The 55,585-nt window shown below is 62.5% G+C and carries 56 protein-coding genes (1 of these 56 cut by a window edge); 34 read left to right on the forward strand and 22 right to left on the reverse strand.

Annotated elements, in window-relative coordinates; genetic code table 11:
• Window positions 1-54 precede the first annotated feature (54 nt).
• The 4 genes from SJI03_RS26995 to SJI03_RS27010 all read right to left on the reverse strand — a co-directional run bounded on the left by SJI03_RS26995 (window position 55) and on the right by SJI03_RS27010 (window position 3,073).
• Window positions 55-399 carry a DUF1840 domain-containing protein gene (locus SJI03_RS26995; RefSeq protein WP_034749443.1) on the reverse strand — a complete coding sequence of 115 codons (345 nt, stop codon included), beginning with the start codon at window positions 397-399 and terminating at the stop codon, window positions 55-57.
• Window positions 400-579: 180 nt separating this feature from the next.
• On the reverse strand, window positions 580-1,125 hold the full coding sequence (locus SJI03_RS27000) for a hypothetical protein (protein WP_322429257.1): 546 nt from the start codon (window positions 1,123-1,125) through the stop codon (window positions 580-582).
• Window positions 1,126-1,189: 64 nt separating this feature from the next.
• Complete coding sequence (locus tag SJI03_RS27005; protein ID WP_322429258.1) at window positions 1,190-2,710, reverse strand: YifB family Mg chelatase-like AAA ATPase; 1,521 nt, start codon at window positions 2,708-2,710, stop codon at window positions 1,190-1,192.
• A gap of 114 nt (window positions 2,711-2,824) precedes the next feature.
• Window positions 2,825-3,073, reverse strand: a complete 249-nt coding sequence (locus tag SJI03_RS27010; protein ID WP_035824443.1) for an accessory factor UbiK family protein — start codon at window positions 3,071-3,073, stop codon at window positions 2,825-2,827.
• Window positions 3,074-3,343: 270 nt separating this feature from the next.
• On the opposite strand from SJI03_RS27010, the gene SJI03_RS27015 reads away from it, so the two are divergent.
• The 13 genes from SJI03_RS27015 (at window position 3,344) to SJI03_RS27075 (ending at window position 16,128) form a co-directional block, all read left to right on the forward strand.
• Complete coding sequence (locus SJI03_RS27015) at window positions 3,344-4,111, forward strand: TorF family putative porin (protein ID WP_099380007.1); 768 nt, start codon at window positions 3,344-3,346, stop codon at window positions 4,109-4,111.
• 11 nt (window positions 4,112-4,122) lie between these two features.
• Window positions 4,123-4,461, forward strand: a complete 339-nt coding sequence (locus tag SJI03_RS27020; protein WP_010393464.1) for a P-II family nitrogen regulator — start codon at window positions 4,123-4,125, stop codon at window positions 4,459-4,461.
• 11 nt (window positions 4,462-4,472) lie between these two features.
• On the forward strand, window positions 4,473-6,011 hold the full coding sequence (locus SJI03_RS27025) for an ammonium transporter (protein ID WP_322429259.1): 1,539 nt from the start codon (window positions 4,473-4,475) through the stop codon (window positions 6,009-6,011).
• A 204-nt stretch (window positions 6,012-6,215) separates the two neighbouring features.
• On the forward strand, window positions 6,216-7,514 hold the full coding sequence (gene gshA / locus SJI03_RS27030) for a glutamate--cysteine ligase (protein ID WP_071079543.1): 1,299 nt from the start codon (window positions 6,216-6,218) through the stop codon (window positions 7,512-7,514).
• Window positions 7,515-7,611: 97 nt separating this feature from the next.
• The gene (gene gshB, locus SJI03_RS27035) at window positions 7,612-8,568 is read left to right on the forward strand and encodes a glutathione synthase (protein WP_219311949.1); all 957 of its coding nucleotides are present in this window, start codon (window positions 7,612-7,614) and stop codon (window positions 8,566-8,568) included.
• Window positions 8,569-8,582: 14 nt separating this feature from the next.
• Window positions 8,583-8,987, forward strand: coding sequence for a PTS sugar transporter subunit IIA (locus tag SJI03_RS27040; RefSeq protein WP_035824452.1), 405 nt, complete (start codon window positions 8,583-8,585; stop codon window positions 8,985-8,987).
• A gap of 92 nt (window positions 8,988-9,079) precedes the next feature.
• Entirely contained in the window at window positions 9,080-9,349 is a 270-nt protein-coding gene (locus tag SJI03_RS27045) for an HPr family phosphocarrier protein (protein ID WP_099380004.1), read from the forward strand.
• A 44-nt stretch (window positions 9,350-9,393) separates the two neighbouring features.
• Entirely contained in the window at window positions 9,394-11,136 is a 1,743-nt protein-coding gene (gene ptsP / locus SJI03_RS27050) for a phosphoenolpyruvate--protein phosphotransferase (RefSeq protein ID WP_099380017.1), read from the forward strand.
• A 135-nt stretch (window positions 11,137-11,271) separates the two neighbouring features.
• A complete protein-coding gene (gene metX / locus SJI03_RS27055; protein ID WP_099380003.1) occupies window positions 11,272-12,471 on the forward strand; it encodes a homoserine O-succinyltransferase MetX in 1,200 nt (399 codons plus the stop codon).
• Window positions 12,468-13,079, forward strand: coding sequence for a methionine biosynthesis protein MetW (gene metW / locus SJI03_RS27060; RefSeq protein ID WP_070222822.1), 612 nt, complete (start codon window positions 12,468-12,470; stop codon window positions 13,077-13,079). Before metX ends, metW begins: the two co-directional genes overlap by 4 nt.
• Window positions 13,079-14,338 carry an AmpG family muropeptide MFS transporter gene (locus tag SJI03_RS27065; protein ID WP_099380002.1) on the forward strand — a complete coding sequence of 420 codons (1,260 nt, stop codon included), beginning with the start codon at window positions 13,079-13,081 and terminating at the stop codon, window positions 14,336-14,338. The genes metW and SJI03_RS27065 overlap by 1 nt, the downstream gene beginning before the upstream one ends.
• Complete coding sequence (locus tag SJI03_RS27070; protein WP_322429260.1) at window positions 14,319-15,221, forward strand: M48 family metallopeptidase; 903 nt, start codon at window positions 14,319-14,321, stop codon at window positions 15,219-15,221. The genes SJI03_RS27065 and SJI03_RS27070 overlap by 20 nt, the downstream gene beginning before the upstream one ends.
• Window position 15,222: 1 nt before the next feature.
• Complete coding sequence (locus tag SJI03_RS27075) at window positions 15,223-16,128, forward strand: RluA family pseudouridine synthase (protein ID WP_322429261.1); 906 nt, start codon at window positions 15,223-15,225, stop codon at window positions 16,126-16,128.
• On the opposite strand, the gene SJI03_RS27080 is transcribed toward SJI03_RS27075, so the two are convergent.
• Window positions 16,125-16,901, reverse strand: a complete 777-nt coding sequence (locus SJI03_RS27080) for an exodeoxyribonuclease III (protein WP_099379999.1) — start codon at window positions 16,899-16,901, stop codon at window positions 16,125-16,127. The genes SJI03_RS27075 and SJI03_RS27080 overlap by 4 nt on opposite strands.
• A gap of 108 nt (window positions 16,902-17,009) precedes the next feature.
• Between SJI03_RS27080 and pyrE the strand changes: the two genes are divergently transcribed.
• Entirely contained in the window at window positions 17,010-17,672 is a 663-nt protein-coding gene (gene pyrE, locus SJI03_RS27085; protein ID WP_099379998.1) for an orotate phosphoribosyltransferase, read from the forward strand.
• On the opposite strand, the gene SJI03_RS27090 is transcribed toward pyrE, so the two are convergent.
• Window positions 17,669-17,923, reverse strand: a complete 255-nt coding sequence (locus SJI03_RS27090) for a GNAT family N-acetyltransferase (protein WP_099379997.1) — start codon at window positions 17,921-17,923, stop codon at window positions 17,669-17,671. The two genes, pyrE and SJI03_RS27090, sit on opposite strands and share 4 nt — an antisense overlap.
• A complete protein-coding gene (locus tag SJI03_RS27095; RefSeq protein ID WP_099379996.1) occupies window positions 17,911-18,654 on the reverse strand; it encodes a sulfite exporter TauE/SafE family protein in 744 nt (247 codons plus the stop codon). Before SJI03_RS27095 ends, SJI03_RS27090 begins: the two co-directional genes overlap by 13 nt.
• A gap of 125 nt (window positions 18,655-18,779) precedes the next feature.
• On the opposite strand from SJI03_RS27095, the gene SJI03_RS27100 reads away from it, so the two are divergent.
• The 5 genes from SJI03_RS27100 (at window position 18,780) to SJI03_RS27120 (ending at window position 21,701) form a co-directional block, all read left to right on the forward strand.
• Window positions 18,780-19,673 (forward strand): LysR substrate-binding domain-containing protein, encoded by an 894-nt coding sequence (locus SJI03_RS27100; protein WP_322429262.1) that lies wholly within the window; start codon window positions 18,780-18,782, stop codon window positions 19,671-19,673.
• A 21-nt stretch (window positions 19,674-19,694) separates the two neighbouring features.
• Entirely contained in the window at window positions 19,695-20,561 is an 867-nt protein-coding gene (locus tag SJI03_RS27105) for an alpha/beta fold hydrolase (protein WP_099379994.1), read from the forward strand.
• 95 nt (window positions 20,562-20,656) lie between these two features.
• Complete coding sequence (locus SJI03_RS27110) at window positions 20,657-20,848, forward strand: YqaE/Pmp3 family membrane protein (protein WP_099379993.1); 192 nt, start codon at window positions 20,657-20,659, stop codon at window positions 20,846-20,848.
• A 59-nt stretch (window positions 20,849-20,907) separates the two neighbouring features.
• Window positions 20,908-21,372, forward strand: coding sequence for a carboxypeptidase-like regulatory domain-containing protein (locus SJI03_RS27115; protein WP_158301325.1), 465 nt, complete (start codon window positions 20,908-20,910; stop codon window positions 21,370-21,372).
• Window positions 21,372-21,701 carry a hypothetical protein gene (locus tag SJI03_RS27120; protein WP_099379991.1) on the forward strand — a complete coding sequence of 110 codons (330 nt, stop codon included), beginning with the start codon at window positions 21,372-21,374 and terminating at the stop codon, window positions 21,699-21,701. The genes SJI03_RS27115 and SJI03_RS27120 overlap by 1 nt, the downstream gene beginning before the upstream one ends.
• A gap of 6 nt (window positions 21,702-21,707) precedes the next feature.
• On the opposite strand, the gene SJI03_RS27125 is transcribed toward SJI03_RS27120, so the two are convergent.
• From SJI03_RS27125 to gatC, 6 genes are all read right to left on the reverse strand, one after another.
• The gene (locus SJI03_RS27125; protein ID WP_322429263.1) at window positions 21,708-22,745 is read right to left on the reverse strand and encodes an oxidoreductase; all 1,038 of its coding nucleotides are present in this window, start codon (window positions 22,743-22,745) and stop codon (window positions 21,708-21,710) included.
• 94 nt (window positions 22,746-22,839) lie between these two features.
• Entirely contained in the window at window positions 22,840-24,087 is a 1,248-nt protein-coding gene (locus SJI03_RS27130) for a M56 family metallopeptidase (RefSeq protein ID WP_099379989.1), read from the reverse strand.
• Window positions 24,084-24,467, reverse strand: a complete 384-nt coding sequence (locus SJI03_RS27135) for a BlaI/MecI/CopY family transcriptional regulator (protein WP_099379988.1) — start codon at window positions 24,465-24,467, stop codon at window positions 24,084-24,086. The genes SJI03_RS27130 and SJI03_RS27135 overlap by 4 nt, the downstream gene beginning before the upstream one ends.
• A gap of 191 nt (window positions 24,468-24,658) precedes the next feature.
• A complete protein-coding gene (gatB, locus tag SJI03_RS27140; RefSeq protein ID WP_322429305.1) occupies window positions 24,659-26,134 on the reverse strand; it encodes an Asp-tRNA(Asn)/Glu-tRNA(Gln) amidotransferase subunit GatB in 1,476 nt (491 codons plus the stop codon).
• Window positions 26,135-26,171: 37 nt separating this feature from the next.
• Window positions 26,172-27,656: an Asp-tRNA(Asn)/Glu-tRNA(Gln) amidotransferase subunit GatA gene (gene gatA / locus SJI03_RS27145; RefSeq protein ID WP_322429264.1), complete on the reverse strand. Its 1,485-nt coding sequence runs from the start codon at window positions 27,654-27,656 to the stop codon at window positions 26,172-26,174.
• Between the two features lie 53 nt (window positions 27,657-27,709).
• A complete protein-coding gene (gene gatC / locus SJI03_RS27150) occupies window positions 27,710-28,012 on the reverse strand; it encodes an Asp-tRNA(Asn)/Glu-tRNA(Gln) amidotransferase subunit GatC (RefSeq protein WP_034784699.1) in 303 nt (100 codons plus the stop codon).
• A gap of 350 nt (window positions 28,013-28,362) precedes the next feature.
• Here gatC and SJI03_RS27155 point away from each other — a divergent pair, with 350 nt between their 5' ends.
• The 6 genes from SJI03_RS27155 to SJI03_RS27180 all read left to right on the forward strand — a co-directional run bounded on the left by SJI03_RS27155 (window position 28,363) and on the right by SJI03_RS27180 (window position 35,244).
• Window positions 28,363-29,406: a rod shape-determining protein gene (locus tag SJI03_RS27155; RefSeq protein ID WP_010393186.1), complete on the forward strand. Its 1,044-nt coding sequence runs from the start codon at window positions 28,363-28,365 to the stop codon at window positions 29,404-29,406.
• 108 nt (window positions 29,407-29,514) lie between these two features.
• Window positions 29,515-30,585, forward strand: coding sequence for a rod shape-determining protein MreC (mreC, locus tag SJI03_RS27160; RefSeq protein WP_322429265.1), 1,071 nt, complete (start codon window positions 29,515-29,517; stop codon window positions 30,583-30,585).
• A complete protein-coding gene (gene mreD, locus SJI03_RS27165; RefSeq protein WP_099379984.1) occupies window positions 30,582-31,094 on the forward strand; it encodes a rod shape-determining protein MreD in 513 nt (170 codons plus the stop codon). Before mreC ends, mreD begins: the two co-directional genes overlap by 4 nt.
• 12 nt (window positions 31,095-31,106) lie before the next feature.
• Window positions 31,107-33,077 (forward strand): penicillin-binding protein 2, encoded by a 1,971-nt coding sequence (gene mrdA / locus SJI03_RS27170; RefSeq protein ID WP_099379983.1) that lies wholly within the window; start codon window positions 31,107-31,109, stop codon window positions 33,075-33,077.
• An 8-nt stretch (window positions 33,078-33,085) separates the two neighbouring features.
• A complete protein-coding gene (gene rodA, locus SJI03_RS27175; protein WP_099379982.1) occupies window positions 33,086-34,201 on the forward strand; it encodes a rod shape-determining protein RodA in 1,116 nt (371 codons plus the stop codon).
• On the forward strand, window positions 34,201-35,244 hold the full coding sequence (locus tag SJI03_RS27180) for a septal ring lytic transglycosylase RlpA family protein (protein ID WP_322429266.1): 1,044 nt from the start codon (window positions 34,201-34,203) through the stop codon (window positions 35,242-35,244). Before rodA ends, SJI03_RS27180 begins: the two co-directional genes overlap by 1 nt.
• Window positions 35,245-35,259: 15 nt before the next feature.
• On the opposite strand, the gene SJI03_RS27185 is transcribed toward SJI03_RS27180, so the two are convergent.
• Genes SJI03_RS27185 through argS form a run of 7 tightly spaced genes read right to left on the reverse strand, consistent with a single transcriptional unit; the run spans window position 35,260 to window position 41,452 of the window.
• Window positions 35,260-35,952: an SPOR domain-containing protein gene (locus tag SJI03_RS27185; RefSeq protein WP_322429267.1), complete on the reverse strand. Its 693-nt coding sequence runs from the start codon at window positions 35,950-35,952 to the stop codon at window positions 35,260-35,262.
• Entirely contained in the window at window positions 35,946-36,704 is a 759-nt protein-coding gene (locus SJI03_RS27190; protein WP_322429268.1) for a type III pantothenate kinase, read from the reverse strand. Before SJI03_RS27190 ends, SJI03_RS27185 begins: the two co-directional genes overlap by 7 nt.
• 4 nt (window positions 36,705-36,708) lie before the next feature.
• Window positions 36,709-37,503, reverse strand: a complete 795-nt coding sequence (locus SJI03_RS27195; RefSeq protein WP_035824509.1) for a biotin--[acetyl-CoA-carboxylase] ligase — start codon at window positions 37,501-37,503, stop codon at window positions 36,709-36,711.
• A 10-nt stretch (window positions 37,504-37,513) separates the two neighbouring features.
• Window positions 37,514-38,287: an SDR family oxidoreductase gene (locus SJI03_RS27200; RefSeq protein WP_099379977.1), complete on the reverse strand. Its 774-nt coding sequence runs from the start codon at window positions 38,285-38,287 to the stop codon at window positions 37,514-37,516.
• A gap of 37 nt (window positions 38,288-38,324) precedes the next feature.
• Window positions 38,325-38,996, reverse strand: coding sequence for a thiol:disulfide interchange protein DsbA/DsbL (locus tag SJI03_RS27205; protein WP_322429269.1), 672 nt, complete (start codon window positions 38,994-38,996; stop codon window positions 38,325-38,327).
• 9 nt (window positions 38,997-39,005) lie between these two features.
• Window positions 39,006-39,722, reverse strand: coding sequence for an SPOR domain-containing protein (locus tag SJI03_RS27210; RefSeq protein ID WP_322429270.1), 717 nt, complete (start codon window positions 39,720-39,722; stop codon window positions 39,006-39,008).
• Window positions 39,723-39,742: 20 nt separating this feature from the next.
• On the reverse strand, window positions 39,743-41,452 hold the full coding sequence (gene argS / locus SJI03_RS27215) for an arginine--tRNA ligase (RefSeq protein ID WP_322429271.1): 1,710 nt from the start codon (window positions 41,450-41,452) through the stop codon (window positions 39,743-39,745).
• 376 nt (window positions 41,453-41,828) lie between these two features.
• On the opposite strand from argS, the gene rsmB reads away from it, so the two are divergent.
• The 8 genes from rsmB to SJI03_RS27255 all read left to right on the forward strand — a co-directional run bounded on the left by rsmB (window position 41,829) and on the right by SJI03_RS27255 (window position 50,053).
• Window positions 41,829-43,250 (forward strand): 16S rRNA (cytosine(967)-C(5))-methyltransferase RsmB, encoded by a 1,422-nt coding sequence (gene rsmB / locus SJI03_RS27220; protein WP_099379973.1) that lies wholly within the window; start codon window positions 41,829-41,831, stop codon window positions 43,248-43,250.
• A gap of 97 nt (window positions 43,251-43,347) precedes the next feature.
• A complete protein-coding gene (locus tag SJI03_RS27225) occupies window positions 43,348-43,854 on the forward strand; it encodes a DUF4390 domain-containing protein (protein WP_233516302.1) in 507 nt (168 codons plus the stop codon).
• Window positions 43,854-46,151, forward strand: a complete 2,298-nt coding sequence (locus SJI03_RS27230; RefSeq protein WP_099379971.1) for a sensor histidine kinase — start codon at window positions 43,854-43,856, stop codon at window positions 46,149-46,151. The genes SJI03_RS27225 and SJI03_RS27230 overlap by 1 nt, the downstream gene beginning before the upstream one ends.
• Before the next feature lie 98 nt (window positions 46,152-46,249).
• Window positions 46,250-46,969 (forward strand): response regulator, encoded by a 720-nt coding sequence (locus SJI03_RS27235; RefSeq protein ID WP_034784724.1) that lies wholly within the window; start codon window positions 46,250-46,252, stop codon window positions 46,967-46,969.
• The gene (locus SJI03_RS27240) at window positions 46,966-47,367 is read left to right on the forward strand and encodes a GTPase (protein ID WP_322429272.1); all 402 of its coding nucleotides are present in this window, start codon (window positions 46,966-46,968) and stop codon (window positions 47,365-47,367) included. Before SJI03_RS27235 ends, SJI03_RS27240 begins: the two co-directional genes overlap by 4 nt.
• A 153-nt stretch (window positions 47,368-47,520) precedes the next feature.
• On the forward strand, window positions 47,521-47,778 hold the full coding sequence (locus tag SJI03_RS27245; RefSeq protein WP_034749313.1) for a DUF3567 domain-containing protein: 258 nt from the start codon (window positions 47,521-47,523) through the stop codon (window positions 47,776-47,778).
• 77 nt (window positions 47,779-47,855) lie between these two features.
• Window positions 47,856-48,635, forward strand: a complete 780-nt coding sequence (locus tag SJI03_RS27250; RefSeq protein ID WP_322429273.1) for a class II glutamine amidotransferase — start codon at window positions 47,856-47,858, stop codon at window positions 48,633-48,635.
• Window positions 48,636-48,772: 137 nt separating this feature from the next.
• Complete coding sequence (locus SJI03_RS27255) at window positions 48,773-50,053, forward strand: EAL and HDOD domain-containing protein (RefSeq protein WP_035824533.1); 1,281 nt, start codon at window positions 48,773-48,775, stop codon at window positions 50,051-50,053.
• 111 nt (window positions 50,054-50,164) lie between these two features.
• Here the strand turns inward: SJI03_RS27255 and SJI03_RS27260 are convergent, their stop codons facing one another.
• Window positions 50,165-50,536: an SPW repeat protein gene (locus tag SJI03_RS27260; protein ID WP_322429274.1), complete on the reverse strand. Its 372-nt coding sequence runs from the start codon at window positions 50,534-50,536 to the stop codon at window positions 50,165-50,167.
• 112 nt (window positions 50,537-50,648) lie between these two features.
• Window positions 50,649-54,419, reverse strand: coding sequence for a methionine synthase (gene metH / locus SJI03_RS27265; protein WP_416208794.1), 3,771 nt, complete (start codon window positions 54,417-54,419; stop codon window positions 50,649-50,651).
• 687 nt (window positions 54,420-55,106) lie between these two features.
• Here metH and SJI03_RS27270 point away from each other — a divergent pair.
• Window positions 55,107-55,585: the beginning of an IPT/TIG domain-containing protein gene (locus tag SJI03_RS27270; protein WP_322429276.1), read on the forward strand. 1,987 nt of this gene lie beyond the right edge of the window; the window shows 479 of its 2,466 coding nt (coding positions 1-479); it begins with the start codon at window positions 55,107-55,109; its stop codon lies off the right edge, out of view.

A 55,585-nucleotide genomic window follows, 5' to 3' on the forward strand; every position in this document is an offset into this window, starting at 1 on the left:
ATAAAAAAACCCCGCTAGCTGCGGGGTTTTTTTTCGTCTGCAGCGTTTATCGGATCAGATGCCCCAGGTGATGCTTTCATTTTCAGCCTTGGCCGAGCGCAGCATTTCCATCAGGGGATAGGCGCGCTGCGAAAAATGCACTTTTTGCGCGCGCGCATGGGCGCCCGTTTCGCCATCTTCCAGGGTTTCCGGGGTATGCGCATCGTGTTCGATGTCATTTTCCGGATGCAATTTGCTTTCCGCGACTTCTTTTTCCAGCAGGGCCAGGGCATCGCCCGCTTCAGCTGGCGTGATGACGCCGCGCGTGGGGTTCTTGTGCAGGATGTCGAGGATGCGCTGGGCATGCTCCTGGTACATCAGCACTTCTGGGGAGGATTTGGATTTGAATGAGATCAACATAAGCGCTTTCTGAAACTTGTTGTTAGTGTCGAAACAATATCACGACTTGAAATGTCGCACAGGCCGTCCGTTTGCCCGGATTGCATATTTGCAAGCCGGATAGGGCCATCTGTTGGACAACGCACGTATTTACAAGAGCTTGCTTGCCGCGACAACACCCGTTTAAGCGAGCGTTAAGTCTCAATCCAGTTTCACCGAGTCCATGAACGTGTCGATGGTGTCACGCGACAGCTTGCTTTCTTCACCGACAATGATGATCTGGAAGATGCGTTTGTCCTGCGCCACAAAATGCCCGACCAGCAGGACGGGCTTGCCTTGCTGTATCCCCGTCGCTTCGATGCTGAGCGAGCTGCGCTGGTGCATTCCGGCCGCCGTGCTGCTGGCAGCCGACGCCGATTTTTCGCTGCGCACGTTGCCGTTGATATTTTTCAACAGGGCCGTCTGCATGGCGGGCAGGGCCGCTTGCGCCTGTTCTGCGCTGTCGAGCACGGCGCTGCCGATGGCGAAGGTATTGCCATCGACCTCGCTGGCCGTCATGGTCAGGCTGACTTTCTTGCCATCGAGATCAATCTCGCGTGTCAGTACGGCCGGCTTGCCTGGAAACAAGGCCGTGAACTGGGCGTCGGGGCTGCGATAGTCGCGCCAGTCGAATTTCGGACTGCAGGCGGACAGGATGCTGGCAGCCGCGAGCGTCGCCAGGAAGAGGGCAAGTGATGTTTTTTTCATCAGCAGATGGTAGCAGCGCCGCCACTCACGCGCAATCGCGCGCGCGTGGCGTTCACTGGCTGCCTTATATTTCACGCAGCACGCGCCGGTACTGGATCGCTTCGGCGACATGCGGCTGCGCGATGGCGGGGCTGCCGGCCAGGTCCGCGATGCTGCGCGCCACGCGCAATACCCTGTGGTAGGTGCGCGCGGACCAGTGCAATCGCGTCATGGCGCCATGCAGCAACTGTTCGCCATGCGTTTCCAAGCGACAATGCTGCTCGATTTCCGTGTTGCTCAGCCGTTGGTTCGCTTTTCCCTGGCGTGCCAGCTGCAGAGCATAGGCTGCCGCTACCCGCGTGGCGATGGCTTGCGTACTTTCGCCGGCGCGGGCATGCCGCCCCAGCGCCGCCGGCGGCATGGCGGCCACTTCAATTTGCAGGTCGATGCGGTCGAGCAGCGGGCCGGACAGGCGATTGTGATAGCGCAACACGGCGTCTGGCGTGCAACGGCAACGGCCGGAGGCGTGGCCCAGATAGCCGCACGGACAGGGATTCATGGCGGCGATCAATTGAAAACGGGCAGGAAACTCGGCCTGGCGGGCCGCGCGTGAAATGCTGATCACGCCCGACTCCATGGGCTGGCGCAGCACATCGAGCACCCGGCGCTGGAATTCGGCAATTTCATCGAGAAACAGCACGCCACAGTGGGCCAGCGAGATTTCTCCCGGACGCGGCACATTGCCGCCGCCCACCAGGGCCACGCCGGACGCGGTCTGATGCGGGGCACGATAGGGGCGGCGTTTCCAGTGCTCCACCTTGAAGTGGCCGCCCAGGGAATGCACGGCAGCCGATTCCAGCGCCTCTTCATCGCTCATGGGCGGCAGCACGCCGGGAAAGCGGCTGGCCAGCATGGTCTTGCCTGCGCCCGGCGGCCCCACCATCAGGACATTGTGACCGCCCGCTGCGGCCACTTCCAGTGCGCGTCGCGCCTGTTGCTGCCCTTGCACGTCGGCAAAGTCGGGATAGGGAAAAGCGTGCGCTGCCAGCACGGGCTGGTGGCGTTGCAAGGCCGTCTGGTTGGCGTGCGCGGCAAAATGCGCGCAGACCTCGAGCAGGCTGTGGGCGGGATAGATGCAGGCATCGCTGACGAGAGCCGCCTCGTCCGCGTTCGCCTGCGGCAGGATGAAGGCGCGTGGCGCACCCGGCTGGCTGCGCTGCATGGCAAAGGTCATGGCCAGGGCGCCGCGGATGGGACGCAACTGGCCTGACAGCGACAGTTCTCCCGCGAATTCATAGTGATGTAATTGGTCGCCCGGCAACTGGCCGGAGGCGGCCAGAATGCCCAGCGCAATGGGCAGGTCGAAGCGCCCCGATTCCTTGGGCAAGTCTGCCGGCGCCAGATTGGCCGTGATGCGCCGCGCCGGCATCTCAAAGCCGCAGTTTTGCAACGCGGCACGCACGCGGTCGCGCGACTCCTTCACTTCCGTATCCGGCAGGCCGACAATCGTAAACGAAGGCAAGCCATTGGCAAGGTGGACTTCGACACTTACCTCGGGCGCCTCCATGCCGGCCAGGGCGCGGCTTTTCAGGACGGCCAGGCTCATCAGACTCCCCTGTAGCGCGGACGCGCGCAGGATCAGTCTAGCGCTTGAAAAGGGGAGAGGCTTGAGGTATGCCAGCAAGGTCGCCGATTACGGCGCCCTGCGTGCAGCAGCGGTTCAGGCTTTTGGATCGTTCAGGCGCGTTTCCAGTTCGATCAGGCGCAATTCCAGTGCGTCCAGTTTGGCGCGCGTCTTGGCCAGCACTTGCGCCTGGATATCGAATTCTTCGCGCGTGACGAGATCGAGGCGGGCGAAGCCCTGGGTCATCATCGACTTTACGTTTTTCTCGATATCCTTGGCCGGCGAGTTTTCGATGGCTTGATGGATCTTGCCTTGCAAGTCGTTAAAGAAGGTATTCATGTCCATGGTCAGTCCTTTTATGGTGCGGCCTGTGCATCGCACCATTGCGGTGCACAGCGGCGTTAATCTGGTGCGAAACTGGGCAAATTCACAATGCTTCAGCAGCCCGTACCCGCATGCCCAGAGGCTTGCAGGGTATGTATGGCCGGAAATGCACCTGTCAAGGTGGCAAGAGAGCTGGCACGTATTCTGCTAAAGAAGGTATGAACGCTTTGTGATCTCCAGCCAAGATTTTAAACCTCAACCGCTTTAAAAGTTCAATAAAAGGGAATCGCCATGAAGAATCTGTCCAAGAACATGACTTTAGCTGCAGCGTTGACGCTGGCCATGACCGCCGTGTGCGGTAGCGCCATGGCCCAGGATGCAGTGGCGGCGCCTGCTGCGGCCGAAGTCGTACCTGATAACGTGGTGAGCTACAACGTGGCGCTGACCAGCGACTACCGTTACCGCGGCATCTCGCAAAGCCGCTTGAACCCGGCCATCAGCGGCGGTGCCGACTATACCCATAACCCGACGGGCCTGTATGTGGGCACCTGGCTGTCGAGCATCAAATGGATCAAGGACGGCGGCGGCGATACGAATCTGGAATGGGATATCTACGGCGGCAAGCGGGGCGAGATCAGCAAGGATTTTACCTATGACGTGGGCGGCCTGTACTATTTCTATCCCTCGAATGGACTGAGCACCAATGCCAACACGTTCGAGCTGTACGGCCAGCTCGGCTATGGCCCGATGTATATCAAATACTCGCATTCGACCACCAATCTGTTCGGTGTTGCCGACAGCAAGAACAGCGGCTACCTCGACGTGGGCGCCAACGTCGAAGTGCATGATGGCTACATGCTGAACTTGCATGTGGGCCGTCAGAAGGTCGAGCACAACGATTCCCTCAGCTACAGCGATTACAAGATCGGCGTGACCAAGGACTTTGGCATGGCGACCGTTTCCCTGGCGGCCGTCAAGGCCAATATCGTGTCTGTGGCACCGAATGGCAAGAATCTGGCGAAATCCGGTCTCGTGCTGACCGTGTCCAAAACCTTTTAAGCGAGACTGCCATGAAAATGATTACTGCAATCATTAAACCGTTCAAACTGGACGAAGTACGCGAAGCTTTGTCGGCTATCAATGTGCAAGGCATTACCGTCACGGAAGTCAAGGGTTTCGGCCGCCAGAAAGGTCACACGGAACTCTACCGTGGCGCCGAGTATGTCGTTGATTTCTTGCCAAAGACCAAGATTGAAGCGGCCGTCGATGACGCCATTGTCGACCAGGCCATCGAAGCGATCGAAGGCGCCGCGCGTACCGGTAAAATCGGTGATGGCAAGATTTTCGTCTACAACCTGGAACAGGTCATCCGCATCCGTACCGGTGAAACCGGCAACGAAGCGCTCTAAGGGGAATATTGATGCATAAAAATATAACAAAATTGCTAGCTGGGATAGCCTGCCTGTGTGCGTTTGGCATTGCCACGCCGAGCTTTGCCGATGCACCTGCCAAGACGGAGGCGGCCACGACCACGGCCGTTGCCGCCCCCGCCGTCACGCCGGTGCCTGACGCAGCAGCACCGGCTGCTGCCGCTCCGGCCCCGGCCGCTGCTGCGCCAGCCGCCGCACCCGTCGCCAACAAGGGTGACACCAGTTTCATGATGATCAGCACCTTGCTGGTGATCTTGATGACGATCCCGGGCCTGGCCCTGTTCTACGGCGGCCTGGTGCGCTCCAAGAACATGCTGTCGGTGCTGATGCAAGTGTTCATGGTGTTCGCGCTGGTCATCGTGCTGTGGTGTATTTATGGCTACTCGATCGCCTTCACGGAAAAAACCGCCTTCTTCGGTGGCTTCGACCGCTTGTTCCTGAACGGCATCTGGGATCCGGCCAAGGGCACGTTTGCCGCCGCCGCCACCTTCAGCAAGGGCGTCGTCATTCCCGAGTTCGTCTTCGTTGCTTTCCAGGGCACGTTTGCCGCCATCACCTGCGCACTGATCGTCGGTGCCTTTGCCGAGCGCGCCAAGTTTTCCGCCGTGCTGGCGTTCGTCGTGCTGTGGTTCACGTTCGCCTACCTGCCAGCGGCCCACATGGTGTGGTTCTGGACCGGTCCTGACCTGATCACCAACGCCGCCACCTCGGCCAGCGAAGCCCTGAAAGCTGGCTGGATCTGGCAAAAAGGCGCGCTGGACTTCGCCGGCGGCACCGTGGTGCACATCAACGCCGCCGTTGCCGGCCTGGTGGGCGCCATCATGATCGGCAAGCGCGTCGGCTACGGCCGCGAATCGATGGCACCGCACTCGCTGACGATGACCATGATCGGCGCGTCGCTGCTGTGGGTGGGCTGGTTCGGTTTCAATGCCGGTTCCTCGATGGAAGCGGGCGACGTGGCGGCCTTGGCCTTTGTCAACACCTTGCTGGCAACGGCTGCCGCCACCCTGTCGTGGGTGTTTGGCGAATGGATTTCCAAGGGCAAGCCTTCCATGCTGGGTGGCGCGTCCGGCGCCGTGGCCGGCCTGGTGGCGATCACCCCGGCGGCCGGCTTTGTCGGCCCGATGGGCGGTCTGGTTATCGGCTTGCTGGCCGGTGTCGTCTGCCTGTGGGGCGTGAATGGCCTGAAACGCCTGATCGGCGCCGATGATTCGCTCGACGTGTTCGGCGTGCATGGCGTGGGCGGTATCCTCGGTGCCTTGCTGACGGGTGTGTTTGCTGCACCACAACTGGGCGGCCAGGGCATCTTCGACTATGTCACCAACAAGATGTCGGCAGATCCGTACTCGATCGGCCACCAGGTGTGGGTGCAAGCGCAAGCGGTCGGCACCACCATCCTCTGGTCGGCCATCGTTTCCGTCATCGCCTATAAACTGGTCGACATCGTCATCGGCTTGCGCGTACCGGAAGAAGAAGAGCGCGAAGGCCTCGATATCACGAGCCACGGCGAGCAAGCGTACCATGGCTAAATAGCAATTATCTGGCATGCCAGCGCCCCGGCGCGGCATGTCCGGCCGGAAAAGGCGCCTCATTGAGGTGCCTTTTTTTCGTTGTGGGAATGTAAAAGGTCTTTAAAACAAGGCTTTTGCCCCGATTTGGGGTACTTACACGGTAATATAGTCGGCAGTTCTGTGTGCTTTTTTGAATACTGCACATAATTTAAGGATGTAACTATGGTTCCCCATCTCGTCACGGCCCTGACCGGACCGCTGCTCGACCTCGAAAAAAAGATTCTGGCCGCGACGCCGGCCATTGAGCGCTGGTTTCGCATGGAGTGGCAAGAGCACACGCCGCCTTTCTATTGCTCGGTAGACTTGCGCAATGCCGGCTACAAGCTGGCGCCCGTCGATACCAATCTGTTTCCAGGCGGTTTTCACAACCTGGCCACGGAAATGCTGCCCCTGTCCGTGCAGGCGGCCATGGCCGCCATCGACAAGTATTGCCCGGATGCCCGCAACCTGCTGATGGTGCCGGAATTGCACAATACCACGCCGCAATACCTGCAAAACGTGGCGCGCTTGATGCAGATCTTCCGCCAGACGGGCTTGCACGTGCGCCTGGGTTCGTGGTCGCCCGAGATCACCCAGCCGACACCCTTGGCGTTGCCAGATGGCAACATGCTGGTGATCGAGCCGCTCGTGCGCCTGAACAATGGGCGCCGCCTGGGCTTGAAGGATTTCGACCCGTGCACGATTTTGCTGAACAACGACTTGTCGGACGGCATTCCCGATATCTTGCAAAATATTCACGAGCAAAGCCTGCTGCCGCCCTTGCACGCGGGCTGGGCCTTGCGCCGCAAGAGCAACCACTACACGGCCTACGATGAAGTGGTGAAGAAATTCGGCAAGATGATCGATGTCGACCCGTGGATGCTCAATCCCTTCCACGCCAAGTGCAGCGACGTCAATTTCCAGGAAGGCGAGGGCGAAGATGCGCTGGCCGCCAGCGTCGACGTGCTGCTGGCCAAGATCCGCAAGAAATACAAGGAATACGGCATCAAGGAAAAGCCGTTTGTCATCGTCAAGCCCGACGCGGGCACGTATGGCACGGGCATCATGACGGTGCGCGACGCCAGCGAAGTACGCGACCTGTCGCGCAAGCAGCGCGAAAAAATGTCCATCGTCAAGGATGGCCAGCTGGTGACCGACGTGATCATCCAGGAAGGTGTGCCGACTTTCGAAAGCATCAAGGATGCCGTGGCCGAACCGGTCGTCTACATGATCGACCGCTACGTGGTGGGCGGTTTCTACCGCGTGCACGCGGAGCGGGGCGTGGACCAGAACCTGAACGCGCCCGGTTCGCAGTACGTGCCGCTGGCATTTGCCCAGCAGCATGCCGTACCGGACTTGAAGGCCAAGCCGGGCACGGCCGCGCCGAACCGCTTCTATGTGTATGGCGTGGTGGCGCGCCTGGCCTTGCTGGCCGCGTCGCTGGAAATGGAGCGCACGGACCCGAATCCCGAGGTGTATTGATCCATCAAGGAGACTTGCCGGGCGCGGTGACTACCGCGCCTGGCGATCTCGGCTAGAATCAAGCATTCCTTATCCAGGTTCCCCGATTGGACGCACCATGAAAATTGCATTCCTTGCCGACCCGCTGGCAGGCTTCAAGACTTACAAAGATTCCACCTTCGCCATGATGCGCGAGGCGGCCAAACGCGGCCATGCCGTGTATGCCTTCGAACAGAAGGACATGGCGCTGGAAGAGGGCATCGTCACGGCACGGGTACAGCACATCGAGCTGACGGGCGACGAACATGACTGGTACAAGGTCGTCTCCACCGAAGAAGTGCGCCTGTCGACCCTGGACGCCATCATCGAGCGCAAGGACCCGCCGTTCGACATGGAATACGTGTACGGCACGTATCTGCTGGAACTGGCGGAAAAGCAGGGCGCTTGCGTCTTCAACAAGCCGTCGGCCATCCGAGACAACAATGAAAAGCTGGCCATTGCGCAGTTTTCCGAATTCACTTCGCCGACCCTGGTGACGTCGAACGAAGCGCGCCTGCGCGCCTTCCACGCCAAGCACCAGGACGTCATCTTCAAGCCGCTCGACGGCATGGGCGGCACGGGCATCTTCCGCGTCAAGGCCGATGGCCTGAACCTGGGCGCCATCATCGAGACCCTCAGCGAGAACGGCGCGCAAACCATCATGGCGCAGCGGTTTATCCCCGACATCGACAAGGGCGACAAGCGCATCCTCGTCATCGGCGGCAAGCCGGTGCCGTTTTCGCTGGCGCGCATCCCGCAGGCGGGCGAAGTACGGGGCAACCTGGCCGCCGGCGGCACGGGCGTGGCGCAGCCCTTGACGGCGCGCGACCTGGAAATCGCTGAAAAGCTGGGCCCTATCCTGGCCGCGCGTGGCCTGATGCTGGTAGGATTGGACGTGATCGGCGACTATCTGACGGAAGTCAATGTCACCAGCCCGACCTGCTTCCAGGAAATCATGCAGCAGACGGGCTTTGACGTGGCGGCCATGTTTGTCGACGCCGTCGAGCATGGCGTTGCGCAAGCGCAGCAGCGCTAGAAGGTGAAATGACTATGGTAGGGATTTTGCTCATGACACATGCACCGCTGGGACAGGCGTTCATCGCCGCCTGCGCGCATGTGTTCCGGGGGCCAACGGAGCGGTTTGAAGCCATCGATGTCGTCGCCGACCAGGACCTGGCGGAAGTGCAGAAGCTGGCATCGGACGCCATCTGCCGCCTCGACGACGGCTCCGGCGTGCTGGTGATTACCGACGTGAAGGGCGGCACGCCGTCGAACTGCTGCAACAAGCTGGCCGATGCGGGCCGCGTGGAAGTCATCGCCGGCATCAGCCTGCCGATGCTGCTGCGCGCCATCACATATCGTCGCGACACGCTCGATGTGGTGGTGGAGATGGCACTGGCCGGTGCGCAAAGCGGCGCCGTGCGCGTCGATAACCGCATCCGCGTGGGAGAATAAGGAAGTGCATGGCCGCCGCCCTGAAGGCGGCGGGTTTTATAGGCCAAGATTGTCATCAGCGTAGTGCATTCAGGGATAGAGACCATACAAAAATGATTCAAAGAGAACTCGAAATCATCAACAAGCTGGGATTGCACGCACGCGCCTCCGCCAAATTTACCCAGCTCGCCGCCAAGTTCAAGAGCGACGTCTGGCTGACCCGCAACGCGCGCCGCATCAACGCCAAGTCCATCATGGGCGTGATGATGCTGGCCGCCGGCAAGGGCGCGAAAGTGACCCTGGAAGCCGAGGGCGATGATGAGCTGGCATGTGTCGATGCGCTCACCGCCCTGATTAATGACAGGTTTGGCGAAGGCGAGTAATGCCCGCCGAACGCAGCCGCAGCCGCATTCCGACAGGTCACCCCATGGCATCTTTCACGCTCCACGGCATCCCGGTCTCCCGCGGCATCGCCATTGGCCGCGCGCATCTGCTGGCGCCGGCCGCCCTTGACGTCAAACACTACCTGGTCGCCCAGGAACAGATCGAAGCCGAAGTCCAGCGTTTGCAAAACGCCATCGCCGCCGTCCACAAGGAATTGCAGACCCTGTGGAACGAGCTGCCGAAGGACGCCCCCACGGAACTGGGCGCGTTCATCGACGTGCATGCGCTGATCCTGTCGGACCCGATGATCGCCGAAGCGCCGCTCGACATCATCCGCTCGCGCCACTACAACGCCGAATGGGCGCTGTTGACGCAAATTGATGAATTATCGGCCCAGTTCGACGAAATCGAAGACCCGTATTTGCGCGAACGCAAGGCCGATATCCAGCAGGTGGCCGAACGCGTGCTGAAGGTCTTGCTGGGCACGGAACAGCTGCTGCCGAAAGCGGCGGCCAACGATGAATTGCTGGCGCAGATGATCGTCGTCGCCCACGATATTTCACCGGCCGACATGCTGCAGTTCCGCGACCGCTCCTTCATCGGCTTCATCACCGACGTGGGCGGGCAGAACTCGCACACGGCCATCGTCGCGCGCAGCCTCGATATCCCGGCCGCCGTCGGCATGTCGCAGGCGTCGATGCTGATCGACCAGGACGACTGGCTGATCATCGACGGCGATGCCGGCGTCGTCATCGCCAACCCCAGTGCGCTGGTGCTGGAGCAGTACCGCGAGCGTCAGGTGGCCATGCAGCGCGCGCGCAAGAAGCTGGGCAAGCTGAAAAAGACGCCGGCCGTGACCAAGTGCGGCACGCCCGTCACCCTGCTGGCGAATATCGAGTTGCCCGAGGATTGTCCGTTTGCCCTGGAATCGGGCGCCAGCGGCGTGGGCCTGTTCCGCTCCGAATTCCTGTTCATGGGCCGCGCCCACAAGATACCCACCGAGGATGAGCAATTCGAGGCTTACCGCAACACGGTGCAATCGATGAAAGGGCGCGTGGTGACCATCCGCACACTCGACATCGGCGCCGACAAGCCGCTCGACCAGGCCGACCATACGGCCTTGAATCCCGCGCTGGGTCTGCGCGCCATCCGCTATTGCCTGGCCGAACCGCAATTGTTCCTGACGCAGCTGCGGGCCATCCTGCGCGCCTCCGCCTTCGGCAAGGTGCGCATCCTGATCCCCATGCTGGCGCATGCCTTCGAAATCGACCAGTCGCTGGCCATGATCGCGCAAGCGAAGGCCAGCCTGCGCGAAGAGGGCGTCAAGTTTGACGACGAGGTCGAGGTGGGCGCCATGATCGAGATTCCCGCCGCCGCGCTGGCCTTGCCCATGTTCGTCAAGCGCATGGATTTCCTGTCGATCGGCACGAATGACCTGATCCAGTACACCTTGGCCATCGACCGCGTCGATTATGAGGTGGCGCATTTGTACAATCCGCTGCACCCGGCCGTGCTGCAACTGATCTCCATGACGATCGCGGCCGGCCACAAGGCGGGCATCGACGTGGCCGTCTGCGGCGAGATGGCGGGTGACGTGAAGCTCACGCGCTTGCTGCTGGGCATGGGCTTGCGCGAGTTTTCCATGCACCCGGCGCAACTATTGGCGGTCAAGCAAGAGATCCTCAACAGCGATCTTGGCCTGATTGCACCACAAATGCGCAAAATTATGCGTTCCATGGAACCAAATGTGATCGCGGAAGCTGTCCAGCAACTGCAGCTCATGTAAACTGTCACCCTATCAGCATCAGGATACCTCGCGCGCGGCAAGAGGTGTCCTGGTGCTAAAGTTGCGGCACCTATCATCGCGGTGCTGCATCGACCATGGCCCGTGGGGCCGCCCCCCTTTTATAAACCGACACACATGTCATCCATTGGAATTGTTTCGCCGCAAACCATGTATTTTGCGCAACCCTTGCAGCTGCAAAGCGGCGCATCGCTGCAAGACTATATGTTGATGTATGAAACCTACGGCACCCTGAACGCCGACAAATCGAACGCGGTGCTGGTCTGCCACGCCCTGAACGCCTCGCACCACGTGGCCGGCGTGTATGCGGACGAGCCGAAAAGCACGGGCTGGTGGGACAATATGGTGGGGCCGGGCAAGCCGCTCGACACCAACAAATTCTTCGTCATCGGCGTCAACAACCTCGGTTCCTGCTTCGGCTCGACGGGCCCCATGCACACCAATCCCGCCACCGGCAAGCCGTATGGCGCCTCTTTCCCCGTTGTCACGGTGGAAGACTGGGTCAGCGCGCAGGCGCGCCTGGCCGATGAACTGGGCGTCAAGCAGTTCGCCGCCGTGATGGGCGGATCGCTGGGCGGCATGCAGGCGCTGGCGTGGAGCATCATGTTCCCCGAGCGCTTGCGCCACTGCGTGGTGATCGCCTCGACGGCAAAGCTGTCGGCGCAGAACATCGCCTTCAATGACGTGGCGCGCCAGGCCATCCTGTCCGACCCCGATTACCATGGCGGCGACTTCTATGCGCACGGCGTGGTGCCGAAGAACGGCTTGCGCGTGGCGCGCATGGTGGGCCATATCACCTATCTGTCGAATGACGACATGGCCGAGAAATTCGGCCGCAAGCTGCGCGATGCGGCGCAGACGGGCGACTACAAATTCGGTTTCGGCATCGACTTCGAGATCGAATCGTATTTGCGCTACCAGGGCGACAAGTTTTCCGAATACTTCGACGCCAACACGTATTTATTGATTACCAAGGCGCTCGATTACTTCGACCCTGCGCGCGCGCATGGCGGCGACCTGGCCAAGGCCCTGTCGGGCACCAAGGCCAAGTTCTTCCTCGCCTCGTTTTCCACCGACTGGCGTTTTTCGCCCGAGCGCAGCCGCGAAATCGTCGAAGCGCTCGTGTGCAACCGCCGCCAGGTCACGTATGCGGAAATCGACGCGCCGCACGGCCACGACGCCTTTTTGCTGGAAGACGCGCGCTACATGAACATGGTGCGCGCCTATTATGGCCAGGTATGGAACGACATCGGGGCGGGCTTGCCCGCTCCCGCACAGCACACCGCCGTCCGCCAGGGCGCCAAGGAGATCGCATGACTTTTGACGAATTGAGCGCGCTGCGCCCCGACCTGGCCTTTATCGCCCACTGGGTGCCGAACAACGCGCATGTGCTGGACGTGGGCTGCGGCGAAGGCGTGATGCTGCAGTACCTGCAAAGCGACAAGGAGTGCAGCGGTTACGGCATCGAGATCGCCGATGACAAGGTGCTGGCCAGCACCCTGCGTGGCGTCAACGTGATCCAGCAGGACATGGAAAAGGGCCTGGCCATCTTTGGCGACAACAGTTTTGATACGGTGCTGTGCCTGTCGTCCTTGCAGATGATGAAGCAGGTCGAGCCGCTGCTGCGCGACATCGTGCGCGTCGGCGCCGAGGCCATCGTCTCGTTCCCCAACTTCGCCTACTGGCCGCACCGCGTGGCATTGCTGAAAGGGCGCATGCCCGTGTCGAAATCGCTGCCGTACCAGTGGTACGACACGCCCAACGTGCGCTGCGCAACCATCAACGACTTCCGCGAACTGGCCGAGGAATGCGGCCTGGAAGTGATCGAATGCGTGGCCCTGGCCGAAGGCAAGATGGTCTCCGTGCTGCCGAACCTGCGCGGCGACCTGGCCGTCTTCCGCCTGCGTAAAAAAGCGGTGCATTGATGACCACAAGCCCGGTGCCAGGCTGGCGTTCCCATGCCAATGGCCGCATGCTGGCCGTGCTGGTGCTGGGCTTCAGTTCCGGTCTGCCCCTGTTCATCCTGCTGTATCTGCTGCAGGCATGGCTGGCCAAGTCGGGCTTGAACGTCAAGGCGCTGGGGCTGTTCGCCCTGGTGCAGTTCCCGTATATCTGGAAATTCCTGTGGGCGCCCCTGATGGACCGCTACCGCATCCTGGGCCTGGGACGCCGGCGCGGCTGGATGGCGCTGACGCAAGTGGCGCTGTTCTTTGCCATCGGCGGCATGGGCATGCTGGACCCGCTCACGCAGATTGGCCTGATCGCTGCCGCCGCCGGCGGCGTGGCCTTCCTGTCGGCCAGCCAGGACATCGTCATCGACGCCTACCGGCGCGAAATCCTCAGCGACAATGAGCAGGGCCTGGGCGCCGCCGTCATCGTCAACGCGTATAAAGTGGCAGGCATGGTGCCGGGCGCGCTGTCGCTGATCCTGGCCGACCGCATGCCGTGGCAGCCCGTGTTCTGGATCACTGCCGCCTTCATGCTGCCGGGGTTTGTGTGCACCTTGCTGATCAAGGAACCCACCGTGTACGGCTCGCCGCCGAAGACCATGCGCGAAGCGATCATTCTGCCGTTCCAGGAATTCATCGCGCGCGATGGTTGGCGTAACGCAATGTGGATCCTCGCCTTCGTATTACTCTACAAAATAGGCGACAGCATGGCCACGGCGCTGGCGACGAAGTTTTATCTCGACCTGGGTTTTAGCATGACGCAGATCGGCCTGGCCGCCAACACCACGGGTTTCTGGGCCAGCCTGGCCGGCGGCGTGGTGGGCGGCATATGGATGCTCAAGCTGGGCATCAACCGGGGCCTGTGGGTGTTTGGCGCATTGCAGGCGGTCGCGATTCTCGGATTCGCCTGGCTGGCGCAGGTGGGGCCGAACACCATGCTACTCAGCGCCGTGATCGGTTTTGAAGCTTTCGCCAGCCTGGGCCTGGGCGCGGCCGCCTTTGTGGCGTTCCTGTCGCGCACCACGGACCCGCGCTACACGGCCACGCAGTATGCGCTGTTTTCCAGCCTGAGCGCCGTGCCGCGCACCCTGATCAATGCATCGGTGGGCTTCCTCGTCGCCGAGCTGGGCTGGTTCTCGTTTTTCATCGTGTGCTTCTTCCTGGCCTTCCCGGCCATGATGATGCTGCCTAAAATCGCTCCATGGAGGTCTGCCAATGGCACCAATATCCCTTAACCGTTACACCGTCCTGGCCAGCCTGTGCGCGGCCACCGCACTGGCGCCCCTGTCCGTCCACGCCCAGCAGGCGACAGTACAGGATGGCATCAAGGTGCGTCCTTTGTCGACTACGCGCATCTTTGCCGGCGGCGCCGATTTCAATGCAGAATCGAAGCAGCAATATACGCAGCTGGTCAACGAAGCGAAGGAAAAAAATGCGCTGGTGCCCGACAGCGATCCGCAGGTGAAACGCCTGCGCGCCATCGCCCAGCGCATCATCCCCTTCGCCACGCGCTGGAACGAGGCGGCGGCCAGCTGGAACTGGCAGATCAACCTGCTCAACTCGGACGAGGTCAATGCCTTTTGCATGCCGGGCGGGCAGATCGCTTTTTACAGCGGCATCATCACCAAGCTGAATCTGACCGACGATGAAGTGGCCGTCGTCATGGGCCATGAAATTTCGCACGCCCTGCGCGAACACTCGCAGGCGCAGGCCGGCAAGGGCAACCTGGCCGCCGTCGGCTCGAAGCTGGTGGGTGCGGGCCTGTCGGCCTGGCTCGGCGTCGACCCGAATCTGACCAGCACCGCCACGAACATGGCGGCCAAGGGCGTGATGCTGAAGTTCTCGCGCGACGATGAACGCGAAGCGGACCTGATCGGCATGGATCTGGCCGCGCGCGCCGGTTTCGATCCGCGCGCCGGTGTGGTGCTGTGGCAGAAGATGGCGGCCGTGAGCGCGGGTGCGCCGCCGGAATTCCTCTCGACCCACCCGTCGGGCAAGGACCGCATTTCGCAGATGAACAGCCACATGGCGCAAGTGTTGCCCCTGTACGCGCGCAGCAAGGGCGTCAGCGTGGACGCCTTGCCGCCATACCGCAGCAACGCCATCGCGCAGCGCTAGGATGTCCAGTCGTCACGTTGCCGCACCCTTGCCCATGCGCGACGGCGTGGCACCCAGCTACCTGTGGCTGCCGGACGGGCAGTGGCCCGACATGCTGTCGTTTCTGCTCGAACGCTATCCACAGATCAGTGCCGCGCAATGGCTGGACCGCATGGCGCGCGGCGAAGTGGTCAATGGCGACGGCGCCGTGCTGGCGCCCGATAGTGCATACCGGTGCGGCATGCGCATTTTTTACTACCGCGAGCTGGAACGGGAAACGCCGATCCCCTTCCAGGAAGCCATCCTGTTCCAGGACGAACATTTGATCGTGGTCGACAAGCCGCACTTCCTGCCCATGACGCCGGCCGGGCGCTTCGTGCAGGAGACCCTGCTGACGCGCCTGAAGAAAAGCCTGGACTGCGCCGAGCTGACGCCGATCCACCGCCTCGACCGCGAGACGGCCGGCGTGGTGATTTTTTCGCGGCAGGTGGCCAGCCGTGGCGCCTACCAGTCGCTGTTCCAGCGCCGCGAAGTGCGCAAGACGTACGAGGCGCTGGCGCCCGTGCTGGCAGGCCGCGATTTTCCATTTACCTACCGCAGCCGCATGGTCGAGGGCGCGCAGTTTTTCCTCATGCGCGAGGAAGCGGGGGAGCCGAATTCGGAAACCGTCATCGACGTGATTGAGGAGCGCGGCGACGTGAACCTGTACCGGCTGCAGCCGCACACGGGCCGCAAGCACCAGCTGCGCGTGCACCTGGCCTCGCTGGGTATCCCCATCGTCAACGATGCGTTTTACCCGGTGGCCTTGCCGTGCAAGGAAGACGACATGTCGCAGCCCTTGCAGCTGCTGGCGCGGGCGATTGATTTCACGGATCCGTTGAGCGGCGAGCCGCGCCGTTTTGAAAGTCGGCGCAGCCTAGAAGCTTAGCCCTTGATCGTGTAATCGATGATCAGCGGTGCGTGGTCGGAAAAACGCTCGTCCTTGTAGACGCTGACCGTATGCGCCTGGGCTGCGATGCCTGGCGTGGCGACGTGGTAGTCGATGCGCCAGCCCACGTTTTTCGCGTAGGCTTGTCCGCGGTTGCTCCACCACGTGTACTGGTCTTCGCGCTTGTCCAGGCCGCGGTGCACGTCGACAAAGCCCACTTCGTCGAAGACACGCGTCAGCCATGCGCGTTCCTCAGGCAGGAAGCCGGAATTTTTCTTGTTGCCCTTCCAGTTCTTCAGGTCGATTTCGTGATGGGCGATGTTCCAGTCGCCGCAGATGACCACTTCGCGGCCCAGGGCCTTCAATGCCAGCAGGTGCGGCAGGAACAGTTCCATGAAGCGGAACTTGGCTTCCTGGCGCTCGGGGCCGGACGAACCGGACGGGCAATACACGGAAATGACGGACAGGTTGCCAAAATCACAGCGCACGTAGCGGCCTTCGGCATCGAATTCAGGGCTGCCGAAGCCGATATGCACGGCGTCCGGTTCGACCTTGCTGTACACGCCCGTGCCGGAGTAACCCTTTTTCTCGGCGTAGTGGAAATGGCCATGGTAGCCGTGCGGGTTGAGGAATTCCGGCGTCATGTCGGGCAGTTGCGCCTTCAATTCCTGCACGCAGATGAAATCGGCCGTCTGCGTGCCCATCCAGTTGAAAAAGCCTTTTTTGGCGGCGGAACGGATACCGTTCAGGTTGGCGGAAATAATTTTTGGCATAGGTCGAGAGTGAAAGGGCGCTGGACGGGGCCGGCGGGCGCGGCATGGCGATTGTCTCGCCGGTGCGCGCGGATTAAAATACAGGCACTTTTAAAAAATGAGGCTAATGTGAATAATTTACGCCAGCAGTTTATCGCGTTTTCAGTATCCAAGGGAGTCTTGCGGTTTGGCGAGTTCACCACCAAGGCCGGACGCCAGTCGCCGTACTTCTTCAATGCTGGCCTGTTCCACGACGGCGCCACCCTGGCCGAGCTGGCGCAGTTCTACGCGCAGACCCTGCTCGACTCGGGCGTGGAGTTCGACATGCTGTTCGGCCCCGCCTACAAGGGCATCACTTTGGCGTCGGCTACCGCCGTGGCGCTGGCCGGCAAGGGGCGCAACACCTCGTTCGCCTTCAACCGCAAGGAAGCCAAGGACCATGGCGAAGGCGGCACCATCGTCGGCGCCAAGCTACATGGCAAAGTCGTCATCATTGACGATGTGATCTCGGCCGGTACCTCGGTGCGCGAATCGGTGGACATGATCCGTGCCGCCGGCGCCGAACCATGCGCCGTGCTGATCGCCCTGGACCGCATGGAGCGTTCCGGCCCGGACGGCCAGCTGTCGCCAAGTTCGGCCGTACAGGAAGTGTCGAAACAGTACGGCATCCCCGTCATCTCGATCGGCAACCTGGACGACTTGTTTGGCTACCTGAACGGCGCGGGCGCCGATCCGGAACTGCTGAAATATAAAGAAGCCGTTTCGGCATACCGCGCCCGTTACGGTATTTAAGTCGTCTTATCCAGCAGCGCCCGCAGCCGCGGGTCGCTGCAGGCGGCGCCAGCTTGCGGATGGCATTGCAGTAGCCGCCGCAGCAGCGCGCCGCCGATGCCGCGCCGGCGGAATGGCGGTTTCACGAACAGCATGTTCACCGTCACCCCGTCCGCGCACTTGCTGATGTCAAGCATGGCCACCTGCTGGCCGTCGATCCACGCGCACAGCGCGCTTTCCCCTTGCCAGTCTATCTGCATCACGCCAGCCATGGTTTCAATGCCGCGTGCAAGCCCAGGGCAAACAGGCCGATATAAAAGCATCGCTTGAATACCTGCTGCGCGATGCGTCCGCGTAGCCATTGACCGGCCAGCATGCCGGCTAGCGCCGGCAGCAGCGCATACGCGGAGGCGCCGGCCGCGCCGAGGCTGAAGTCGCCGTGCAAGGCCAAGCTGGCCGCCAGCGCCACGGTCGATGCCGTAAACGCCAGGCCCAGTGCCTGCACCAGCGCATCGCGCGCCAGCCCCAGTCCCTGCAGATACGGCACGGCGGGGATGACGAAGACGCCCGTGGCGGCCGTCACCAGTCCCGTCACGGCACCCGCCAAGGGGCCCAGCCACGCTTCGTGCCGGGCCGGCACGCGCAGCTGCAGCGAGAACAGGCCGGCCAGCGCATACAGCATCAGCGCCACGCCCAGCGCGACGACGGCCCAGGCCCCGCTGCCCTTCGGCAGCAGGGCGCCGCCCGCCAGGGTACCCGTCATGACGGCCGCCAGCATGGGCCACAAACGGTGCAGCAGGGCGCGCAGGCCGGGGCCGGCCGACAGCTGCCAGACATTCGTCACCATCGATGGCACGATCAGCAGGGCGGCCGCCTGCACGGGCGGCATGACGAGGCTGAGCGTGCCCATGGCTACAGTCGGCAAGCCCAGTCCGACTACGCCCTTGACGAAGCCTGCGACGAGGAAGCTGGCGCCGACAGCCAGCAGAAATGACGTCTCCATCTTTTTTATCCAGAGTGATTTTGCGTGGATTCTGCGCTTGCCCGGGGATTTCGCCAAGGCGGATTATTTTGAGTCAGCCTTAGTAAAATACGAAGGCTGATAAGATGGCGAAAAGGAGAGCCGCCATGCGCTTTGATCTGGTCGATTTGCAGCTGTTTGTCAACGTTGTGGAGGCGGGCAGCCTGACGGCGGGCGCCGCGCGCAGCCATCTCGCATTGGCGTCGAGCAGTGCGCGCGTGCGCGGCATGGAAGAAATGCTGGGCATGCCCCTGCTGCTGCGCGGCCGGCGCGGCGTGGAGCCCACTTCCGTGGGCCAGACATTGCTGCATCACGCGCGCCTGGTGCTGCTGCAAATGGAGAAAATGCGCGGCGAACTCGGCGAATTTGCGCGCGGCTTGAAAGGGCAGTTGCGGCTGCTGTGCAATACGGCCGCGCTCAGCGAATTTTTGCCCGAAGCGCTCGGTGCTTTTCTCGACCGGCATCCGAACCTGACCATCGACCTGGAAGAGCGCCTCAGTTACGATATCGTCAAGGCCGTCTCGGAAGGGCTGGCCGACATGGGCATCGTCTCCGACTCGGTCGACATGCGCGGCTTGCAGACGTTTTTGTTTCGCCCCGACCGGCTGGTGGTCATCGCCGCGGCCGACGGCGTGCACCACCGCGCGCTCGGCCAGGATGGCGTCGTCGACTTTGCCAGCGTGCTGGATCACGATTTCATCGGCCTGGCCGACGACAGCGCGATGCAGCAGTACCTGGGCATGCATGCGGCGCGCCTGGGGCGCCCATTGAAGGTGCGCGTGCGCCTGCGCAGTTTCGATGCCGTCTGCCGCATGGTGGCCAGCGGCGTGGGCATCAGCGTGGTGCCGCTGGCGGCTGCCAGCCGCTGCCAGCAGACGATGGCGCTGCGCTGCATGGAATTATCCGATCCCTGGTCGGTACGCAACCTGACAATCTGCGTGCGCCAGTTCAGTGAATTACCCCTGTATGCGCGCCAGTTGATCGATCATCTGAAGGCGTGACAGGGCATGACAGGAGCAGCGATGCGTTTTTCAGAAGACAAGATGGCCAGCCTGCGGTGCAGCGACCAGGTCGAGCGACCGATCCACATCTGGCAGCCCGAGCATCCCCGCGCCGTGATTTTGGCGATCCACGGCGGCATGGCGCATGCGGGCGACTACGTCACGCCGGCGCTGACCTTCCGCCAGCACGGCATCGCCACCGTCAGCTTCGACATGGTGGGCCACGATGGCAAGCGCAAGGTCGATATCCCCTCGTTCGAGGCCTTCCTCGCTGACGAGGAACTGTTCCTTGCGTGGGTCAAGGCCACGTATCCGGGCGTGCCGATTTTCGTCATGGGCCACTCCATGGGCGGCCTGATCGCCACCCATCTTGGGCTGCGGCGCTTTGCTGGCGATCCGGCGATCAAAGGCTTCATCATCTCGTCGCCGTATTATGTGAACGCGATTCCCGTGCCGAAGGTGTTGCAGATGCTGTCCGGCTGGCTGGCGCAGCGTTTCCCCACGATGAAGGTGCCGCTGGGGAACCTGACCATGCTGCTGACGCACGATCAAACCATCACGGCGCGCCATTTCCAGGATGAGCGTGACGGCATCCGTGCCAGTGCGGCGTCGGTGCGTTTTGCTCATGCCTTGACGTCGGCGCAAAAGGAACTGGCGGGCGGCTTGTCCGGCTGGCGCTTCCCCCTGTTCGCCGTGGTGGCGGGCGACGACAAGCTGGCCGACAGCCGCGCCACGGAGAGCATGTTGCGCAGCGTGCCCGATGGCCTGCTCGACTACCACTACTATCCGGCCAATTATCACGAGAATTTCAATGAAGTGAACCGCGACGTGATCTTCGCCGCCATCCTGGCATGGATGGAGAAACTGCTGGCACCCGTAGCGCCGTGAGGCGCCAGTATCGTTATAATCGGATTCACTGAATTCACCGCCGGCGCATGCCGGTCCGGTCCCCGCGGCACAGGGGAATACTCAAGGAACGAACGATGCGCTTGCTGATTGCCCTGATACTCCCGTGGCTGACCTTTTTCACCATCGGCCGCCCCATTGCCGGCATCATTTGCCTGATCCTGCAGATCACCCTGATCGGCTGGCTGCCAGCGACGATCTGGGCCGTGTACTCGCTGAGCCAGTACAAGACGGACCAGAAGATCGCCGAGGCCATGCGCCGGCGCTGACCTAAGACTGGCCTAAGCTGCGCTTCCTATCTTGATTCAATCGACATGAGGAGAGTGAGATGGCACCAGACAGACGCGGTACCTTGACCCTGGCGGCGGCAATGCTGGCCGCCGGGCTGTTGCTGGGAAGTGCGGCGCAGGCGCAAACCGACAGCGCACTGCCGCCCGTGCAGAAGAGCGGGGCGGTGGAATACCTGAGCGGCGGCATTGGCCTCGATGAATCGACGGCCATCCAGAGCGCCAGCCGGCATTGGCCCTTGAGCCTCGTGTTTTCCGTGCAGGCGGCGGGCAAGGCGGAATTTGCCTCCGACGTGAAGCTGACAATACGCGACGCCAAGGGTGTCGTGGCGCTGGAAACGACGGCCAGCGGACCGTTCCTGCTGGCGAAACTGGCACCGGGCAGCTACAGCCTGCACGCCACCCTGGCCGGCAAGACACTGGAACGCAAGGTGCAGGTCAAGGCGGGATCGTCCGCGCGGGTGGAGCTGGTCTGGCCGGCGGGAACGAATCAAGGTAAATCCTGATGGCTGGCGACGGCAAGGCGCCTGAACAGGGCTTGTCGGCGCGGGGCTTGTCAGCACATATCCTGCCCACGTCGGCGACGATGGTCGGCGTGTGCATGACGGTGCTGTCGATCGGCCACCTGGCGCCGCGCGGCGAGGTGCGCGTGGCCATCGACAAGCTGCTGGCTGTCGATGCCATCGTGTTCCTCGTCAGCGCCGTGTTGTCGTTCATGTCGCTGCGCCCCGGCCAGTCGCGCTTGCGCTACGAATGGTGGGGCGAGCTGCTGTTCCTTTGCGGCCTGGCCCTGCTGGCGCTGGGCGCCGTGGTGCTGGCCTTCGTCATCAACTGATTTCGATTAACTGACCTTGAGCACGCGCCCTTCGGCGGCGCTTTGCAGCGCCAGTTCGATCAGGCGTATCGTTGCCGCCGCATCTTCGGCCGCCACGGGCGCCGGTGCGCCGTGGCGGATGGCGTCGGCCATGCCCTGGTAAAAGTCCTGGTAGCGGCCCGCCTGCATCTCCATGTGCTCGAAATGGCCGTCCGGCTGCGCGCCCAAATGCAGTGCGCCGCGCACGGGGTCCGCGCCCCAGCCAGGCTGTCCCGGCCTGCCGCCCGCCTTCAGGGCGTCTTCCTGCGGGTCGAGGCCAAACTTCACGAAACTGCCCTTGTCGCCATGCACGGCAAAGCGCGCCGTCGGCGCTTTTACAAGGCAGCCCGCTTGCAGCACCACGCGCAGCCGGTCGTAATACAAGACGATGTGCATGTAGTCGACGGCTTGCGCGCCATCGCGCTGCAGGGCGATATCGGCGTACAGCTTTTCCGGCATGCCGAACAGCTGCATGGCCTGGTCCAGCATGTGCGGACCCAGGTCGTACAACAGGCCGCCACCGGGTGCGCCGGACTCGCGCCAGCGCTGGCGGATCTCGGGGCGGAAACGGTCGAAATGCGATTCGACGCTGGCGATGCGGCCCAGGGTACCCTGGGCCAGCAGCGCTTTCAGGGTCAGGAAGTCGCCATCCCAGCGGCGATTGTGATACACGCTGAGCACCAGTTTGCGTTCCTTCGCCAGCGCGATCAGGCTCAGTGCCTCGGCGCTGGAAATGGTGAAGGGCTTATCGACCACCACGTGCTTGCCCGCTTGCAGGGCCGCTTGGGCCAGGCTGAAATGCGCCTCGTTGGGCGCGGCGATGACGACCAACTCGATGGACGGATCGGCAAACAGCTGCGCCGCATCCGCATATACGGTCGCGTGCGGCCAATCCTTGTGCACGAGCTCCGGCTTGCTGGAGGCGACGGCCGTCAGTTCCAGGGCAGCGATGGTGGACAGGACGGGAGCGTGGAAGGTGGAGCCGGCAAAGCCGTAGCCGACGAGGCCGGTTTTGATCTTGTTCATGGCGTGTTCACAGGTGCGTGGAAGAATCCATGATCATACCCGCAAGCGGGCGGCGGCAGCGCTGCAGCAATGTTGTAACGCCGCCGCTCCTGCATTAGTTCAGGCGCCAGACGTATTGCACCTTGACGCTGGCGCTGACAGGCTTGCCGCCAGCGAGGGCCGGCTTGAACGTGCACTTGGCGATGCCGCTGCGCGCCGCCTCGTCGAGGGCCGGGTGGCCGCTGCCTTTGACCACGCTCGAACCCGTTACCTTGCCGGCCGCATTCACGTCGAAGGACATGTTGACCGTGCCCTCTTCCTTCGCCTGCCGCGATGCTGCTGGCCAGACCGGCTTGCCGCAGACGCCAAAGTCGATGACGGGGCGGCGCTCCAGCACGGGCGCGCTGTCGGCGGCGACGGCCTGGCCGTAGATGCCAAGGCAGGCGCCGGCCAGTGCCAGCAGCGGCACGGCCGCTTTCCAGTTCAGGGTTTGTGGTGCGGGGCGCAGCAATCGTTTGATACGTGACATAAGATCTCCTCCGTTGGCCGCCTGGGCCAGGTGGTGGGTTGAGAACTGGAGGCGTTCCAGTTCCGAGAGTGCAAGAGCCAGACGCCGCGGTTCGCCCAGTTGTCTTGCTGCGAAATCATCTGCAATGTGTTCGCGTTCGAGGCGCACGCCGCGTGAAATCCACCAGACGGCAGGGTGGAAGAACAGCAGCGCCTCGATGGCGTTTTGCAGCAGGTTGATCAGATAATCGTGGCGCCGGATGTGCGCCAGTTCGTGCGCCAGCAGCGCGTCGAGCAGGTGCGGCGGCATGCCGGTCAACAGTGCGGCGGGCACCAGCACCATGGGGCGCCAGATGCCGGCAGTGAGCGGGCTGGTGATGTTGTCGAGCACGCGCAGCCGCACGGGCCGCGTCACGCCGGCATCCTGGGCCATGCGCGACAGCCTTGTCTGCAGTTGTCCATGCGTGGCGCCGGTGTTCCTGGCGCTGCGCTCTATCCACAGCATGCCCAGCGCCATGCGCACGGCCAGCACGGCGGCGCACAGGGCCCACACGCCGACGACGGCGCGCAGCAGCAAGTCCAGGTCGGGCAGGCTGTCGGGCGCCAGCAGGGCGGCCGGCAGCAAGGCGCTGGAAAACAGGGCGCCCGTGGCATCGCCGCCGGCCAGGCGCAGATACAAGCCCGCCGCCGGCCATGCCAGGCAGGCCAGCAGGGCGCCGCAACCGACGGCGTAGCGCGCCTCCGCACGCGCATTGCGCAGGGCCGCCCACGCCAGCGCCGTGGCGCAGCCGATCAGCAAGCCTTGCCACAGGAAGTGCAGCAGGGTCCAGCCCAGCGCCGGCACGAAGCCGCTCATGACTGATCGTCCTTGAGCATTTTTTCGATTTCCTCGCGTTCGGCGCGCGACACGCCCGTGCGCAGCGCCGCCAGCACCAGCGCCTTGGCCGAACCGGCAAAGGCTTTCTGCATCAATTCCTTGAGCAAATTCGTCTGCAGGCTGTCCTGCGCCTGCGCCGGCGCATACACGTGCGAGCGCTGGCTTTCGTCGCGGATCAGCAAGCCTTTGGTGTGCATGATCTGCATCAGGCGCAGCACGGTGCCATACGTGATGGCCGGCTTGGCCAGCGCCATCGCCTCGTGCACCTGCTTGGCCGTGGCGGCGCCCAGCGGCCACAGTGCCTGCAGCAGATCGAGTTCGGCTGCCGTCGGTTTCGGGATGTCGTGTGTCTTGGTCATGCGGTTTTCCTCTTGCCTGAAATTCAATATGGCTAGATTAAACCGTGTAGACAAAAATGTATACTTTAATTTTAATGGGCCTTCAAACGCCTTTCGGTGCGGAGGAAAAGTCTAGACAAGGCTGTTTATACGCGATGTGTGCAGGCGAAAAAAAAGACGCCGCAGCGTCTTTTTTTTGGGGCGGTGAAAAATTAGCCCGCCAGCTTGGCCTTCAGCAGTTCCGTCAGCTGGGCCGGGTTGGCCTTGCCCTTGGACGCTTTCATGGCCTGGCCGATCAGCGCGTTGATGGCCGCTTCCTTGCCGGCGCGGTACTGTTCCACCGACTTGGCGTTCGCCGCCAGCACTTCATCGACGATGGACGCCAAAGCGCCCGAGTCCGAGATCTGCTTCAGGCCCTTGGCGTCGATGATGGTGTCGACCAGATGCTCGTCGCTGGACTTCGCTTCCCACATGCCCGCGAAGACTTCCTTTGCCGCCTTGTTCGAGATCGTGCCGTCGGCGATGCGCTTGAGCATGGCGGCCAGTTGCGCGGCGGAGACGGGGGCGTCGTCCAGGTCCACGCCTTCGCGGTTCAGGGTCGACGACACGTCGCCCATCAGCCAGTTGGCGGCGGCCTTGGCGTTTTCCTTGCCGGCCTTGTCGACCACGGCGACGAAATAGGTGGCCATGGCTTTCGATTGCGTGAGCACCAGCGCATCGTAGTCCGGCAGCGCGTATTCGCTGATGAAACGGGCGCGCATGGCGGCCGGCAGTTCCGGCATCGAAGCCTTGACGGTGTCGATCCACGCTTGCGAGATGACCAGCGGCGGCAAATCCGGGTCCGGGAAGTAGCGGTAATCCTGTGCGTCTTCCTTGCTGCGCATTTCGCGCGTTTCCTTGCGGTCCGGATCGTACAAACGCGTCGCCTGCACAACCTTGCCGCCGTCTTCGATCAGTTCGATCTGGCGGCGCACTTCGACGTGCACGGCTTCTTCGATGAAGCGGAAGGAGTTCAAGTTCTTGATTTCGCAGCGGGTACCGAATTCCTTCTGGCCGACGGGGCGCACGGAGACGTTGACGTCGCAGCGGAACGAACCTTCCTGCATGTTGCCGTCGCAAACGCCCAGCCACATGACCAGCGAGTGCAGCGCCTTGGCGTAAGCCACGGCTTCGGCGGCGCTGCGGATTTCCGGTTCCGAGACGATTTCCAGCAGCGGCGTGCCGGCGCGGTTCAAGTCGATGCCGCTCATGCCCGCGTAGTCTTCATGCAAGGACTTGCCGGCGTCTTCTTCCAGGTGGGCGCGCGTCAGGTTCACCGTCTTGGTGACGAATTCGCCATCCTTTTCATAGCCGAAGGTCAGGGCGCCGCCGATGACGACGGGGTCCTCGAACTGGCTGATCTGGTAACCCTTCGGCGAATCCGGATAAAAATAGTTTTTGCGCGCGAAGACCGAGTGCGGCGCCACGGTGGCGCCCACGGCCAAACCAAAACGGATCGCGCGGTCGACGGCTTGCTTGTTCATCACCGGCAGCACGCCTGGCAGCGCCAGGTCGACGGGGCTCGCTTGCGTGTTGGCGTCGGCGCCGTACTTGATCGGCGAACCGCTGAAAATTTTGGATTCGGTCGTGAGCTGCACGTGGTTCTCAAGACCGATGACGACTTCCCATTGCATAGTGTTCTCGCTTATTTTTGGTGGCGCCGCCTGGGCGGCGCGTCTGTTCTTATTAAATACCGGCAGGGCTGCGCGTATGCCAGTCCGTCACTTGCTGGAACTGGTGGGCCACGTTCAGCAGCCTGGCTTCGCCAAAATAATTGCCGATGATTTGCAGGCCGACGGGGCGCTTGCCGTTTTTCTCGCCGGCGCCAAAGCCGCACGGAATCGACATGCCGGGCAGGCCGGCCAGGCTGGTCGACAGGGTGTAGATGTCGGCCAGGTAGTTCGCCACCGGATCGTCCGTCTTGTCGCCCAGGTCCCAGGCGACAGTCGGCGCGACGGGGCCCATGATGACGTCGCAGACGGCGTTCGGGCCATTCAGCACGGCGTCGAAATCCTGCGCGATCAGGCGGCGGATCTTTTGCGCTTTCAGGTAGTAGGCGTCGTAGTAGCCGTGGCACAGCACATAGGTGCCGACCATGATGCGGCGCTGTACTTCGGGGCCGAAGCCCTGCGCGCGGGACTTCTTGTACATGTCCTGCAAATCCTTGTATTCGGCCGCGCGGTGGCCGTAGCGCACACCGTCGTAGCGCGACAGATTCGACGACGCTTCGGCCGGCGCGATCATGTAGTAGGCGGGAATCGACAGGGCGGTGTTCGGCAGCGAGATGTCGACCAGGGTGGCGCCCAGCTTTTCATACTGCGCCAGCGCGCCGCGCACGGCTGCTTCCACGTCCTTGGCCAGGCCCTCGCCAAAGTATTCGCGCGGCACGCCGATGCGCAGGCCAGTCAGGGGTTCATCAAGACTGCGCGAAAAATCTTCCGCCACGCCGCCCTGTTCCGGCGACAGGCTGGTCGAATCGCGTTCGTCGAAGCCGGCCATGGCGCTCAAGAGTAGAGCGCAGTCTTCGGCCGAGCGGGCCATCGGGCCGCCCTGGTCCAGCGACGAGGCAAAGGCGATCATGCCGAAGCGCGAGACGCGGCCATACGTCGGCTTGATGCCGGTGATGCCGCAAAACGCGGCTGGCTGGCGGATCGAGCCGCCCGTGTCGGTGCCGGTGGCTGCCGGCGTCAGGCCAGCCGCCACGGCGGCGGCCGAGCCGCCGGACGAGCCGCCCGGCACGGCATTCTTGTCCCACGGGTTCTGCACGGCGCCGAAGGCCGAATTCTCGTTGCCGGAACCCATGGCGAATTCATCGCAATTGACCTTGCCCAGGGTGACCATGCCGGCCGCGCGGAATTTCTCCACCACGGTAGCGTCAAACGGGCTGGCGTAGTCGGCCAGCATTTTCGAGCCGGCCGTCGTGCGCCAGCCTTTGGTGACGAACAAATCCTTGTGCGCGATCGGCACGCCCGTCAGGGGCGTGGCCGTGCCGGCGGCGATGCGTGCATCCGCTTCGGCAGCTTGCGCCAGGGTCAGGGCACGGTCGACGTGCAAAAAGGCGTTCGAGTTGTCCGCTTCGATGCGGTCGAGGAAATGCGTCGCCAGCGCAACGGCGGAAATTTCCTTGTTCTGCAAGAGCGTGGACAGCTGTTTGATGGATTTTGTATGCATGGCGTTTCTATTTTGATATTCGGCAAAAAGGCGGGAGCGGCGCTACGGCGTGTTTACTCGATGACCTTGGGGACGAGATACAGGCCATCCTGTACCTTTGGCGCCACGGCCTGGTAGGCGTCGCGGCGGTTTTGTTCCGTGGCGATGTCTTCGCGCAGGCGCAGGGCGATATTGTCCATGTGGGCTGCCAGCGGGTGGCTCAGGGGTGCCACGCCATCGGTATTGACAGCTTGCATTTGTTCCGCGAGTGCAAAAATCTTGTTCAATTGGGCCAAAGACGTGACGGCCTGGTCGTCGGCCATTTCAAGTTGGGCCAGGTGGGCGATGCGTTTTACGTCGGAGAGTGTCAGGGACATGGCGAATGGCGCGGAGTGCCGCGCATTAGTATTAAGTTGGCGTTTTGATAAAACGCGGGTATTTACTGCTATTTTGCTCACAAAAATCGAGGAATGCCGCGTAACTCGCGGCTGCAAGAGTCGCACTTTTCCATGGTTTTTGAGCAAATCGCATTCAAATTATAAGGTAGAATGGCGGGTTAATGCGTTGCCGGCGCTGATGGACTGCTGCCGCAGCATAGAAAAGATTGCGCAAGCGCCAAGCGAAACCCGGAAAAATCGCCTTTTGGATTTTCAGGGTGCCTGAAAGCGCCCGCTTTGAAACTCCCCATAAACAGCTTTTGCGCAGCTCGATGCGCTACAGGACACTCATGTTTGGTTTTTTACGCAGGTATATCTCCACCGATCTGGCCATTGACTTGGGCACGGCCAACACCCTTATTTATGTACGCGGCCTCGGTATCGTCCTGGACGAGCCATCCGTTGTCGCCATCCGCCAGGAAGGCGGTCCGAATGGCAAGAAGACCATTCAGGCAGTCGGCAAGGAAGCCAAGCAGATGCTGGGCAAAGTGCCGGGCAATATCGAAGCGATTCGTCCGATGAAAGATGGCGTGATCGCCGACTTCACCGTGACCGAGCAGATGCTCAAGCAATTCATCCGCATGGTGCACGACTCGAAATTCTTCCGTCCATCGCCGCGCATCATCATTTGCGTACCGTGCGGTTCGACCCAGGTCGAGCGCCGCGCCATCCGCGAATCGGCCCTGGGCGCCGGCGCCTCGCAGGTGTACCTGATCGAAGAACCGATGGCAGCGGCTATCGGCGCGGGCTTGCCCGTGTCCGAAGCGACCGGCTCGATGGTGGTCGACATCGGCGGCGGCACCACCGAAGTGGGCATCATTTCGCTGGGCGGCATGGTCTACAAGGGTTCCGTGCGCGTCGGCGGCGACAAGTTCGATGAAGCCATCGTCAACTACATCCGCCGCAACTACGGCATGCTGATCGGCGAACAAACGGCCGAAGCCATCAAGAAGGCCATCGGTTCGGCTTTCCCGGGTTCGGAAGTGAAGGAAATGGAAGTCAAGGGCCGCAACCTGTCCGAAGGCATCCCGCGTTCGTTCACCATCTCCAGCAACGAGATCCTCGAAGCGCTCACCGACCCGTTGAACAACATCGTCTCGGCCGTGAAGAACGCGCTGGAACAGACGCCGCCGGAACTGGGCGCCGACATCGCCGAAAAAGGCATGATGCTGACGGGCGGCGGCGCACTGCTGCGCGACCTGGACCGCCTGCTGATGGAGGAAACCGGCCTGCCGGTGCTGGTGGCCGAGGACCCGCTCACCTGCGTGGTGCGCGGTTCCGGGATGGCACTGGAACGTATGGACAAGCTCGGCTCGATCTTCTCCTACGAATAATCTGACAGAAGGGCCGGAAACCATTCCGGCCTTTTTTTGGTTTTGGCGCCGGCGTCTGACCGGGGCCTGCACGTTGGCGCACTGCGCCTGGCCTGATTATTGGAAGTCATGGAATACAGTCCTCCGCCACTTTTCAAACAAGGCGCCTCCGCCCGCGTCAAGATGATGGTGTTCGCCGGCATTTCTATCGCCCTGTTGCTGGTCGATTCGCGCATGCACGCGCTGACGGCAGTGCGCCAGGCCGTTGGCACCGTGCTGTATCCGGTGCAGATGGCGGCCCTGGTGCCGCGCGATGTGGCGGTTGGTGTCGGCAATTACTTTTCTTCGCTGTCCGCCCTGGAAAAACAGGTGCGCGACCTGAAACACGAGCAAATCGCCTCGGCGCAGATACTGCAGCAGGCGCAGCTCAACATCGTTGAAAACAACCACTTGCGCAAATTGATGGAAGCGCGCGAGCGCGTGCCCGTCAAGACCATGATGGCCGAAGTGCTGTACGACACGCGCGATTCGGCCACGCGCAAGATCGTGCTCGATCGCGGTATCCAGCATGGTGTGGAACTGGGCCGCCCCGTGATCGACAACCTGGGCGTGGTGGGACAAGTCACGCGCGTGTTCCCGTTCACCTCCGAAGTGACCTTGCTGACGGATGAAGAGCAGGCCATTCCCGTGCAGCTGCTGCGCAACGGCGTGCGCAGCGTGGCCATCGGCCGCGGCAAGTCCGGCACCATGGAACTGCGCTTCACGGCCCCCAGCGCCGACATCCAGATCGGCGACATCGTCATTACCTCGGGCCTCGACGGCCTGTACCCGGCTGGTCTGGCCGTGGCACGCGTGACCCTGGTCGAGCGCAATGCGCATGGCCCGTTCGGCCGCGTCGTGTGCCAGCCGCTGGCCGGCATCGAACGCAACACCCAGCTGCTCATCTTGATGACATCGCCCGAGATTCCACCGCGTCCGCCCGCTGAAGATGTTAAGACGGGCCGCAAGATCGCCGGCAAGATGGCGCCGATCAAGGACCCTGCCAAGGAGCCGGCCGCGGCCGCTGCGACCCCAGCGGCGGCCGCTACGGCCACCGCGCCGGCCGCAAAACCGCCTGCCAGCCCGGTACCGAAACCGGCGGCGCCTGCAGGACCTGTACCAACGCCCGCCGCCGTGCCACCGAAGGAAGCGACACGATGAACCGCCCGCATTACATCCTGCTGCCGGTCAGCCCCCTGTTCATCGGCTTTTCCCTGCTGTGCGCTTTTTTGCTGAATCTGCTGCCGTGGGGGCAGTTCGTCGGCGTGCCCGATTTCGTCGCCCTGGTGCTGGTCTTCTGGGGCATCCACCAGCCGCGCAAGGTCGGCATCGGCGTGGCGTTCTTCATGGGCCTGATGATGGACGTGCACGATTCGACCCTGCTGGGCGAGAATGCGCTGGCCTACACCTTGCTGTCGTACTTCGCCATCATGATGCACCGCCGCGTGCTGTGGTTTCCCATCCTGACGCAGGCACTGCACGTGCTGCCGCTGCTGCTGCTGACGCAGGCGCTGCAATTGCTGACGCGGCTGATCGTTTCGGGCCGCTTCCCCGGCTGGCTCAATTTCATCGAGAGCTTCGTCGCCGTGGCCCTGTGGCCCATCGTCACGTGGATCTTGCTGGCACCGCAGCGCCGCGCCGTGGACCGCGACCATAACCGGCCGATCTGACGAGCGCCTGCCATGACTGAACTCAAGAACACCGAGCGCGAACTGCATTTCTTCCGCATGCGCCTGACCATCCTGGGCGCGCTTGTCTTCGTCTGTTTTTCGCTGCTGCTGGCGCGCTTCATCTGGCTGCAGGTGATCAAGCACGAGGACTATGCGACCAAGGCCGAGGACAACCGTATCGCCGTGGTGCCCATCGTGCCCACGCGCGGCCTGATCCTCGACCGCAACGGCGTGGTCCTGGCGCGCAATTACTCGGCCTATACGCTGGAAATCACGCCGTCGAAACTGAGCGCCAGCCTCGACTCCGTGATCGACGAGCTGTCGACACTGGTGCAGATCGACATCAAGGACCGTCGCCGCTTCAAGAAGCTGCTGGAAGAATCGAAGAACTTCGTCAGCGTGCCGCTGCGCACGCGTTTGACGGACGAGGAAGTGGCGCGCTTCACGGCGCAGCGTTTCCGCTTCCCCGGCGTCGAGGTGCAGGCGCGATTGTTCCGCCAGTATCCGATGGGCGAGGTGGCGTCGCACGTGGTGGGCTTCATCGGCCGCATCAACCGCAATGAAGCCAAGGCACTGGAAGAGGGCGAGGACGCGGCCAACTACAATGGCACCGACCATATCGGCAAGGAAGGCCTGGAAAAAAGCTACGAGAAGCAGCTGCATGGCACCACCGGCTACGAAGAGGTGGAAGTGTCGGCCGGCGGGCGCGCCATGCGCACCTTGTCGCGCACGGCGGCCACCCCTGGCAATAACCTTATCCTGTCGATCGACATCGAACTGCAGAAGGTGGTCGAGGAAGCGTTCGGCGAATGGCGCGGCGCGGCCGTGGCCATCGACCCGGCCACGGGCGACATCCTCGCCTATGTCTCCAAGCCAGGCTACGACCCCAACCTGTTCGTCGACGGCATCGACCAGCAAAGCTGGAACGAACTCAATACCTCGCTGGACCGGCCGATGGTCAACCGTCCCCTGTCCGGCACCTATGCGCCCGGCTCGACCTTCAAGCCCTTCATGGCGCTGGCGGCGCTGGAACTGGGCAAGCGCACGCCGAGCCAGTCGATTTCCGATCCCGGTTTCTTCATCCTCGGCGGCCACACCTTCCGCGACGACAAGGTGGGCGGCCATGGCACGGTGGACATGCACAAGTCCATCGTCGTCTCGTGCAATACCTATTACTATCAGCTGGGCCGCGACATGGGCATCGACGCCATCCACGACTTCATGAAGCCGTTCGGTTTCGGCCAGCTGACGGGCATCGACCTGAATAACGAAAAGACGGGCGTGCTGCCGTCGACGGAATGGAAGCGCAACCGCTTCAAGACGCCGCAGCAGAAAAAATGGGTGGGCGGCGACACGATTTCGGTGAGTAACGGCTCCGGCTACAACTCGTATACGCCGCTGCAGATCGCCCACGCGACGGCCAACCTGGCCAATAACGGTGTGGTGATGAAGCCGCATCTGGTGAAGATCATCGAAGACGCGGCCACGCGTGCGCGCACCCTGACGGTGCCCAAGGAAAGCTACCGCATCGCGCTCAAGCAGGAAAACATCGACGTCATCAAGCGCGCCATGGTCGGCGTGACCAGCGAGCAGGGCGGCACGGCAGCGCGCATCTTTACCGGCGTGCAGTACACGGTGGGCGGCAAGACGGGGACGGCGCAGGTGGTGGGCATCAAGAAAAACGAGAAGTACAATGCCAAGCTGCTGGCCGAACGCCTGCGCGACAACGCCCTGTTTACTGCCTTCGCGCCGGCCGACAAGCCGCGCATCGCGATCGCCATCGTGGTGGAAAATGCGGGCTTCGGCGCCGGCGTGGCCGCCCCGATCGCGCGCAAGGCGCTCGACTACTACCTGCTGGGCAAGCGCCCGAGCGACAAGGAAAAGGACACCACCAAGGTGCCCAAGGAAGATGTCGACGAAGTGCGCACCCTGGAAGAAATCACTGACGAGCAGGCCGCCCCGGCGGCACCTGCCAGGCAATAAGGAAGCACATGCCCATTAACGAGAGGCGCTCGCTGTGGCGGCGCGCCAAACCCTATCTGGCGGTGTTCGATCCGCCGCTGATGATCATCATCCTGATGCTGCTCAGCACCAGCCTGCTGACCCTGTATTCGGCCAGCATCGGCATCCCCGGCAAGATCGAGGACCATTTGCGCAATATCCTGCTGTGCTTTTTCGTCATGTGGGTGGCGGCCAATGTCACGCCGCAGATGATGATGCGCATCGCCGTACCCGCATATACGGTATCGGTGATCTTGCTGGTGGCCGTGGCGCTGTTCGGCACCATCAAGCTTGGTGCGCGGCGCTGGCTGCATATTGGCGTGATCGACATCCAGCCCTCCGAATTCCTGAAGATCGCCACGCCGCTGATGCTGGCCTGGTTCTTCCAGCACAATGCGGGCGCCCTGCGCTGGAAATCGTTCCTGATGGCGGCCGTGCTGCTGCTGGCACCTGTCTACCTGATCGCGCGCCAGCCCGACCTGGGTACGGCGCTGCTGGTGGTGGCGGCCGGCTTTACCGTCATCTTCCTGGCCGGCCTGTCGTGGAAGGTGCTGGCCGGCTTGCTGATCACCTTTGTTTCCTGCCTGCCGATCGCCTGGTCGCACCTGCATGATTACCAGCGCGACCGCGTGATGATGCTGATCGATCCGACCAAGGACCCTCTGGGCAAGGGCTTCCATATCATCCAGTCCATCATTGCCATCGGTTCCGGCGGCATGACGGGCAAGGGCTGGACACACGGCACGCAAGCCCACCTGGAGTTTGTTCCGGAACGCACGACCGATTTTATTTTTGCCGTATATTCCGAGGAATTCGGCCTGGTCGGTAACTTGATCCTGATGCTGATGTATTTGCTGCTGGTGGGACGGGGGCTGATGATCGCCGCCAACGCCCCCAGTTTTTTCACTCGCCTGCTGGCAGGAGCGATCACTATGATTTTCTTTACTTACGCCTTCGTCAACATGGGCATGGTCAGCGGCATCGTGCCGGTGGTCGGCGTTCCCCTTCCATTCCTCAGCTATGGCGGCACCGCGCTGCTGACCCTGGGCGTGGCCACCGGTATCCTGATGAGTATTCAGCGCCACCGCAAGCTGGTGCAGACCTGATGCGCGCGCCTTTCGATACCTTCGCCATGCGCGGACTGAGCCTGGCGGTCTTGCTGACCCTGGCCGCTTGTGGTACGACGCCGCAAAAGCCCGCATCGAATAACGTGCCGTTGCCGTCCGGCGGCAAGGTCAAGGTGCCCGTGCGCCAGGATCCCACCCTGCCCGTATTGCCGGCGGCCGGCTCCGGGCGCGGCGGCTACTACAAGGATGACGGCCCGGGCGACAATCCGCCGGCCAACCTGCGCGACGTGCCCGACGCGGAAGTGCGCAACGAGCCGTATTCGACGCGCTCGAACCGCCCCTATGTCGTCTTCGGCAAGACGTACACGCCGATCACCGACAACGAACCCTTCAAGCAGAAGGGCACGGGCACCTGGTATGGCAAGAAATTCCATGGCCAGCGCACCTCGTCGGGTGAGATCTACGATATGTACAAGATGACGGCGGCCCATCCGACCTTGCCGATTCCGTCGTATGCGCGCGTGACGAGCATCGACAGCGGCGAGCAGGTGATCGTGCGCATCAACGACCGCGGTCCGTTCCACGCCACGCGCGTCATCGACGTGTCCTATACGGCGGCGCTGAAACTGGGCTTCCTCGGCAAGGGCAGCCACCAGGTGGTCGTCGAGCGTCTGCTGCCGGCCGATATCGACGCCATCCTGGCGGCCCGCGCGGCGCCGAAGCCGGTGCCTTCCGTGGTCGCCATCTCCATCGATACGCCGGTGGAAACGGGCGCAGTGGTGCAGCCGGAAGTGTCGTCGCAGATGCCGCCCGTCGATGCGACGGTCGCCATGCCGGCACCGGCGGCGCTGGCCAGCGGCTTCTATTTGCAGCTGGGCGCCTACTCGCGCGCCGACAATGCGGAATCGGGACGTTCGCGCCTGGCGCCGTATGCGGCCGCCCTGGGTACCCTGGGTGTGGTGCAGGCCGGTAACCTGTTCCGCCTGTACGGCGGGCCGTTCTCCAGCCGCGCCGACGCGGCACGCGCGGCGGCGAATTTGCCGGAATCGACAGGCATCAAGCCTATCGTCATCCAACGATAGGCGCGGGCCTGGGGTTTATTTGCAGCTGCGCAGTTCCTGGTCAGGGAACTGTGACTTGATCTTCTCGAGACGCGCGCGCGTGGCGGCGTCGAGGTCGCGGAACTGGTAGGCGAGTTGCTTGCTGGCGCTGTAGCGCGGTGCGACGCGGGCGCTGTGCACGCCCTGTTTGTTGAGCGATGCCAGCTGGCTTTGCGCGCTGGTTTCCGACTTGAACACGCCCAGTGAAATGCCCCAGCGCAGCGGACTGCTTTCATTCATGATGAAGTAATTCGTCACGCCCAGCTGCTTCAATTCACCGGCCTTGCGGTCGGCGCCTTCCTTGCTGCCCTGTGGCGGGATGTACACCATATAGCTGGAAATGTCCTGGCCGGCCACGTTGCGGCGCGATTGGCGGTCGCCCAGGTCCAGCGCCGCCACTTGCGCTTCGAAGCGGCGCCCGTCCGCCAGCAGGAAATTGCCCACTTCCGTACAGGCATACGATGTCGGTGGCGCCGCTGCCGCCGGCGTCGCGGCTTCTTCGGAGGCTGGCGGCGCCGCGGGCGCCGTGGCCTGCACCTGCGTCAGCAAGGTGAGTTTATTCGCCTGCAGCTGGTTTTTCAGGCGCGCCGGTTCGCGCGTCTCCGTGCGAAAACTACCCAGATAGCCCTGGCCGATGGCCAGCACCAGCAGGTTGACGCCGGCCAGCAGCCAGAAGACGAATTTCAGCATACGTGGTTTCCTTGTGTTCCTGCGGCCCCGGCGCGCGCCGCGGCCTGCAGGCCGAGCATGACGATGTTATCCACCAGGTGCAGCGGCACGGCCAGCGCCAGGGCCGGTGCGATGCGTGCTGCTGCGCCGCCCGACAACAGACAGGCGCTGGCGCCGTGCATGCGCACGGCCCGTTCGATGGCGCCCGCCTGGGCCGCCAGGCAGCCGGAGAGGATGGCGTCGTCCGTGTTGTCGGCAAAGCCGGCCGGCAGCGCGGCGTCGCTGGCGATTTGCGGCAGTTGCGCCGTATTGCGCGCCAGCGAGCTGGCCATCAATCCCAGTCCCGGCAAGATCATCCCGCCAAGGAAAACGCCGTCGGCCGTGATGGCATCGATGGTGGTGGCGGTGCCGCAATTGGCGACGATGACGGCCTGGCCGGGTGCCAGCGCGTGCGCGCCGATGGCGGCGGCAAAGCGGTCGCAGCCCAGCTGCGATGGCGTGCGGTAGCCGTTCGTCAGTCCTGCCAGCCGCGGCAGCGAGACAAAGTCGCGGGCCACGACCGGCAGCATGGCGCGCAGGCGCGTGCCGATGACGGTGCCGGCCACGTTCGACAGCAGCACCTCATGGATGGCGAGTGTCGCCCACTGCGCGGCCAGGGTGTCGATCTGCGCATGCGCGACGGCGCCGCTGGCCAGCCAGCCGCCGGCGGCACTGTCGGCAGCCACGAGTGCCCATTTGATGCGCGTATTACCGGCGTCGATCAGCAGCAGCATGCGCTTACTCCCCAATCAGGCGCAAGGACACGTCGCCGGACATGACTTCCTGCAGCCCGTCATCGCTGCGCAGCAGCAGGCGGCCCAGGTGGTCCACGCCGGCCGCCACACCTTGCTGCAGCAGCTGGCCGTTGTCGAGGATTTTCACGTGCTGGCCCTGCCAGGCGTGCAGTGCGTTCCAGCGTTCGGCAAACGGCGCAAAGCCCGTGTCGTCGAATTCGGCCAGCACGCCGGCCAGGCGGCTGAGCAGGGCCGCCACCAGGGTATTGCGCTCCATCTGTGCCAGCCAGGGCACGGCCGAGACGCTGCGGCCGATCTGCCGTTCCAGTGCATCGGGCATCAGCAGATTGATGCCGCAGCCGATCACGGCCCACACGCCGCCGTCCGCTGCCTGCTGCGTCTCGACGAGGATGCCGGCCAGTTTATGGCCATCCTTGAGCATATCGTTCGGCCACTTCAGCTGCACCGGCACGCCCAGCGCCGTCATGGTCTCGGCCAGCGCCACGCCGACGGCCAGCGGCAATCCCACCAGCTGATGCAGCGGTCCCTTGAAGCGCCAGGCCAGCGAGAACATCAGGCTGGCGTCCGGCTGCGATACCCACGGCCGCCCGGCGCGCCCCCGTCCGGCCGTCTGCTGGCCGGCGATGCGCAGGGTGGGGCCGGCCAGGGTGGCGCAGCGCGCCAGCAGGTCGGCATTGGTCGATCCAGTTTCATCGATCACTTCGATGGCCACGTGGGAGGCGCCCGTGGCGCAATGGGCGGCGATGGCCGCGCTGTTCAAGTCTGAGTGCTTCGTCATGGTGGTCGGTTCAGTTGCGCGCCTTGTGCGGCGCATTCGCGAAGGCCCGGTCGTAGACGGCATTGGGCAGCGCGCGCAGCAGCTTGGCGACGACGCCCATCTGCCACGGGATCACGCGATAGCTGTCGCCGTCGGCGATGGCGCGCGCGGCGCGCACGGCGAATTTTTCGGCCGGCATCAGGAAGGGCATGCGGTAGGCATTGTGGCGCGTCATCGGCGTGTCGATGTAGCCGGGCGTGATGGTGACGACCTTGATACCAGCCGGTTTCAGTTCCAGGCGCAGCGATTCGCAGTAGCTGATGACGGCCGCCTTCGAGGCGCTGTAGGCTTCGGCGCCAGGCAGGCCGCGAATGCCGGCCACGCTGCCGATGCCCACCAGGCGTCCGCTGCCCTGGCTTTTCATGGCGGCGATGAAGGGCGCGAAGGTGGCGACGGTGGCCGTGACGTTGATGGCGATGAGGCGCGCGAAGGCGTCGAGGTCTTCCGCGTGTTCGCTCAGGGTACCGTACGACACGCCGGCGCTGGCGATGACGACATCGATGCCGCCGGCATGGGCGATGAAGTCGCCGGCCGCGCTTTTCAGGGCGGCGTGGTCGCACACATCGACGGCGTAGGCGCGGTGGCGTTCAGGGTGGGGCAGGGAGGCGATCAGTTGCTGCAGGGTGTCGCCGCGGCGGGCCAGCAAGCCCAGATGGGCGCCCTGGCGCGCGTACTGCAGCGCCAGAGCGGCGCCCAGTCCGCTCGACGCGCCCGTGATGAATACGCTGTAAAGCACGCGTTGCATCAGGCGATGCCCGGGCGCACCAGGGAAGTGGCCATGCTTATTTCTTTTCCGCTTTGGCTTTCGCGACCAGCACGTCCATCACGCTGAGCGCCTGGGCGTTCAGCTGCTCTTCGTTCTTGGCCGACTTGCTGCCCTGATCGGCCTGCGAAGGGGAAGTGATGTAGCGGCCATCGATGGCGATCATGGGCCAGAACGTCACGTTATAGCCTTGCATCATGGCGTCTGCGCGGCGCACGCGGGCCGAGACCCCCATCGAACGGTAGGTGTCGATGAATTTCTGGCGGTCCACGCCCTGCTTGGCGACGAAGTCGAAGACAGCGTCGTCGGTGTTCAGGCGGTTGCGTTCCACGTGCATGGCGTGGAAGACGTTGGTGTGCAGCTTGTCGACCAGGCCCATGGCTTGCAGGGTGAAGAACAAGCGCTGCTGCGGCGCCACGCTGTCATCGCGCGACACGTGCACGCGCTTGAAGACGATGTTGTCGCCCTGTTTCTTGACCCAGGCCGCCAGTTGCGGTTCGAGCACGTTGCAATGCGGGCAGTAATAGGCGAAGAATTCCGTCACTTCGATTTTCTTGCCCGCTTCCGTCGCCTGCGGCGTGGGCAGGGTTTCGTATTCGACGCCGTTTTTCGGCTCGGCCGGCGAGGCCGATACGCCCATGGCGGCGGTGCACAGGGCGGCGGCGATCAGGATATTCTTCAGAAAACGCATGCTGGTTCCTTATTTTTGGTTGCGGACGACGGCGACATCGATGCCGTTTTCAGACAGTTTGGTGCGCGCGCGGTTCATCGCTTCGAGCTGGTTGAACGGCCCGATGCGCACGCGGTGCAGCACGCCGGCGTCGGTGCTGCGGTCGCTGATGGCCGCTTCGAAGCCGAGCAGCGCCAGTTTGCCGCGCGTGCTTTCGGCGTCCGACATGTCGTGGAAGGCGCCGGCCTGCAGATAATAAATCCATTTGTCGCTGGCTGCATCGGCCTTGGCCTCTTTCGCGTCGGCCTTGGCTTGCGGCGTGGGCGTGGGCGCGGGCGCTGTTGCCGCTGGCGTTTTCGGCGCCGGTTTGTCCTTCAATGTACCGATCAATTCCTGCAGCGCGTCCGGCGGCGGCGCCTTCGGCTGCTGCGCGGGTGCCGGTGCAGGGGCAGCCGGCTGCGTTGGCGTGACGATCTCGCGTGGCTCCTTGGAGAAGTCGCGCGCCGCTTCCTTGGCCGCTTCCTTGTTGCCGTACATCGGCTTGTTCGGGTCGGCGATCTGGCCGGCCGTCGGTTCGGCCGATTTGCCGGCCTTGCCCGATTTGTCGGTGAAGGGCGAGGCGCCCTTGGTGATCACCAGGGCGACCACCACGGCAATGCCCAGGCCGATGACCAGGCCGATGATGATGCCGACCAGGGTATTGCCCTGCTGGCGCCGGGTCGAAGAGAAACGGGAAGCGTGATTCATTGACGGTTTGACCTTCGCGATTACATTTTGTTTGGCGCGGACACGCCGATCAGTGCCAGGCCGTTGCGCAGTACCTGGCGCGCGGCGATGACGAGGGCCAGGCGGGCCATCTTGACGGCTTCGTCCTCGACCAGCACTTTTTCGGCGAAGTAGAAGCTGTGCAGGTTGGCGGCCAGGTCGCGCAGGTAGAAGGCGACTTGATGCGGTCCCAGTTCGGCTTGCGCGCGCGCCAGCATTTCCGGATAGGCGGCCAGGGTCGCCAGCAGGGTCGCTTCGGTCGGTGCCGTCAGTGGGGAAAGGTCGACGTTGGCGACCGTGCTTGCATCGCCGCCCCAGTTTTCCAGGATGCGGCAGATGCGTGCATGCGCGTACTGCACGTAATAGACCGGGTTTTCATCGGTGGTTTTCAACGCCACGTCGACGTCAAAGACGAATTCCGTGTCGGCCTTGCGCGAGATCAGGAAGAAGCGCACGGCGTCGCGGCCCTTGGCGATGTCGCCGCCGCCCGACCATTCGATCAGGTCGCGCACGGTCACGTAGGAGCCGGCGCGCTTCGAAATCTTGACTTCTTCGCCGTCCTTCATGACGGTGACCATCTTGTGCAGCACGTAGTCAGGGTAGCCTTGCGGGATGCCCATGTCGACCGCCTGCAGGCCGGCGCGCACGCGCGCGATGGTGCCGTGGTGGTCGCTGCCCTGGATATTGATGGCCTGCACGAAGCCGCGCTGCCATTTCACCAGGTGATACGCGACGTCCGGCACGAAATACGTGTAGGTGCCATCCGTCTTGCGCATCACGCGGTCCTTGTCGTCGCCGAAGTCGGTGGTACGCAGCCACAGCGCGCCATCCTGCTCGTAGGTGTGGCCCGCCTTGATCAGGGTTTCCACCGCGCTATTGACCTTGCCGTCCGCGTACAGCGACGATTCCAGGTAGTAATTGTCGAACTTCACGCCAAACGCCTGCAAGTCGATGTCCTGCTCGTTGCGCAGGTAGGTGACGGCGAACGGGCGGATCGAATCGATGTCTTCCACGTTGCCATTGGCCGAAGCTGGCTGGCCATCGCTGGCCGAGACGGTCTTGCCGGCCTTGAAATCGTTGGCGATATCGGCGATGTAGTCGCCGTTGTAGGCGGACTCGGGCCATTCGGCATCGCCGGGCTTGAAGCCGCGCGCGCGCGCCTGCACGGAATTGGCCAGGGTCTGGATCTGCACGCCCGCGTCGTTGTAGTAGAACTCGCGCGTGACTTTATACCCTTGCGCGTCGAACAGCGAGGACAGGGCGTCGCCCAGCGCCGCCTGGCGGCCGTGGCCCACGTGCAGCGGACCGGTCGGATTGGCCGAGACGAATTCCAGGATGACCTGCTTGCCGGCGCCTGCCGTGCTGCGGCCATAGCTGTCGGCCTCGCCCAGGATGGTTTTCACCACGGCTTGCTTGGCGGCGGCGGAGACGCGCACGTTGATGAAGCCGGGGCCGGCGATTTCCACTGCCTCGACCAGGCCCTTGCCGGCCGGATTGGCCAGCACGGCCGTGACGATGGTTTGCGCCAGTTCACGGGGATTCTGTTTCAGCTGCTTGGCCAGTTGCATGGCGATATTGCAGGCGACGTCGCCATGCGATGCATCGCGTGGTCGCTCGAGCACCACGGCAGGCGCTAGCGTAGTGCCGGCCAGGACGGGAGCGAGGGCGGCCTGGAACAGGGCGATGATTTCTTGTTTCTGTTGGGCGAGCATGAGCAGGATGGCGGTGGAACCGCGTTAAGAATGAATAGAATGAATCGAAAAGCAAAACGGACGGCCAGTACCCAAGCCGCCCAGACTGCGTTAATTATACTGGTTTGCTGCCGGGAACAATACGCTGGCAGGCAGTGTGCCCGTGCCGGCGCGTTTCACGATATTATCAGGACAGCATGCCTATGTTGGTGCATGAAAACATCAGCATGGCGCATTCTGCTTGTATATATGCAGTTTTTTGCCGCAATTTACAGGTATCGCTGCAATCGCTTGGGCCAGAGGGCGCCACAAACGCTACAATCGACCCTTTATTGATGACGCGCGGCCGCGACTTTGCCACCATGCAGCCCGCCGCGCGCAGCCACACCGGATAACTATGAACAAGCGCCCCACGCTGAAATTGAAAACCAAGCCGGCGCCAGGCCAGGCGCCTGCCGCACCGAAATTGCGTCCCAGCTACCATCCCGACCTGAAACCGGTCTTGCAGCCAGGCTTCCAACCCGATTTGCGCGCCGACTCGCTGGCATTCTGCCTGCTGGGCGCAGCCAATGCCGTGGCGCAAGTGCGCACGGGCACGGCCTTGCCGCAGGCGCTGGCCAAGGTGTTTGCGCAATCGAACGCCAGCCCGCAGGCGCGCGGCGCCATCCAGGATATTTCCTACCGCACCATGCGCCAGCTGGGCCGCAGCGAAACCCTGGTCGGCCTGATGACGTCGAAGGCGCCCGAGCCGCCGATGCTCGCTGCCCTGCTGTGCTGCGCGCTGTCCTTGATGTCCGCCGAGCCGGGCGAACAGCCGTATGAAGAATTTACCGTTGTGGACCAGGCTGTCACGGTGGCCACCTCGCACCCTGACCTGGCGCACGCCAAGGGCATGGTCAATGCCGTCTTGCGCCGTTTCTTGCGCGAGCGCAAATCCTTGCTGGAAGCGGCACTGCAGCAACCGTTGGCGCAATGGAATTATCCGCAGTGGTGGATCGACTCGCTGCGCCTGGCCTATCCGCGCGACTGGCAAGCCATCCTGACGGCCGGCAATGCCGTGCCGCCCTTGACCTTGCGCGTGAATCGCCGCAAGAGCACGGTCGAAGCGTACCTGGCCGTGCTGGCGGAGGCGGGCATTGCCGCGCGCCAGGTGGGACCGTTTGCCGTGCGCCTGGACAAGCCAATCGGCGTGGCCTTGATTCCCGGCTTCGAGCAGGGCGTCGTTTCCGTGCAAGATGCCGGGGCGCAATTGGCCGCACCGCTGCTGGATTTGCACGATGGCATGCGCGTGCTGGACGCCTGCGCGGCGCCCGGCGGCAAGACGTGCCACATCCTGGAACTGGCCGACGTGCACGTGACGGCCATCGATGCGGACGCCAAGCGCCTGCCGCGCATCGCGGAAAACCTCGAGCGCCTGGGCCTGGACGCTACCCTGAAGGCGCAGGATGCGCAATCGAGCGCATGGTGGGATGGCCAGCAGTACGACCGCATCCTGGCCGACGTGCCGTGCACGGCCTCGGGCATCGTGCGCCGCCATCCGGACATACGCTGGTTGCGCCGCAAGGGTGATGCGTTCCAACTTGCAACACTTTCCTCCAAAATTCTGGACAACCTGTGGCAGATGCTGCGCCCCGATGGTAAATTGCTGTTCGTGACATGTTCATTGTGGCCGCAAGAATCCGAGGCACAGGCGGCGGCATTTGCGGTACGCAATAATGCGACCCGATTGACAGCGCCTGGCCAGCTGTTGCCGACTGGCAGCGCGGAGCAGGACCACGACGGTTTGTTCTATGCGCTATTCCAAAAAAATGCGGCTTGAGCGATTCGTCGATACTTATCCTACGGACTACACCGGCACACTTGTGACAACACGACTCTTCCGACTCCTGGCCCTGCTGCTGATGCTGGCATGTGCCATGCCACGCGCGCACGCCGCCGACATGGTCGACATCACCCGTGCCTATATCGAGTCGAGCGAAGAGGGCTACAAGCTGGCCGCCACGTATTCCTTCGAGCTCAATCACGACCTCGATGATGCCGTACAGCATGGCGTGCCGCTGTATTTCACGACGGAAATCGAACTGACCCGGCCCCGCTGGTACTGGTTCGATGAAAAAGCCATCGTGGCGCGCCAGACCAGCAAGCTGTCCTACAACGTGCTCACGCGCCAGTATCATGTGTCGGGCGTCGGCTTGCAGCAGAGCTTCCCCACGCTCGACGATGCGCTGTTCCTGATTCGCCGTCCCAGCCGCTGGCTGGTAGCGCGGCGCGGCGAGCTGAAAGTGGGACAGACGTATAACGTCACCTTGCGCATGGGCATGGACCGCGACTACCTGCCCAAGCCGATACAGGTCAATGCCTTCAATAACAGCGACTGGCGCCTGGCTTCGAATAAAAAAACCTTCTTGTATACGGCGGAGTAGTGAGTCAAGCATTGCGCTATCTGCTGGTGGTGGGCGGCGGCATTGTCAGTATCCTGCTGTTCCTGCTGGCGTCGGCTTCCGATAATTCCGGCTTTTTCGACCGTTACTACACCTGGCTGCTGGGCCTGAACGCGGCCGTCGCCGTGTCCCTGCTGGCGCTGGTGGGTATTTCCCTGGCGCGCCTGTACGCGCGCTACAAGAGCGGCAAGTTCGGCTCCAAGCTGATGACGCGCCTGGTGATGTTGTTCGCTGCCGTCGGCATCCTGCCGGGCCTGGTGATTTTCCTCGTGTCAGTGCAATTTGTCTCCCACTCCATCGAATCGTGGTTCAACGTCAAGATCGAAGCGGCGCTGGAATCGGGGATTGAGCTGGGCCGTGCCGGCCTCGATGCGGCCCTGGTCGAGCTCGACCACCGGGGCCACAAGGCCGTCGAAGAACTGGGCGCCGACCCGGTAGCCGGCCCGGCCGTGCTGACCAGCCTGCTGCGCGAAGAGGGTATGCAAAACGTCATGATCGTCAGCGGCGACGGCGTGCTGCTGGCCAGCGCCGGGCCGCACAGCGCGGCCGACTTGCCGACCCCAGCCATGCTGGTGCAGGCGGCCTTGCCGGCCGGCTATGCCTCCGCCGAGGGCGGACTGGAGTTGCACGACGATGGCACGGAGTCGGGCGGCGGCGGTTTCCGCTCGGGCCTGCCGGCGTCGCTGGAAACGGCGGCCAGCCTGCGCCTGCGCGTGCTGGTGGCCGTGCCGGGACCGTCCGTTTCGCCCCGCTATTTGCAGCTGCTGCAATCCGTGCCGCCCAAGCTGGCGACGAATGGCGAAGTGCTGCGCGCCGCCTACAGCGAATACAAGGAACGTTTCGTCGCGCGCGTGGGCTTGCGCAAGATGTACATGGAAATCCTCACCCTGACCTTGCTGCTGGCCATTTTCGGCGCCATCGGCAGCGCTTTCCTGATCGCGGGCAACCTGGCCCAGCCCCTGCTGCTGCTGGCCGAAGGCACGCGCGCCGTGGCCGAGGGCGACCTGTCGCCGCGCCCCATCGTTGCCACCAAGGATGAACTGGGCACCCTGACGCAGTCGTTCAACATCATGACGCGCCAGTTGCTCGATGCGCGCACGGCCGTGGAAAGCAACCGCGCCGCCTTGCAAAACGCCAAGGCCCACCTGGAATCGGTGCTGGCGAACATGTCGGCCGGCGTGATGGTGCTCGACGGCGACTTTAAACTGGTGACCTGCAATGAATCCGTCGAGCGCATCCTGCAGCATTCGGGCATGAGCATGGTGGGCCAGCCGCTGGCGAATATTGCTGGAATGGAAGAATTTGGCGGCGCCATCATCAGTGCCTTCACGGCGCAAAGCGCGCAATCGGCGTCGGGCCGCAACCAGCAGCGCCTGCACTGGCAGCGGCAGATCGAGATTCCGCGCCGCCTGGGCAGCAGTGCCGACGAGCATGACATCACCTTGCTGGCGCGCGGTTCGCGCCTGCCTCTGGAGTCCGGCAGCGGCTATATCGTCGTCTTCGATGATATTTCCGACGTGATTTCCGCGCAGCGCTCGATCGCCTGGGGCGAGGTGGCGCGCCGCCTGGCGCATGAAATCAAGAATCCGCTCACGCCGATCCAGCTGTCGGCCGAGCGCCTGCAGATGAAGCTCGAAGGCAAGCTGGAGCAGCCGGACGCCGACCTGCTCAGCCGCGCCACCACCACCATCGTCAAGCAGGTCGATGCGATGAAGCGCATGGTCGACGATTTCCGCGACTATGCGCGCACGCCGCCGGCCGTGCTCACGCCGCTGCGCTTGAACGAGCTGATCGAAGAGATACTGAACCTGTACCTGCGCGGTGACGATGGCGACATCATCCATCCGCTGCTGGCGCCGAACCTGCCGATGGTGATGGGCGATCCGACCCAGTTGCGCCAGGTGATCCACAACTTGCTGCAGAACGCGCAGGACGCCATGGCCGACCTGCCGCCGGACTCGCCGCATCCGCGGATTGACGTAAGGACGGAAGCAATTCATTATCGCAGTGCGGACGGCGGCGTGAATATCGCCGTGCGGCTGGCCATCAGCGACAATGGCCCTGGTTTCGCGCCAAAAATCCTGGCGCGGGCCTTCGAGCCCTATGTGACGTCGAAGGCGCGCGGCACGGGATTGGGCCTGGCGATGGTCAAGAAAATTATCGATGAACACGGCGGACGCATCGATATCGAGAACCGGGTCGACGGCAATGGCGCTTCGGTGGTCATTTTGCTGTTAAAGTTAGCTCCCGACACTCCTGCCCAGGAATTCCTGGCGTGAGGGTCTGGTTTAGTATTTAAAACACTAATAAAATCATAGTTGTCCGCCGTGTGCATCTTGTGCGCGACGGCCGGCGAAATGAGGAAGGCAAGACACGAATGGCAAACATACTCGTAGTGGATGATGAAATGGGTATCCGTGAGTTGCTCTCGGAAATTTTGGGCGACGAAGGACATGCTATCCAGCTGGCCGAAAATGCGCAGCAGGCGCGCGAAGCGCGTGCCGCCGGTGCGCCGGATCTGGTATTGCTGGATATCTGGATGCCCGACACCGATGGCGTCACCTTGCTCAAGGAATGGCAGCGCGACGGCTTGCTGACCATGCCCGTGATCATGATGTCGGGCCATGCCACCATCGATACGGCGGTTGAGGCGACGCGCATCGGCGCCATGAACTTCCTGGAAAAACCGATTGCCCTGCAAAAACTGCTGAAAGCGGTTCAGCAAGGCTTGACGCGGGCACAGGAAACCGTGCGCGCGCCGAGCGTGGCGCCGCGTCCCGTGGCGCCCGTGGTGGCCGAGGAAAGCAGCCATCCCGTGCCCAGCTTTGGCGGCAGCGCGCCGCAACAGCTGATGGTGCGCCCAGGCATCGCCGTCCCGGCGGTGGCCGAAGGCCATGGCTACAACCTGTCGTTCGACTTGCCCCTGCGCGAGGCGCGCGACGCGTTCGAGCGCATGTATTTCGAACACCACCTGGGACGCGAAGGCGGCAGCATGACCCGCGTGGCAGAAAAAACGGGCCTCGAGCGCACCCATTTGTACCGCAAGCTGAAACAGCTGGGCGTCGAACCGGGCAAGCTGGCCAAGAAAAGCCTGTGACGGCAGCCGTGCGGCGTCCGACGCCGCTGACCCTGGTCAACGGTGGACGCGCCGCAGGGCGCGAGGCGGCCATCGCGCAAGCCTTGCGGCCGCAGCAAGCGAGTGCTGTCATCCTGGAAGGATTGGCTGACGGCAACGCCATCCTGGCCGACCTGGCCGAGCAAGTTTCCCCTTCTCCATCATTTCCCTTGCAACTGTTGCGCATCGCACCCGGTTGCCTGTGCTGCAGCGGCAATCTCGTATTGCGTGTAACATTGAATCGTCTGCTGCGCCATCCACCCGCGCACTTGTTCATCAGCCTGGCCGACGCCACGCACATCGAACAATTGCGCACCTGGCTCACCGCCAGTCCCTACGATGCCTTGCTGGCGCTGCAAGCAGATATCGTCGTTGCCTGACGATTTTTCGATCGACTTACCGCAGTCGCAGTTTGCATCTCGTTACAACTCTGTAGCCCGCAGGGTGGCATGGCCGCTTGAAATGGCGCCGTGTGAACCCCACCTCTGTTCTGACACCGCAGGAGCTTCTCCTGCTTGAGCGAAGGATGCAAAATGAACCTGATCTATAACAGCGAACAATACAGCGTCGTGGAATTCGGCGTCGACGGCGACCTGGAAGCCCTGCGTTTTGGCGGCTATGAAATCGTCGACAAGGGGGGCAAACGCGAGACGTTTATCGCCGGCATCCTGGCGCAAAACTTCCGCCGCGACGTCACGGAGCTGATCGCCAGCGAACCCAGCATGGAAGAGATCGATGAATTTTTGGGCAGCTATGATTCCCTCATGAGCCAGCCTGTCCTGTTGCACTGACCGGATGGCTATCGCCACCATACCAATCCGTCTGACGGCATGGTATGGTGGTTGTGTTATCCAGCTGCAAACAGACCATGTGCCAACTTCTCGGAATGAATTGCAATGTCCCCACGGACATTGTCTTTAGTTTTACCGGCTTCGCCATGCGCGGCGGCCATACCGATACCCACCATGACGGCTGGGGCATCGCCTTTTTCGAAGGCGCCGGCGTGCGCCATTTCGTCGACCACCAGGCGGCCATCGCCTCGCCCGTGGCCGAACTGATCAAACGTTACCCCATCAAGTCGCGCAATGTCATCGCGCATATCCGCAAGGCCACGCAAGGCCAGGTGGCGCTGGAAAACTGCCACCCCTTCGTGCGCGAACTGTGGGGCCGCTACTGGGTCTTTGCCCACAATGGCGACTTGAAGGATTTCAATCCCGTGCTGACGGGCAGCTACCGTCCCGTCGGCTGCACGGACAGCGAACGGGCTTTCTGCTATCTGCTGCAGGAACTGCACGCGCGCTTTGGCGATGCCCCGCCGGCCTTGCCGCCACTGCATGCCGCCCTGGCGGAGTTGTTGCCCAGCATCGCGGCCCACGGCACCTTCAACATGATGCTGTCGAGCGGCGAGGCGCTGTTTGCCCATTGCTCGACCAGTTTGCACTATCTGGTGCGACAACATCCGTTTCCAACTGCTAAACTCTCCGATGAAGACCTGAGCGTGGACTTTTCCCAGGTGACGACACCCCAGGACCGCGTGGCCGTGATCGTTACCCAGCCGCTGACGACGAATGAACAATGGACGGCGTTTGCGCCGGGCGAATTGAAATTATTTGTCGACGGGATGGTGCAAGACATGCCAGCGGCCTAATTTGTTGACGACAATAAACTGGATTGCTGCCAAAATACCCACAGCGCGGGCGGAATTCAGCTAAAGTATTGTCAATAGTGAACCTTGATGCGGGCGCGGCGCGGCCGGTGTCACTCGACGTGATTGATGAAGAGTTAATGATCGATATTTCCAGCAACGACATCACCCCGAAACCCTTGCGCGTGCGCGAGTTCTATCTGGGGCGACAACCTATCCTTGACCGCAATCAAGCCCTGTTTGGCTATGAGTTGCTATTCCGCAACGCTCCGGTCGGTCCCGCCAACATTACCAGCGATCTGTCCGCCACGGCGTCCGTCATCGCCCACGCTTCCCAGCTGGGCATGGAAAAGGTCATCGGCGACGCGCTCGGTTTCGTCAACGTCGACGCCGACGTGATCATGAGCGACATCTTCGTGTTCCTGCCGCGTGAAAAAGTCGTGCTGGAAATCGTCGAATCGATGCCCGTCACGCCGGAAGTGCGCGCGCGCATCAGCGAACTGGTGGGCCATGGCTTCACCTTTGCGCTGGAAAACGTCGTCTCCGACACGGCGCAAGTGCAGGAACTGCTGCCGCTGGTGCAATACGTCAAGATGGACATGAGCACGGTCGATCCGAAAGTGCTGGCAGCCCTGGCACCCCGTTTCAAGCAGGAAAACAAGAAACTGGTGGCGGAAAAGGTCGAGACGCGCGAAGAATTCAAGTCGGGCCTGGATCTGGGCTTCGATTACTTCCAGGGTTATTACTTTGCCAAGCCCGCCATCATGACGGGCAAGAAGCTGTCGCCATCGCAACTGGCCGTCATGGAACTGATGACACTGGTGACGTCCGACGCCGACAATATGGACATCGAGCGCGCCATCAAGCGCGACGTGTCGCTGGCCTTGAACCTGTTGCGCCTGGTCAATACACCCGCCGTGGGCGCGCGCCAGCGCATCGATTCGCTGAGCCAGGCCGTGACCGTGCTGGGCCGCCGCCAGTTGCAGCGCTGGCTGCAAATCATGCTGTATGCGGAACCAAGCAAGCGCGGCCATAGCATGACGCCGCTGCTGATGCTGGCCACCACGCGCGGCCGTTTGCTGGAATTGCTGGCGCATAAACTGCGCCCCAATCACGCCCATTCGGCCGATATCGCCTTTACGGTCGGCATCATGTCCCTGATGGATACCCTGTTCGGCGTGCCGATGTCGGAAATCCTCAGCCAGATCGAAGTGATCGACGAAGTGGCTGAAGCGCTGCTGTCGCGCGAAGGCTTCTACGGCGACCTGCTGCGCCTGGCCGAATGCATCGAGCGCATCGAAGACATGGAAGGCGAGATCGTACCGACCTTGCGCGACCTGGCCATGTCGCCGGACGACCTGGTGGAGCTGGAAATGGCTGCCTATGAATGGAGCGATAACGTTGTAAGGTATGCGCTGTAGGTCGGATTAGGTGGGGCCGCCGAGGCCCAAAGGGCCGTAATCCGACAATATTGTTGGCGCGTTCTTCAAAAGCCCTGCACGGCGACGCCGTGGCAGGGCTTTTTTACGCCGCTACGCCGCCGCACCGGGCCAGTGCTTGTGCAGCTCGGGGTCGGTGCGCAGTTCCCACAGGGCCAGCACGACGACGGCGATACCGACGAGCAGCTCGTTCCACAGGACGACGCGTTGTTCGGCGATGCGCAGCACCCACGGCGAGGCCGCCACCCACACGCCCACCAGCAGGTTGACGACGACGGCCCAGAAATAGGTCTTGTACAGGTCGAAGGCAGCCAGCACGGCGATCACCAGGCCCGAGACAAAGGCGTTGAGCATCTGCGGTGAACCCTCGGGATAGGAAAACGCCCAGGGCGAGACGACGAGCCACAGGCCCAGCAACAGGATCACCTGATCCTGCCAGCGTTTCAGTTTGAAATTGGTTGCCATATATCCTCCTTGCCAGTTGGGAACGGGCCGGAGCGGGCATGCAGCATGCCGGCCGGCATACTGCGTTAGTGCGCTTCGGCGCGCGATAAGTTCCGCGCGCCTTGTGCTTATATTATGACAGGTTCGGCGCCAGCCAGCGTTCCACGTCTTCGATATTGGCGCCACGGCGCTTGGCCATGTCTTCCACCTGATCCATGCCGATCTTGCCGACAACGAAGTATTTCGACTCCGGGTGGGCAAAATAGAAGCCGGACACGGCCGCGCCGGGGAACATGGCGTACGATTCCGTCAACTGCATGCCGATTTCCTCGGCCTGCATGATCTCGAACATCTGTTTCTTGACCGTGTGCTCGGGGCAGGCCGGGTAGCCTGGCGCCGGGCGGATGCCGACATATTTCTCGGCGATCATGTCGTCGTTGCCCAGGTGCTCGTCCGGCACATAGCCCCACAAATCCTTGCGCACGCGCTCGTGCAGGTATTCGGCGAATGCTTCGGCCAGGCGGTCGGCCAGCGATTTGAGCATGATGGACGAGTAATCGTCGTGCGCATCCTCGAAGCGTTTTTCGTATTTCTCAATGCCGAGGCCGGACGTGACGGCGAACATGCCGATGTAATCCTTCACGCCCGATGCCTTCGGTGCGATGAAGTCGGCCAGGCACTGGTTCGGACGCTGCACGCCATCGACCACGGGTTTCACGCCCTGCTGGCGCATGCCGTAGTAGGTGAATGCCACGTTACTGCGCGTATCGTCCGTGTACACCTCGATATCGTCGTCATTGACGCTGTTGGCCGGCAGCAAGGACACGACGCCATTGGCCGTCAGCCAGCGTCCGTCGATGAGTTTTTTCAGCAAGGCCTGGCCTTCCGCGTACACCTTGGTGGCCGCGTCGCCCACCACTTCATCCGTCAAAATGGCGGGGAAGGGGCCCGCCAGGTCCCAGGTCTGGAAGAACGGGCCCCAGTCGATATAGTTGGCCAGGGTGGCCAGGTCGACATTTTTAAACAGGCGGCGGCCAATGAACTTCGGTTTCACGGGCGTGCAGGCGCCATCGAAAGGCACGACCATCTTGTTGGCACGGGCTTGCGCCAGCGGCAGGATGGGCAGCGCCTTTTTATTGGCGTGCTGTTCGCGGATGCGCGCGTAGTCGAGTTCGATGTCTTCCACGTACTTGTCGCGCTGCTCGGGCGTCAACAGCGACTGCGCCACGGACACGGAACGCGAGGCGTCCGGCACGTAGATGACGGGGCCTTCGTAGTTATGCGCGATTTTCACTGCCGTGTGGGCGCGGCTGGTGGTGGCGCCGCCGATCAGCAGGGGAATCTTGAGCATGCGGAAATGTTCGTCGCGCTGCATTTCCTTGGCGACATACGCCATTTCTTCCAGGGACGGCGTGATCAGGCCAGAAAGACCGATGATGTCGGCGTTTTCCACCTTGGCGCGGGCGAGGATTTCCGAGCACGGCACCATCACGCCCATGTTCACCACTTCGAAGTTATTGCACTGCAGAACGACGGTGACGATGTTCTTGCCGATGTCATGCACGTCGCCTTTGACGGTCGCCATGATGATCTTGCCTTTCGGCTTGGCGACGATACCCGTGCGCTTTTCTTCCAGCAGCTTTTCTTCCTCGATAAACGGAATCAAGTGGGCCACGGCCTGTTTCATCACGCGCGCCGATTTCACCACTTGCGGCAAAAACATCTTGCCCTGCCCAAACAGGTCGCCGACCACGTCCATGCCCGCCATCAAGGGGCCTTCGATCACGTGGATCGGGCGCCCGCCATTGTGCAACAGTTCCTGGCGCGCTTCTTCCGTGTCTTCCACGATGAATTGCGTAATGCCGTGCACCAGCGCGTGCGACAGGCGCGCCTGCACCGTGCCTTCGCGCCAGGCCAGGGTTTGCGCTTCGGCCTTGCCGCCCGCCTTCAGGGTGCCGGCAAATTCGATCATGCGTTCGGTCGAGTCTTCGCGGCGGTTCAACACCACGTCTTCCACGCGCTCGCGCAATTCCGGGTCCAGGTTGTCGTACACGCCCACCATGCCGGCGTTGACGATGCCCATGGTCATGCCGGCCTTGATGGCGTGGTACAGGAAGACCGTGTGGATGGCTTCGCGGGCGGGATCGTTGCCGCGGAAACTGAACGACACGTTCGACACGCCGCCCGAGATCTTCGCGTACGGCAAGTTTTCCTTGATCCAGCGCGTGGCGTTGATGAAGTCGACGGCGTAATTATTGTGCTCTTCGATGCCGGTAGCCACGGCAAAGATGTTCGGGTCGAAAATGATGTCTTCCGGCGGGAAGTCCAGCGCATCGATCAGCAGGTGATACGCGCGCGCGCAAATCTCGATCTTGCGCTCGAAGGTATCGGCCTGGCCCTTCTCATCGAAGGCCATGACGATCACGGCCGCGCCATAGCGGCGGCACAGTTTTGCCTGGCGCAGGAATTCCTCTTCGCCTTCCTTCATGGAAATCGAGTTGACGATGGCCTTGCCCTGCACGCATTTCAGGCCCGCTTCGATGACCGACCATTTCGACGAGTCGACCATGATGGGCACGCGCGAAATATCGGGTTCCGAGGCGATCAGGTTCAAAAAGCGCGTCATGGCGGCCAGCGAATCGAGCATCGCTTCATCCATGTTGATATCGATCACCTGCGCGCCGTTTTCCACTTGCTGGCGCGCCACGGACAGTGCCTCGTCGTATTGCTCGTTGAGAATCATGCGCGCGAACGCTTTCGAACCCGTGACGTTGGTGCGCTCGCCTACGTTGACGAACAGCGACTCGTCATTGACGACGAACGGTTCCAGGCCCGCCAGACGCAAGTCGTGCGATGGGGCCGGCACGGTGCGCGGCGTGTTTTTCGACAGCAACTCGCCGATGGCGGCGATGTGCTCGGGCGTGGTGCCGCAGCAGCCGCCCGCCATGTTCAAAAAGCCCGCATCGGCAAATTCGCGCAGCAGGGCGGACGTGTCGGCTGGCAACTCGTCAAAGCCCGTGTCGCTCATGGGATTGGGCAAGCCCGCGTTCGGGTAGATGCAGACGAAAGTGTCGGCGATCTTGGCCAGCTCTTCCGCGTACGGACGCATCAGGGCGGCGCCCAGCGCGCAGTTCAGGCCGATGGTCAGCGGTTTCGCGTGGCGCACGGAATTCCAGAAGGCGGGCACGGTCTGGCCCGACAGGATGCGTCCCGACGCGTCCGTGACGGTGCCGGAAATCATCAAGGGCAGGCGCACGACGGTCGGGTTTTGCTCGTAGAACAGGTCGATGGCGAACAGGGCCGCCTTGCAGTTGAGGGTATCGAAGATGGTTTCCACCAGCAGCACGTCGGCGCCGCCCTCCACCAGGCCCTGCGTCTGCTGCAGGTAGGCGGCCACCAGCTGGTCGAAACTGACGTTGCGCGCGGCCGGGTCGTTCACGTCCGGCGAGATCGATGCCGTCTTCGGCGTGGGCCCGAGGGCGCCGGCGACGAAGCGCGGCTTGTCCGGGGTGGAATACTTGTCGCAGGCGGCGCGCGCCAGTTTTGCCGCCTGGACATTCATTTCATAGGCCAGGTGGGCCATGTGGTAATCGTCTTGCGCGATGGTCGTGGCGCCGAAGGTATTCGTTTCGATCAGGTCGGCGCCGGCCGCCAGGTAGCGCTCGTGGATTTCCTGGATGATGTGCGGCTGCGTCAGGGTCAGCAGCTCGTTATTGCCCTTGACGAACAGTTCGCGCGCGCCACTGTCGGCCGGCGCGGTGAAATCGATGAAGCGGCCGGCGGGGCCGCCACGGTACGCTTCTTCGTCGAGCTTGTATTGCTGGATGATCGTGCCCATCGCGCCGTCGAGAATCATGATCCGTCGCGCAAGAATGGCGCGCAAGGTGGCTTCGGTCGGGGACATGGCGGGGATCACGGTATCGTTCATTTCATGCTTTCAATAGGCAGACGGGCGGCGGCGCGGCGACAAGACAGGCAAGAGGCGGATGCGGCCAGCAGGATCAGCTGACGGAGAGTGCCCGCCGGGTAGGGCAGGCAGAAGGTGGCAATCGCCTGATTTCACCGGGTCTAAAATTATACGGCATCAGGCTGCTTTGGTTTTAAGCAAAAGCGGCCGTTCACCCCACGGCAGGCGTGGTTGCAACACATTGCAACACATCGCCCTCCGCCACGCCTGTTTCTGAAAATTACATTCCTGAAAATCTTACTCAAAACGTTAATTTTTCCGCCAAAGTTGGCAGGGAGATACTGCTCTCTAGGCTGTGGAAAAATTTCCACATTATTTGCGCCATATCAGCATATTTTTAATGAACCGAATAGCAATAGCTGCAAAGGAAAGTAATTTCGATTTAAGCCAATACAGAGTGAAGCCAATAATGCTCAAAATAAAATTTGCCAAGAAGATATTTTAATTATTATCAAAACCAATTGAATCAAAAGCATTAATAGTTGTCTTTAGGAATCGAATTAACCCATAATATTGGTTCTTCGAAATTAAATTCTCACCAAAAGTCACCAATATGTCACATTTATCTCGTGTCCTCCCCGGCATCGCGCTGCATCAACATGGTTGCCAGCCATGAAAAACCATTTGCTTGTAGCATTGTTTGTCATGCTGGGCCTGTCCGCCTGCGGGGGCGGGGGCGGTGGTGGTGGCGACACGGTGGTGGCGACCACCTCGGGTACGCCCGTCCTGATTCCCGCCGTGACGGCCGTCTCGGCGGCGAATGTCGCCATCGGTGGCAGCCTGGTGGTGACGGGCACGAATCTGAGCCGTGTGACGGCTTTCCAGGTGGGTGGCGTGAACGTTGCCGCCAGTGCCAGCAGCGACACCAGCGTGACTCTGGCCATGCCGGGCGTGCCCGTCACGGGCGCCTTGAGCCTGGTCAGCGCCAGCGGCACGGCGGCCACCGGCTATAACGTCACTGTGTACCTGCCATTGAGCGTGGGCAGCGTCGCACCGGCGACGGGCGGTGTCGGTTCCAGCGTGACGATCACGGGCGCCGGCATGGGCGCCGTGACGGCGGTGCAGTTTGGCAATGGCGCGGCGGCAACGCCGCAAAGCCAGAC

The sequence above is a fragment of the Janthinobacterium sp. GMG1 genome (assembly GCF_034427795.1).
Taxonomy (GTDB): domain Bacteria; phylum Pseudomonadota; class Gammaproteobacteria; order Burkholderiales; family Burkholderiaceae_D; genus Janthinobacterium.

What these genes read in the sequence shown, in the direction of transcription:
- SJI03_RS26995 (WP_034749443.1), bottom strand. Translation starts at nt 399, where the DNA reads ATGTTGATCTCATTCAAATCCAAATCCTCCCCAGAAGTGCTGATGTAC.
- SJI03_RS27000 (WP_322429257.1), bottom strand. Translation starts at nt 1,125, where the DNA reads ATGAAAAAAACATCACTTGCCCTCTTCCTGGCGACGCTCGCGGCTGCC.
- SJI03_RS27005 (WP_322429258.1), bottom strand. Translation starts at nt 2,710, where the DNA reads ATGAGCCTGGCCGTCCTGAAAAGCCGCGCCCTGGCCGGCATGGAGGCG.
- SJI03_RS27010 (WP_035824443.1), bottom strand. Translation starts at nt 3,073, where the DNA reads ATGGACATGAATACCTTCTTTAACGACTTGCAAGGCAAGATCCATCAA.
- SJI03_RS27015 (WP_099380007.1), top strand. Translation starts at nt 3,344, where the DNA reads ATGAAGAATCTGTCCAAGAACATGACTTTAGCTGCAGCGTTGACGCTG.
- SJI03_RS27020 (WP_010393464.1), top strand. Translation starts at nt 4,123, where the DNA reads ATGAAAATGATTACTGCAATCATTAAACCGTTCAAACTGGACGAAGTA.
- SJI03_RS27025 (WP_322429259.1), top strand. Translation starts at nt 4,473, where the DNA reads ATGCATAAAAATATAACAAAATTGCTAGCTGGGATAGCCTGCCTGTGT.
- gshA (WP_071079543.1), top strand. Translation starts at nt 6,216, where the DNA reads ATGGTTCCCCATCTCGTCACGGCCCTGACCGGACCGCTGCTCGACCTC.
- gshB (WP_219311949.1), top strand. Translation starts at nt 7,612, where the DNA reads ATGAAAATTGCATTCCTTGCCGACCCGCTGGCAGGCTTCAAGACTTAC.
- SJI03_RS27040 (WP_035824452.1), top strand. Translation starts at nt 8,583, where the DNA reads ATGGTAGGGATTTTGCTCATGACACATGCACCGCTGGGACAGGCGTTC.
- SJI03_RS27045 (WP_099380004.1), top strand. Translation starts at nt 9,080, where the DNA reads ATGATTCAAAGAGAACTCGAAATCATCAACAAGCTGGGATTGCACGCA.
- ptsP (WP_099380017.1), top strand. Translation starts at nt 9,394, where the DNA reads ATGGCATCTTTCACGCTCCACGGCATCCCGGTCTCCCGCGGCATCGCC.
- metX (WP_099380003.1), top strand. Translation starts at nt 11,272, where the DNA reads ATGTCATCCATTGGAATTGTTTCGCCGCAAACCATGTATTTTGCGCAA.
- metW (WP_070222822.1), top strand. Translation starts at nt 12,468, where the DNA reads ATGACTTTTGACGAATTGAGCGCGCTGCGCCCCGACCTGGCCTTTATC.
- SJI03_RS27065 (WP_099380002.1), top strand. Translation starts at nt 13,079, where the DNA reads ATGACCACAAGCCCGGTGCCAGGCTGGCGTTCCCATGCCAATGGCCGC.
- SJI03_RS27070 (WP_322429260.1), top strand. Translation starts at nt 14,319, where the DNA reads ATGGCACCAATATCCCTTAACCGTTACACCGTCCTGGCCAGCCTGTGC.
- SJI03_RS27075 (WP_322429261.1), top strand. Translation starts at nt 15,223, where the DNA reads ATGTCCAGTCGTCACGTTGCCGCACCCTTGCCCATGCGCGACGGCGTG.
- SJI03_RS27080 (WP_099379999.1), bottom strand. Translation starts at nt 16,901, where the DNA reads ATGCCAAAAATTATTTCCGCCAACCTGAACGGTATCCGTTCCGCCGCC.
- SJI03_RS27090 (WP_099379997.1), bottom strand. Translation starts at nt 17,923, where the DNA reads ATGGCTGGCGTGATGCAGATAGACTGGCAAGGGGAAAGCGCGCTGTGC.
- SJI03_RS27095 (WP_099379996.1), bottom strand. Translation starts at nt 18,654, where the DNA reads ATGGAGACGTCATTTCTGCTGGCTGTCGGCGCCAGCTTCCTCGTCGCA.
- SJI03_RS27100 (WP_322429262.1), top strand. Translation starts at nt 18,780, where the DNA reads ATGCGCTTTGATCTGGTCGATTTGCAGCTGTTTGTCAACGTTGTGGAG.
- SJI03_RS27105 (WP_099379994.1), top strand. Translation starts at nt 19,695, where the DNA reads ATGCGTTTTTCAGAAGACAAGATGGCCAGCCTGCGGTGCAGCGACCAG.
- SJI03_RS27110 (WP_099379993.1), top strand. Translation starts at nt 20,657, where the DNA reads ATGCGCTTGCTGATTGCCCTGATACTCCCGTGGCTGACCTTTTTCACC.
- SJI03_RS27115 (WP_158301325.1), top strand. Translation starts at nt 20,908, where the DNA reads ATGGCACCAGACAGACGCGGTACCTTGACCCTGGCGGCGGCAATGCTG.
- SJI03_RS27120 (WP_099379991.1), top strand. Translation starts at nt 21,372, where the DNA reads ATGGCTGGCGACGGCAAGGCGCCTGAACAGGGCTTGTCGGCGCGGGGC.
- SJI03_RS27125 (WP_322429263.1), bottom strand. Translation starts at nt 22,745, where the DNA reads ATGAACAAGATCAAAACCGGCCTCGTCGGCTACGGCTTTGCCGGCTCC.
- SJI03_RS27130 (WP_099379989.1), bottom strand. Translation starts at nt 24,087, where the DNA reads ATGAGCGGCTTCGTGCCGGCGCTGGGCTGGACCCTGCTGCACTTCCTG.
- SJI03_RS27135 (WP_099379988.1), bottom strand. Translation starts at nt 24,467, where the DNA reads ATGACCAAGACACACGACATCCCGAAACCGACGGCAGCCGAACTCGAT.
- gatA (WP_322429264.1), bottom strand. Translation starts at nt 27,656, where the DNA reads ATGCATACAAAATCCATCAAACAGCTGTCCACGCTCTTGCAGAACAAG.
- gatC (WP_034784699.1), bottom strand. Translation starts at nt 28,012, where the DNA reads ATGTCCCTGACACTCTCCGACGTAAAACGCATCGCCCACCTGGCCCAA.
- SJI03_RS27155 (WP_010393186.1), top strand. Translation starts at nt 28,363, where the DNA reads ATGTTTGGTTTTTTACGCAGGTATATCTCCACCGATCTGGCCATTGAC.
- mreC (WP_322429265.1), top strand. Translation starts at nt 29,515, where the DNA reads ATGGAATACAGTCCTCCGCCACTTTTCAAACAAGGCGCCTCCGCCCGC.
- mreD (WP_099379984.1), top strand. Translation starts at nt 30,582, where the DNA reads ATGAACCGCCCGCATTACATCCTGCTGCCGGTCAGCCCCCTGTTCATC.
- mrdA (WP_099379983.1), top strand. Translation starts at nt 31,107, where the DNA reads ATGACTGAACTCAAGAACACCGAGCGCGAACTGCATTTCTTCCGCATG.
- rodA (WP_099379982.1), top strand. Translation starts at nt 33,086, where the DNA reads ATGCCCATTAACGAGAGGCGCTCGCTGTGGCGGCGCGCCAAACCCTAT.
- SJI03_RS27180 (WP_322429266.1), top strand. Translation starts at nt 34,201, where the DNA reads ATGCGCGCGCCTTTCGATACCTTCGCCATGCGCGGACTGAGCCTGGCG.
- SJI03_RS27185 (WP_322429267.1), bottom strand. Translation starts at nt 35,952, where the DNA reads ATGCTGAAATTCGTCTTCTGGCTGCTGGCCGGCGTCAACCTGCTGGTG.
- SJI03_RS27190 (WP_322429268.1), bottom strand. Translation starts at nt 36,704, where the DNA reads ATGCTGCTGCTGATCGACGCCGGTAATACGCGCATCAAATGGGCACTC.
- SJI03_RS27195 (WP_035824509.1), bottom strand. Translation starts at nt 37,503, where the DNA reads ATGACGAAGCACTCAGACTTGAACAGCGCGGCCATCGCCGCCCATTGC.
- SJI03_RS27200 (WP_099379977.1), bottom strand. Translation starts at nt 38,287, where the DNA reads ATGCAACGCGTGCTTTACAGCGTATTCATCACGGGCGCGTCGAGCGGA.
- SJI03_RS27205 (WP_322429269.1), bottom strand. Translation starts at nt 38,996, where the DNA reads ATGCGTTTTCTGAAGAATATCCTGATCGCCGCCGCCCTGTGCACCGCC.
- SJI03_RS27210 (WP_322429270.1), bottom strand. Translation starts at nt 39,722, where the DNA reads ATGAATCACGCTTCCCGTTTCTCTTCGACCCGGCGCCAGCAGGGCAAT.
- argS (WP_322429271.1), bottom strand. Translation starts at nt 41,452, where the DNA reads ATGCTCGCCCAACAGAAACAAGAAATCATCGCCCTGTTCCAGGCCGCC.
- rsmB (WP_099379973.1), top strand. Translation starts at nt 41,829, where the DNA reads ATGAACAAGCGCCCCACGCTGAAATTGAAAACCAAGCCGGCGCCAGGC.
- SJI03_RS27225 (WP_233516302.1), top strand. Translation starts at nt 43,348, where the DNA reads ATGCCACGCGCGCACGCCGCCGACATGGTCGACATCACCCGTGCCTAT.
- SJI03_RS27235 (WP_034784724.1), top strand. Translation starts at nt 46,250, where the DNA reads ATGGCAAACATACTCGTAGTGGATGATGAAATGGGTATCCGTGAGTTG.
- SJI03_RS27245 (WP_034749313.1), top strand. Translation starts at nt 47,521, where the DNA reads ATGAACCTGATCTATAACAGCGAACAATACAGCGTCGTGGAATTCGGC.
- SJI03_RS27250 (WP_322429273.1), top strand. Translation starts at nt 47,856, where the DNA reads ATGTGCCAACTTCTCGGAATGAATTGCAATGTCCCCACGGACATTGTC.
- SJI03_RS27255 (WP_035824533.1), top strand. Translation starts at nt 48,773, where the DNA reads ATGATCGATATTTCCAGCAACGACATCACCCCGAAACCCTTGCGCGTG.
- SJI03_RS27260 (WP_322429274.1), bottom strand. Translation starts at nt 50,536, where the DNA reads ATGGCAACCAATTTCAAACTGAAACGCTGGCAGGATCAGGTGATCCTG.
- metH (WP_416208794.1), bottom strand. Translation starts at nt 54,419, where the DNA reads ATGTCCCCGACCGAAGCCACCTTGCGCGCCATTCTTGCGCGACGGATC.